Origin of the sequence: Shinella sp., assembly GCF_035998705.1 — a bacterium.
In the GTDB taxonomy this organism is placed as follows: Bacteria; Pseudomonadota; Alphaproteobacteria; order Rhizobiales; family Rhizobiaceae; genus Shinella.
Genome location: NZ_DASYHH010000027.1, coordinates 743,071 through 786,457 on the forward strand (window position 1 = coordinate 743,071; position 43,387 = coordinate 786,457).

Genomic DNA, 43,387 nt, shown 5'->3' on the forward strand with positions numbered 1-43,387 from the left:
CGAACGACGTGACCGTGTGGCTGCGCCGCAAGGCCTCGATCGGCATGTTGAGCACGGCGAGGTGGTCCGCCATGAAGAAGGCATCGAACTTCGCCGCCTCGAGCTTCAGCGCGAAGGACTTGAGGTGCTGGAAATTGAAGTTGGCGTCCGGATAGGCTCCCGGATAACGCCAGGCCCCGGTGTGCAGGCTGACCGGGCGCATGAAGGCGCCGAGATGCAGCTTCTTCGCAACGCTCATGCCAGACACCGTGTCACCCTGCCCTCATCAAGCCGCGAGCCTTTCGGGCGATGACAGATGAGAATGGATCGCGCCGTGGAGCTGGCCGAGGGTAGCATATCGGCGCTGGTCCAGGCCGAAGACATGGAACTTGACGGCGATGAAACGCAGGGCGCCCTCATCAGGCACCGCGATGCCGATGGGTTCGCCTGCATATTCGATGACTTGCTTGCTCATGATGTCGCTCTTCGGACCGTATTGCTGAAACCGCCCCATGGGGCTTGGGAAACCAGGTCAATGCGAAGAGGAGCGACACGACCGGTCTGCCATGGGCGTCGAAGACGTGGATCTATCCATCTTGCCTGCTCCTGTCTGACCGGCCCGATAATCTATAATATTTATGTACTATTTTTGCCCTGAATTCTCAATCGAAAATTGAAGCATAACGGAAGAAAAATCTACCGTTCCCTCAAATAGGCCGATTGGAAGAAAGATTTTTTCGGCTGACGGCAGATGCCGATGTTTGTTTCCTGCCGTCATCATTCGGCGCGAGCGTCCGTCCGGAAAAATGTCAGGCGCGTTCCGGCACTCTCGGCGTGCTGGCAAGCAGTTTCTGTGTGTAAGGATGGGCCGGGCGGGCGAGAATCTCCCGCGTTGGTCCCTGCTCCACGATCCTGCCCTTCTCCAGCACCACCAGCCTTTCGCACAGCAGCGCCACGAGGGCGATATCGTGCGAGACGACGATGAAGGTCATGCGGGCCGACAGGGTGCGCAGCAGGTCGATGATCCGGGTACGGGTCGTCAGGTCGAGCGCGCTGACCACCTCGTCGGCGATGATCAGGTCGGGCTTCGCGACGATCGCCCGCGCGATGGCGATGCGCTGGCGCTGGCCGCCGGAAAACTCGTGCGGATAGCGTCCCGCGGCATCGGCCGGGAGGTCGACATCCTGCAACGCTTCAGCCACCGCGGCCGTAATATCGGCATCGATCTTCAGCGAGCGCAGCGGTTCGGCAATGATGTCGAACACCCGCTGGCGCGGATCGAGTGAGGAATAGGGATCCTGAAACACCGCCTGCACGCTGCGGCGAAAACCGCGCATGAAACCGCGGTCCGCGGCATCCAGCCGCTCGCCCCGAAACGAGACTGTGCCAGCGGAAGCGCGCTCCAGCCCGAGCAGCAGCTTGAGCAGGGTCGTCTTGCCGGAGCCGGACTCCCCGACAATGCCGAGATTGCTGCCGGCGGCCACCGCAAGGTCGATATCGTTCAGCACCCTGTTGCCGCGCCCATAGGCGAAGGACACGCCGGAAAGATCGAGAAGCGTCATGGTGCCATCTCCAATGCCGCATCGAAGGCGCGCGCGGCGGCGACCAGCCCCTCGGTATAGGGATGCGCCGGGCGATCGAACAGCGGGCCGACCGGTCCTTCCTCGATCAGCTGGCCGTGGCGCATCACCAGCGCGCGTTGCGCAATGGTCGCCACCACCGGCAGGTCGTGGCTGATGAACAGCAGGCCCATGCCCTCGTCGCGCACCAGCGCCTCCAGCAGCTTGAGGATTTCGGCCTGCGTCGTCACGTCGAGCGCGGTTGTCGGCTCGTCGGCGATCAGCAGCTTCGGCCGGCAGGCCAGCGCCATGGCAATGGCCGCGCGCTGGCGCTGGCCGCCGGAAATCTCATGTGGCCAGGCGCGGGCGATCCGCTCCGGCTCCGGCAGGGCGACGCGCTCCAAAAGCGTCGATATGCGCGCCTTTACCTCGGTCTTCCCGAGACGGGCACCATCGCGCAGCGCACGGCGGCGAACCACCTCGCCCACCTGATCGCCGATCCGCATCAGCGGATCGAGCGCCGTCATCGGTTCCTGAAACACCGCAGCAACGCTCACCCCGCGCAACGGCACGAGATCGCGGTCGCGCGCGCCGATCACCGGATGGCCATCGAGGAGAATGGTGCCGGCAGCACGCATGGAATCCGGCAGCAACCCCAGCACGGCGAGAGCGGTGAGTGACTTGCCGGAGCCGGATTCGCCGATCAGGCCGACCCGTTCCCCCGGCGCGATCGAAAAGGACACGCCGGACAGGAGCGTGCGTCCGGCAGTGCGGATGTCGAGGTTTTCGACGGATAGCAGCGTGCTCACCGGCTCCTCCTGGTGGGGTCCGCGGCATCGCGCAGGCCATCGGCAAAGAGGTTGAGGCCGATGACCAGCGACACCAGCGCAAGACCGGGCGCGATGGCGCCGAAGGGCGCGGTGTAGACGGAGGCCTGCGCCTCCTGCAGCAGCCGGCCCCAGGAGGCATTGGGCGGCGGGGCGCCGAGCCCGAGATAGGAGAGCGACGCCTCCGCAATGACTGCGAGCCCGAATTGCAGCGCGAAATTGACGATCAGCGTCGGCCAGATGTTCGGCAGCACATGAAGACGCACGATGCCCGGCCATGAGGTGCCGGAAATCCGCGCCGCCGTGATGTAGTCCATCGACAGGATGCGCTTTGCCAGGATGCGGGTGAGCCGCGCCACGATGGCCGAGCCGGCGATGCCGATGGCGAGGATCGCGGTCCACAGGCTCGCGCCATCGCTGGAGGCGACGATCAGCATGGCCAGAAGCAGCGTCGGGAAGGCGATGAGGATGTCCAGCGCCGCCGCCAGCACATCGTCGAGCGTGCGGGTGGCGAAGGCGGCGAGAATGCCGAGGGTGACGCCGATCAACGCGCCGAGCGCCACCGCACCACAACCGACGACGAGCGCGATGCGCGAGCCGATCATGATCTGCGTCATGAGATCGCGGCCGAGCCGGTCCGTTCCCGCCCAGTGGGCAAGGGACGGCCCTTCGAGGCGTCCGCCGACCATGTCGCCGACACCATAGGGCGTCCAGACGAGCGAGAGGAGCGCCACGGCGACATGGAGGCCGACCAAAAGACCGCCGGCCGCGAGCGGCCAGGGAATCGAGGATTTTCGCGCAGCGCCCTCGCCGGCGATGATGTCGGGCGTGCTCATGTGCCGCCTCCCGCCACCCGGCCGCGCAGGCGCGGATCGACGAGGCGTTGTGTGAGGTCGGCGGCAAAGCCGACCAGCAGCACCAGCAGCGTGGAGACGAAGAGCACGCCCTGCACATTGGGGTAATCGCGCTGCTCTATGCCGAGCAGCAGCATGGAGCCGAGGCCCGGCAGCGCAAACACCCGCTCCACCACCACGGCGCCGAGCAGCGTCGACGCGAGCTCGATGCCGAGAACGGAGATGACCGGCACCGCGCCGTTGCGAATGCCGTGCCGCACCAGCGCCTCGGAAAAGGTGGCGCCGAGGGCGCGCGCGGTGCGCAGGTAATCGCTGCCCAGCACATCCTGCGTGGCCGAACGCATATAGCGGATCAACGAGGCCGACATGACGATCGCGATGGTCGCGACCGGAAGCACGAGGGCCTGGAACGCCGCACCGGGCGATTGCCAGCCGCGCGAGGGGAAGCCGCCGGACGGAAAGAGCCGCAGGTTGACCGCGAAGAGCGTGACCAGCAGGATGCCGATCCAGAACACGGGTATGGCGATGCCGAGCTGCGACACGACGGAAATCAACGCACCGTACCAGCGGTTCTGGCGCACGACGGAGAGGATGCCGAGCGGCACGGCAAGAACGATGGCGACGACGAAGGCCATCAGCGTCAGCGGCACCGTCACGATCAGGCGCTTGCCGATTTCAGAGAGTACCGGCGCGCCGCTGACGAACGAATTGCCGAGATCGAAACGCGCGAGGCTGGCGATGAAGCGCGCGAACTGCTCGTAGAGCGGCAGGTCCGAGCCCACCTGCTTCCGGGCAGCCTCGATCTGCGCCGCATCGGCGCCGACCGACACCAGCGCATTGGCGGGATCGCCCGGCAGCAGGCGCAACAGCACGAACAGGATGACGGCGGCGATGACGACCGACAGCGCCAGAATGGCGGAGCGGCGGATTATGTAGGAAAATATGGTATCGACCTCTCACGCGCAGACGCCGCCCGAACATAAGTCAGGCGGCGTTTCGTGTCGAGCATTCCGCTGGGACGGGACGCGCTATTCGGCAGCCTTGATGATGCCGTAGGCGAAGAACTGCGAGTTCAGGCCGTTGAGCGGATAGCCAGTGACCGAGGACTTCGACACCACGATCTGCGGATAGAGATAGAACCAGTTGCTGGCCGCATCTTCCGCGATGATCGTGTTGGCTTCCTTAAGCTTTTCGGTCTGCTCGGCGTCCGTCGCACTTTCCTCGGATTGCTTGATGAGGTCCACGACCTTCGGATTGTTGTATCCCCAGTAGAAATCCGGGTTACCGTAGAACACGATGTCGCGGTGGTTGACGTGCTCCTGCAAGGTCGCCTGGAAGTCATGCGCCTTGTAGATCTTCGTGTACCATTCGTTCGCCGTGATGACGTTGATCTCGACCTTCACGCCGACCTTGGCCAGTTCGCTCTGGATGAACTGCGCTGCAATCGGGTGCGGATCGTAGTTCGGCGTGTCGATGGTGAAGGTGAAGCCATCGGGGTAACCCGCCTCCTTGAGCAGCGCCTTGGCGCTTTCCGGATCATAGGCGTCGACCTTGGTGAGATCGGTGTACCACGGATCGGTCGGCGGCACGAAGGAGCCGATCAGCGTGCCATAGTCGCCCCACACCGCCTTCAGCAGCTTCTCGTCATCGATGGCGCGGGCGAGCGCCTTGCGCACCTTCACATTGTCGAACGGCGCGACGCGGTCGTTATAGGCCAGCAGCAGCTTCGTGGTGGACTGGCCCTCGCTGACGGTGAACTCCGGATTGTCCTTGAACTGCGCCAGCGAATCCGGGCTCTGCACGGAGGTGATGATATCGACCGAACCGGTCAGGAGCGCATTGTTGAGCGCGGTCGCCTCGGTGAAATACTGGAAGACCACCTCGCCGTTTTTCGGCTTTTCGCCCCAATACTTGTCGAAGCGGGCAATGGCGAGCGACGAGCCGCGGCGCCAGTCCTCCAGCGCATAGGGCCCCGTGCCGTCTTCCTTCGCCTGCAGGTCTGTCGCCTCGTCGTTGACGACCCAGACATAGCTCAGATTGTAGGGCAGCGAGATCGAGCGCGAGGCGAGCTTCACGACGACCGTCGCGTCATCCGGCGTTTCGATGCCGGCAATGGATTTCAGGCTGTTCTTGCGCGGGCTCTTCGACGCTTCCGCGGTGACGCGCTCGATCGAGAATTTTACGTCCTTCGAGGTCAGCGGCGCGCCGGAGTGGAAGGTGACGCCGGATTGCAGCGTGAACGTATAGGTCAGGCCATCCTCGCTGACCTTGGTGTCCTTTGCCAGCACGGGCTCGACGGAGCCCGCATCGGTCAGGCGGAACAGCGCTTCGTAGACATTGCCGTTGAAGGCTTCGTTGATGCCCTGGCCGGCGCCGGCGGTGTTGTCGAGATTCTGCGGCTCATAGAGCGAACCGATGTTGACGGTCGCGTCCGGGTCGCTGTCGGCAGCAAGCGCATGACCGAAGACACCCAACCCGAGGGCAACGGCAGCAAGTGCCGTCGTCGCAGCCCGGTTGTTGCGCCCTGTCGTTCTGAAACCGCTCATCTCATTCTCCTGTTTCGATACGGCCCGTGGCAACGTCCGTCGTGGCGGGGATTGTATGGATCATCAAGACCCTAAGATATCCGTTTGCGCTCCAATTTGCGGAAATTAAAGGGAATTGTCTTTCAACGAATGCCAAATCCGTGGATAGTTTTCGCGCCCGACAGGGACGGCATGACGAACGAGACGAGGGAAGCAATGGGCGATATGGACCGCGCGAGGGCCGAGGCGCTGCTCGGGGCAGCCGGGCTGGACGGCATGGTCCTGTTCCGCCCGGAGGCGTTCCGCTATGCAACGGGCCTTGCGGCAGGCGTGGCCACCATGTGGGGACGCGCAGGCTCGGCCATGGCGCTGGTGCCAGTGGATGCGACGGCGCGGCTTGCCGCGGTCATCAGCGACCATGCGGCAGCTGGCGCGCGCGATCTCGGCGAGACGATCGACTTTCGCACCCACCGCATATGGATCGATGGCGTAACGGTCAAAGGGGCCGGAACGATCGCGGACATCGACGCGGCCTACCGCGCGAGCGGCAATACGGGCCCCCGCCCGGAAACCTTCGACCAGCAAGCCTGTTTCCGCCTACTCGCCGATCTTCTCTCGGAACGCGGCCTGTCCGACGCCGTGCTCGGCATCGATCTCGACTTCGTGCCCGCCGCCGATTTCGCCCGGCTGAAAGCGGCAATCCCCGGCGTGGACTGGCGGGATGCATCCGAGATCGTCGGTCGCCTGCGACTGATCAAGAACGACCGCGAGATCGAGCGTCTGCGCCGGGCAAGCCATTGCGCCGAAGCCGGCCTCGAAGAACTGGTGCGCACGGCGCGTGCGGGCTCCAGCATAGCGGAGCTTTCCGCCGCATGGCTCATCGGCGCACGCGCGGCCGCCGCGCACAACGGACACGGGCTTTCCGGCCATTGGGACTACATCTCCATCGGCCCGGACCTGAAGAACGGCGGCGCCACGCTCGGCGAAGGCGATCTCATCAAAGCCGATGTCGGCACGCTGGTCGACGGCTACTCGTCCGACGGCGCACGAACCTTCGTGTGGGGCACGGCATCGCCGCTTGCCGCGCAGATCTACGAGGCGCTGCTGGAAACATTCCTGGCCGGCGTCGAGGTGCTCAGGCCCGGCAAGACATTCGGCCAGGTGCACGAAACGATGCTTGGCGTCATGCGCCGGCACGGCTTCCACGGCTATTACCGCGGCCATTTCGGCCATTCCGTCGGCGCCGCTGCCGGCATCGAGGAATGGCCCTTCCTCTCCCACGGCAATGCGATCGGGATCGAACCCGGCATGGTGCTGGCGCTGGAGGCCCCCTTCTACGCCGATGGAATCGGTGCCCTGATGATCGAGGAACAGTTCCTCATCACGGCGGAGGGACCGCAAACCATGAACAGGTTGCCGCGCGAACTTCTGTCTCTCGGATAGCCTGGATACGGCGACCTGGCTACGCGAGGAGGGCTCGAGTTCAGGAAACTGTTTCGAGACGGCCTGTGGTTCGATCTCGCCCGCCATGGCACAGCGCCTGCCATCGACACTTTCGGATGCGGAATTCTAGAGTATGTCCGGTTCAGACTGAACCGGACATACTCTAGTTCTTTTGTTTTCGTTTGTCTTTTCGGGAAAACCGGTTCCCACTTTTCCCCGACAAACTCTAGGTCATTCGCATCGACATATGCGCAGCATCCTGAAGGGCCTGCGCCAGTCGGCCGACGGATGGACGCTGCGGCCGGTCTTGGGGCTGTTCGAGATAATAGTTTCCCGGACCGGGCGTTCTGGGAACGAAGGGGCAAACGTCGAGGCCAAGGGAAGCGGCAATCGGGCCGCATACCGGAAGGTGACCGATCGCGAGGCCAAGGCCCTGGCTGACCATCATCAATGACAGGGGGGTGGTGTCCACAGTCTCGATCTTGAGTTGCCGCCCCGGCTGAGGCCCGAAACTGTGATTGAGAAGTGCGGCCCAGCCAACGGCGTGGGACGCAACGTCATACAGGCGAAACGACAGCAAATCCTCCAGGCTGCCGATGCGCGCAATGTCCTCCTTCCGGCACATGACGACGTGGGACATGCCCATTAACCAGGATGGATGCCGCACCAGATGCGGCTCCTCTCCGAACCGGATCATCAGGTCCGGATCGGCCTTGCGCTGCGTGCCCTCCACCAGAAGATCGATGCGGATCGCCGGATTTGCCGCTTCGAAGTCCGCGAGCACGCGCGGCAGCCAGCTCATCGCCATCAGCTGGCTTGCAAGCAGCGTGACCCGTTCGATCCGCTGCCGCGCGAAGAGCGACTCCGCCTTGCTTTCGATCGCCCCCAGCGACACCTGCACCGTCGGCAGGAAGTCGCTGCCCTCCGCCGTCAGGTTGATCCGGTTTGCCGCACGTTCGAACAACGGGCGCCCGAGATGCGTCTCCAGCGCCAGAACCTGCTGGCTGACCGCCGCCGCGGACATGTTCAGCTCTTTTCCGGCGCGGGCAAAGCTCTGGTGCCGTGCGGCGGCCTCGAACACGCGGAGCCAGTTCAGCGAAGGGATCGTAGTTGCACGCATGTCTTCAGCGTAAGTTTTACTTAGCCTGAGGTCAATCAGATACCGTATCCTAATAGGCTTTGCGTGGTGGCATAGTCGCATCACGGGTCAGACAAGGCCCGAGCCAATAACAAAGGGAACGACGATATGCCGAGACACCGTATGCTGCTTGCCCTTGCCCTGGCGCCCTTTCTGGTGGGCGCGGCCACCGCGCAGGACCTGCCGGACCACATCACGGTTGCGACCGAGGGCGCCTATCCTCCATGGAATTTCAGCAATGCCGATGGGTCGCTTGGCGGCTATGAAATCGAGCTGACCAAAGCCCTCTGCGAGCGCATGAAGATCAAGTGCGATCTCATCGCCCAGGAGTGGAACGGCATCATTCCCGGCCTGACGGTCGGCAAGTACGACGCCATCATCGCCTCCATGGGCGTCACCGAAGAACGCAAGAAAGTCATCGGCTTCTCGAAACCCTATGCCAAGGCCCCCAACGGCTTCCTGACCTCCGGCGACAATGCGCTCAAGGATCTGCCGGATGCCGGCGAGGACTTCGACCTCGCGACGGCGCCAAAGGAGTCCGAAGCGGCCCTGACAGCGTTGAAGGAAAAGCTTTCCGGCAAGATCATCGGCGTTCAGACCGGTTCCACCGCGGCGACGTTTGCGGGGGAATATTTCAAGGGCCTGGACATCCGCGAATATCCCTCCTTCGAACAGCTCGGCCTCGAGCTGACCGCCGGGCGCATCGACCTTGCCGTGGCCAACGTGACGGCATTCAAGGCGGTGATCGACGCCAACCCGGCCGGCACCCTGGTCTTTACCGGCCCCACCTTCGCCGGCGGCGTGCTCGGGCTCGGCACGATCAATGTCGCCTTGCGGCCGGCCGACGAAGCACTGCGGGCGGCGTTCGACGCCGCCGTTACGGACATCAACAAGGACGGGACCAACAAGGCTCTCACCGAAAAATGGTTCGGCGTGGACATTTCGGTCCACGAATAACGCACGTCATCCCCTCCTCTCCAGAGGGTATGACCGCCACGCGACAAGCGCGTGAAGAAGACAATTCAACGATTGCACAGGTGCCGCCATGTTCAAGCCCGTCGGGTCCGCCGAGGCGACGATGACCATTCATCTGGATGGCCAAGCCATTCCGGCGCGGGCCGGTGAAACCATTGCGGCATGTCTTCTGCGGGCGGGCGTCAGCCATTTCCGCACGATGCCGGTCAGCGGCGCCGGGCGATTGCCCTATTGCATGATCGGGCACTGCTTTGACTGCCTGATCGAGATCGACGGCATCGGCAGCCGCCAGGCCTGCCTGAGCGCAGTCGAGACCGGCATGAGGCTTCGCACCCAGAACGGGCCTGCGAGCATTCCGGGATTGGACGTGTGATGATGCCTGCGCCAGACGCCGACGCCATCATCATCGGAGCAGGGCCGGCCGGAATGTCCGCCGCGATCGAACTGGCCTCTTCAGGGTGCCAGGTGATCGTCCTCGACATGCAGCCCTCGCCCGGCGGGCAGATCTATCGCGCGCTCGAAGCCAACATGCAGGCGCGTCCGCAAACGGATGACCTGCTGTCGGCTCTCGGGCCGACCTACAGGGCCGGCCTGTCAGTGATCGAGCGATTTCGGACCACCCCCGGCATCGATTACCGGCCGGGCACAACGGTTTGGGATCTGCGCGCAGACGGAACGGTTGGCTGGCTGAAAGGTGACGCGGCCGGATATCTGCGCGCGCCACATGTCGTCCTCGCCAGCGGCGCGATGGAACGCCCCACGCCGTTTCCCGGGTGGACACTGCCCGGCGTGATGACGGCCGGCGCGGTCCAGACCTTGCTGAAAGCAGGGCGCCTCAAGCCGGACGGCAGGATCGTCCTGGCCGGCACCGGGCCGCTGATCTTCCTGCTCGCCGATCAGTTGCGACGCCTCGGCGTGCGGCCGGCCTTGATCGCGCGCACGGATCGGTTGGCGCACAAGTTCGCCGCCCTCAAGCGGCTTCACCCGGCTGGCGTTCCAGCGCTTCTCAAGGGATTGGGCTGGCTCGCCCGGCTGCGCCTCGCCGGTGTTCCCATGCGGACCGGTATCTCCGGGCTTGAGGCACACGGACACGGCCGCCTCGAGTCCGTGCGCATGATTGCCGCTGGAAGGGCGATCGAGCTCGCCTGCGATCTTCTCGTCGTACACGACGGCATCGTGCCCTCGACGGACCTGGCACACGCCGCCGGACTTGCCCTCGAATGGCGGCAGGGTGACGCAAGCTGGCGCCCTCAAACGACATTGGATGGCCGGGCCGAGACGGCGCCCGGCCCTGCGCTGACCACGGGACCTTGCAGGATCCGCATCACGGGCGATGCGCGCCAGATCGGCGGCGCGGAGGCGGCAATCGCCCACGGACGCCATGCGGCTGGAGCCATCCTCGCGGAACTCGGCAAGTCGGCCGCGGATCGGACGGGCATCGACGCAGAGCACACCCTCGCGGCGCGCGCCTTTCTCGATGCGGCGTTCCCGCCTGGCCTCGCCGCGCAATTGCCCGATGACGCAACCATCGTCTGTCGCTGCGAAGAGATTACGGCGGGCACCCTGCGCACGGCAATCCGCGATGATGCCAGGGACATGAACCTGATCCGCGGCACGCTGCGCTGCGGCATGGGCGCCTGTCAGGGCCGCAGCTGCGCGGCCACGCTGGCCCGACTTCTCATGGAAGCAGATCCGAACGGGACGGCGCCTCCCGCTCCCTTCCGTGCGCGGCCGCCGGCGCGGCCGCTGCCCCTCGGCGCGCTGGCCAACATGACAGGGCTGGACCCGGACCTGGCACAGATTGAATCGCTCGACGACAAGCCTCAAGCCATCGTCGGAGATGACGCCCATGCGTAAGGTCGGCACCGATGTCCTGATCATTGGCGGCGGGCTGCAGGGATGCGCGATCGCCCTCTTCCTCGCCCGCGCCGGCTGTCGGGTGACCGTGGTCGAGAAGAACCTGGCGGGGCGGCATGCCTCGGGCGTCAATGCCGGCGGCCTTCGCTCCCTGATGCGCGACGTGCGCGAATACCCGCTTTCCCTGCGCGCCATGGAGATGTGGGCCAATCTTGCGGATTTCGTCGGAGAGGCCGAAGCCGAAGCCTGCGAGGTCCGGCTTGCAACATCGCAGATCGCGCTCGCGATGGATGCAGCAGAGTTGCAATGGTGCGAGGCACGGTCTCAGGATATGCGGCGCCGGGATATCCTGTCGGAGGAGCTGATCGCGCCCGACGAACTGCACCGCCTGCTGCCCGGCCTTGCCAGCACGGCACGCGGAGGCCTGATCTCGCGGCGTGACGGCCATGCAAACCCTGCCAATGCCGCGCGCGCCTTCCGCAAGGCCGCAGAAGCTGCCGGCGCGCGGATCCTCGAGCAATGCACGCTACGTGACCTCGCCCCCAGACACGCAGGCGGGTGGCGGGCCGATACGGATGCGGGCACAATCGAGGCGGAGTGGCTGCTCAACTGCGCCGGTGCCTGGGGATCGGACGTCGCCGCGCGCCTCGGCGAGACCCTGCCGATCAAGGTCACCGCACTTTCGATGATGGTGACGGCTCGGGTAAAGCCTTTCATCACCCCTGTCGTCATCGGCATCGACCAGCCGCTCTCGTTCAAGCAAAGCGCGGTCGGCTCGCTGGTCATCGGCGGCGGCATTCTGGGCAAGCCCTGCCTGGATGGAGACACCTCCTTCACCATCATGGATCGCATGGCATCGAGCGCCGCGGCCACGGTCGCGGCCTTTCCGGTACTGGCCGGCGTGCCTGTCGTTCGAACCTGGACCGGCCTCGAAGGCACCACCCCCGACGGCATACCGTTCATCGGTCCCAGCCGCCGACATGCCGGCCTCTGGCATGTGTTCGGCTTCTGCGGCCACGGTTTCCAGCTCGCCCCCGCCGTGGGCGAAATCGTCGCGCAATCGCTCGTCTCGGGCAACCTCGATGCGAGGCTCGTGCCCTTCGCCGTCGATCGCCTGCCGCCCCGACCGCCGTGCAACGATGAGGCTTCCCCATGACACCGGGCATGTTCGACCTTTTGGGATTCGGGCCGCAGGGCTGGGGACTGCCCCTCCTCCAGGCCGCAGGCATCACGATTGCCGCCGCTCTCTGCGGCTTTCTTCTGGGAAGCGTTTTCGGGATGGGCGGCGCGACGCTCAAGCTTGCCCGTTCGCCGGTCTTGCGCCTGATCGGCCAGGCCTACACCACGATTTTCCGCGGAGTTCCGGAAATCCTGGTGGTCTACCTGTTCTATTTCGGCGGAAGCGTCGTCCTGACCACGCTCTTGAACACCGGTGGCTTTCCCGGCTTCCATTCCCTGCCCTCCTTCATTATCGGCGTGCTGGCGGTCGGCATCGTCTCCGGCGCCTACCAGACGGAAGCCTATCGGGCCGCCTATCTTCGGCTCGACCGCGGCCAGATCGAAGCCGGCGCTTCGTGCGGCATGTCGAACTTCCTGCTGCTGCGCCGGATCATCGCCCCCCAGACGCTGCGTTTCGCGCTGCCTGCCTTGGGCAATATCTGGCAATCGGCACTCAAGGAAACGTCGCTCCTGTCCGTCATCGGGCTGACGGAACTGCTGCGCCAGGCCGGCACCGCCGCGGGATCAACGCGCCAACCCCTCCTGTTCTACGCCGTCGCTGCGGCGATGTTCCTGATCATCGGCCGCGTCACCGGCGCCGTCCTCGGCCGGATGGAAAACCATCTCGCCAAACCCTGGAGACGCTGATGTTGGACTGGCCCTTTCTGACGGACGTGCTCGGCCAGCTCCTGTCGGGCTTGCCGCTGACACTTCAACTGGCGGCACTGTCGCTCGCGATCGGCTTCGTGCTGGCCGTCGTCATCGCCGGCGCCGCCGGCAGCACCTTCGGTCCGCTGCGATGGATCGCGAAGGCGCATGTGGAGCTCTTTCGCGGCACCCCTCTCCTGCTGCAAATCTTCCTGATCTACTACGGCCTGGGACAGATTGCGCCGCTACGCCACTCCGCCCTCTGGCCCTTTCTGCGCGAACCCTACTGGTGCGCCATCCTGGCACTCGCCCTCAATACCTCGGCCTATACTGCCGAGATCATTCGCGGCGCAATCCAGGCCGTGCCGGCGCATGAGATCGAAGCCGGAAGGGCCTGCGGAATGTCGGGTTTCCTGCTGCGCCGCCGCATCATCTGGCCCATTGCACTGCGCCAGGGCCTGGCCGTCTACGGCAGCGAGGCGATCCTGATGATCAAGGCGACCTCGCTCGCCAGCATCATCACGCTGACCGAGCTTACCGGCATCGCGCACAAGCTGATTTCCTCGACCTATCGCGTGTTCGAGATCTTCATCGTCACCGGCGCGATCTATCTCGCCCTGACCTTCCTGATGAGCACGGCCTTCGCGCTTCTCGAGCGCCAGCTTCATGCCCATCGTCGCGCCTGACCGCGCACCACACGGAGAAACCAGATGGCTTCCGACATCACCCCCGCGGTCCCCGCAATTGCAGTCGATGATCTCCGCAAGCGCTATGGCGCGGTCGAGGTGCTCAAGGGCATCGATTTCCGCGCTCATGAGGGCGAAGTCATCTCCATTCTCGGCGCGTCCGGTTCCGGCAAGTCGACGTTCCTGCGCTGCCTCAACCTTCTGGAGCTTCCCTCGGCCGGCCGGCTGCATGTCTTCGGGGAACAGGTCAACCTGCGAGGGAGCGGGCAAGGCCTTCATATCGCCGAGCGCAAGCAGGTGGATCGCCTGCGCACCCAGGTGGCGATGGTGTTTCAGAACTTCTGTCTTTGGAGCCACATGACGGTGCTCGAAAACCTGGTCGAGGCACCCGTGCATGTGCAACGCCGCAACCGCGGCGAGGTGCGCGACGAGGCAGAGGCCATGCTGAAGCGCGTCGGCCTGATGGAGCGGGCAAAAGCCTACCCGTCCCAGCTATCCGGCGGCCAGCAGCAGAGAGCGGCCATCGCCCGCGCCCTGGTCATGAAACCGCGGGTTCTTCTCTTCGACGAGCCCACTTCCGCGCTCGATCCCGAGCTCGTTGGCGAAGTGCTCAAAGTCATGCGCGACCTGGCAGCGGAGGGACGGACGATGCTGATCGTGACCCACGAAATGGCCTTTGCCCGAGACGTCTCAAGCCGGATCCTGTTCCTCGAGCAGGGACAGATCAAAGCGGAAGGCTCGCCGCGGGCGCTTTTCGGTGGCGGTGTAAACGAGCGCTTCGATCGATTTGTCTCCCGGTTCAGTCAAGGCTGATCACGCGAGCGACCTACGCCAGAATGAAAAACACCTTCCTGACATGCGTGAGGTTTTCCCAGGTGCCCTTGAAACCCGCGGCCACGACGAAACTGTCGCCCTGTCCAAAGGTTCGGGCCACACCGGCCGCGTCGGTCAGGCGCACCGTGCCCTCGAGAATATGGCACAGCTCGTCGTAGTCGCAATCCACGCGTTCGAGGTGCGGTTCGGCCTCCCAGATGCCGGCCATGGCACCCTTATCGACATTCGCGAAATGCCGCCAGCTCTGCGCCCGGTACGGCTGGTCCACCACGGCCGGGTCCGCCGTGATCGTCTGCCTCGGTTCGATCGTGTCCTTTTCGAACGCAATGACATGTCTTGGAAGGGGAGCCATGGGAAATCCTTTCAGGAATCGAAACCGACGCCGGCAGCGTCGAGCGCCTTGTTCAGCAGGGAACGCCGGCCGGTCTCGTCTTCGCGCGCAAGCCCATGCTGCGCCCAGCGAATGCCCAGCCAGCGAACCGGTTCCGGCGGAAAGGGGAACGGAGGACGGCGGAGCATTGTCAGCCGGGTCCGCTCGGTATCACGCTTCTCCAGCAGATCGAGCATTGTCAGCGCGGCGAAGCGGCTGGCCGAAACCCCCTGCCCGGTAAACCCCATGGCATAGGCGACACGATCGTTGTGCGCCAATCCCGCAAAGAACGTCGTGCGCGCCGACGTATCGATGATGCCGCCCCAGGCGTGGGTGAACGGCACGCTCGCAAGGCTGGGCAAAGCGCGCGCAAAATTACGGGACAGGCGGGAAAAACTCTCGCTTTCGCGAAGAAAAGCATCGTCGCGACGCGAGCCGAAATGATAGATCGCGTCATAGCCACCCCAGAGAATCCTGTTGTCCGCGGTCTTGCGAACATAATGGAACTGGTTTCCACAATCCGCGACGCCATGCCGGCCGGTCCAGCCGATCGATGCCAGTTCGCCATCGGAGAGCGGTCGCGTCACCAGGGCATAATCGAAAATCGGGATGACGGCATTGTTCAGGCGCCGCAGGAGCGGCGGCGCCGCATTGGTGGCAAGCACGACCTGCCGGGCGTGAATGACACCGCCCGGCGTCACCAATTCCATTCCGCCCTGACCGTCACGCAATCCGGTGACAGCGGTGTTTTCATGGAGTTCAATGGAATGCGAGAGAGCGACACGCCGGAGCTCCGCCACCATCTTTCCCGGATTGAGAAGGGCGTAATTCGGCTCGAAGAGCCCTGCGGCATAAACCGGCGAATTGAACTTTTCGCGCAGCGCGTCCCCGGTCAGGACCTGGCATTCGATGCCGAACTTTCGGCAGTTGTCGGCCGCGGCTTGAAGGCCTTCGACCTGCCAGGGCTTTTCCGCGACATTCAGCTTGCCTTTGCGTTCGAATTCCACCTCGAGGCCGAATTCTGCCAGATCCGCTTCAAACGCATCGAGATTTGCCCTGCCGAGATGGATCAGGGCCTCGGCTTCCTTCGGCCAGCGCTTGAGCGCGTTGCCCACGCCATGCGAGATCGAGGGCGCGCAAAAACCGCCATTGCGGCCGGATGCGGCGTCACCGCAACGACCCTGTTCAACCAACAGGATGCGGGCTTGCGGTTGCCGCCGCCGCGCCTGCAACGCCGTCCAGAGCCCGGTAAATCCACCGCCGACGATCGCCAGATCGCACGTCGCGTCTGCCGCCAAGGAAGGGCAGTCCGGTTGCGGCGCCACCGTGTCGTTCCAGAATGGATGTCGAACGGCGTTGGAAAGAGTGTCAGACATCTGCGGTTTCTCTGCTCCCGACCATAGCCGTCCAATGCGTCAGTTCCTCGGAATTGGAACCATGCCAAGGCCGCACAATTCATACGCATTCCGCGCTATCTCAGGCAAGCGAGAACGCTCCGGAGACACGCTCCAGGGTTCGGTTTGTCGCCCGTCACAAACTCAATGGCTGGTTTGCGCTCTGTTTGAACTCGACCGTCACGAAGACAAGCGGTTCTTCGCCGATATTTTCCAGGTCGTGGATCATCGATTGGCCCTCGTCGAAGGTGAAATGTTTCGTGTCGCCAGCGGTATAGGTGGCCTCGACGATGCGGCCGTCGCCGTAGTGGCTCCGCGCTCGGCCAGCCGTCAGCGCCGTCCAGAAATAGTTCAGCACATGGCGATGAAATCCGAGGCGCTCACCCGGCGGAATATGGAGATGCCAGATGCGGAGCGTGTCGGTCTCCGAAACCAGCTGTCCGCCCACGCGGCCGTTCTGCTGGTTGGCGGCGAATTCTTCGGTGAGGGCCTTCGGCCAGGTCTCGAATGCGTCCATCGTGGGTTCCTCTAGTTCTGGAGCGGTGGGATCAGCCGCTTGGCCTGGAGCTGGCCGATCTTTTCGATCAGTGTCGCCTCGGTCGAGCGGATTTCGTGGCAGCCGTGCACGCGCAATTTGGTGAGGTCGGACACGACGTCGAAGTCCGTATGGAAGACCCAGTCGCCGAAACTCCAGGGGATGGCGTCGTCGTAGCGGCTTGGAGCGAGCGCGTAGCGTTCCGTCATCGCCGACCACAGGGGGCCTTTGTCGCGCATGTGATCGACGAGGCGGATCGACAGCGGCGGGCCGAGTTCCAGCCCGTAATGGTCGGCGAGTGCCGCCCAGAGCCGCTCCCAACGGAAGAGGTCGCCGTTCGTGACATTGTATGCCTGGCCGGCGGCAATCGGCGCCGTCGCCGCCCAGATGCTGACGCGGGCGAGCAGATCGGCGTCGGTCGCCTGCATCAGCACGCCGTAGCCGGCGGCAGAACCCGGAAAGCGGAACGGCACTGCGAGTTCCCGGCAGATCGCCGCGTAAGCACCGATGACCATGGCCAGGTTCAGCGACTTGCCGCCGATGGCGCCAAGCACGACGTCCGGCCTGAGCAGGGCATAGGTCCAGCCATGCCGCGCGCAATATCCCGCCAGCGTATCTTCGAGATCGTAGTAGAAGTTCGGCGGCATGTGGCGCGGATCGTCCTCGCGCATCGGCGTCTTCACCGGCCCGAGATGCAGGCCGTAGACCTTGCCGCCCTGGAACAGCACCACCCGCTCGATCGGCGCGCCGGCACCCGAGAGCCCGTCCAGCAGGTTCGCCAGCATCGCCGCATTGTGGCGTGCCTCCTCCGCGAGATCCCGGTTCGGAACATAGGCGGCGTAGAAGACATGGGTGACATCGCGCAAGGCCTCGCGATGCGCCGCAAGCGAGGTGGGGTCTGCGAGATCGGCCGCGATCCACGCAACGCCGGACATGAAGGCGGGGGCCCCGTTGCGCGCTGTTCCCACCACGCTCCAATCGGAACAGGTTTCGAGATAGCGGACGACGGCGTGACCGATCACACCGCTTGCACCGACGACGAGCGCCTTCTTCGACATGGTTTCCTCCGGACGATTGTGCTGTCGCCAAAAGCACAGCAGGTTCCGTGCCAGTTATGCGCGCACTGAAAAACGGGGTTTGTCGACCACGGCACTGTCGCAGTGCGACACGGCTGCGACAGCCTGGTGTTGCAGGTGCGGGCGGGCTTTATGAGCATTACGCGAAATGACAGAAGTGGCTGCTTCATGGTATCGGTTTCACGAGGACGTGCTGTTGACGTCACGGACGGGACGGCGACAATTCGCGCGTAAGAGACCACGCCGAACATTATCCGGTTGAGGGCGTTGGGAGGACGTAACCATGACTGCCACGACAAACCATTCGCACACCGTCATTTCCGCGCTCGGCCAATCCGCCCGGCTGCAGGGGACGAACCAGCCGCATCTGTCGCGCGTCGTCGCCTCCTGGGAGCGCTGCGTCGAACAGTATGGTCTCGACCCGTACAAGGTCGCCTTCCCGACCGTCGTCACGCAGACGGAGCTCAAGAGCTACCAGGAGCGGGTGGAGGACCTCATCGCGGTTGCGATGCCGGAAGTTGAGAGGCTGTTCACCCGTTTCGTCGCGCACGACTACATCGTCTCCCTGACGGATGGCCGCGGCGTTACGGTGCTGTTCCGCTCGCAAAACCCGTCCGCAGGCAAGTGCGCCGATTCCGGCCTGATCCTCGGCGCGGTCTGGTCGGAGGAGTTGCAGGGCACCAACGGCATCGGCACCTGCCTTGCCGAGGCAAAGCCGGTCTCCATCGTCATGGACAATCATTTCGACGAGCGGCTCGTCGATTTCAGCTGCACCGTCGCGCCGATCTTCGGCGGTGGCGGCAAGGTTGCGGCAGCGCTCAACGTCAGCACGGCCCGGCCCAGCGACCATTCGGTGCAGTCGATCGTCAGCGAAGTCGTGCGCCGTGCCGCGCGCCGCATCGAGAACCGCTTCTTCTCGCGCTGCCACACGGGCCGCGACCTGCTGCGCGTTTCGCAATATGAGGATTTTTCCGATGTCGGCGTCGAGATGCGCATGGCGCTCGATTCCTCCGGCCGCATCGTCGATGCCACGCCGGATGTGCTGCGTTTCCTGTCGCGCAAGAACGCATCGCTGATCGGGCAATCGCTGTTCGACGTCACAGGTGCTGGCCGCAACGTCTTTTCCAGCGCGGAATCGGCGGCGATCGAGGTGAACGGCAACCGGTTCTTCATCCGCCTTGCCGAATCCGACAAGCGGCCGGCCCTTGCCGTGACGTCGTCGCGCGTGCTTCCGAAGGCGGCGGCGCAGGCGCCGGACATGAAATTGCTGGTCGGCGACGATCCCGCGATGGCGCTCCAGATCGGGCGCATGCAGAAGCTCGTCGACCGCCGCCTGCCCGTGCTGCTGCAAGGCGAGACCGGCTCGGGCAAGACGGCGCTCGCCAAGGCGCTGCACCAGGCGAGCGCCTGGTCGAAGGGACCCTTCGTCTCCATCAACTGCGCCGCCATTCCCCCGGAACTCATCGAAAGCGAGTTGTTCGGCTACCGCCCCGGCGCCTTCACCGGCGCCTCCAAGCAGGGCTCGAAAGGGCGGATCGCCGAGGCCGATGGCGGCACGCTGTTCCTCGACGAAATCGGCGACATGCCGCTGGCGCTCCAGACGCGGCTGTTGCAGGTGCTGTCGGACGGGGAGTTCGTCGCTGTCGGGGCGACCGAGCACACCAAGGTGCAGTTCTCGCTGATTTCGGCAAGCCTGCACGATATTCCAAAACTCGTCGAGGAGGGCCGCTTCCGGCAGGACCTGTTCTACCGCCTGAGCGGCGCGACGCTGAGTGTTCCGCCGCTGAGGGCACGGACCGACCGGCATCTCCTCATCGAGCGGTTTCTCCTGCGCGAGGCGGCAGAAGCCGGCATCCCGGACGCGCGGATCGAGCCGGCGGTGCTGAAGGTCCTGCTCGCCTACCAGTGGCCCGGCAACATACGGGAGTTGAAACACGTCGCCCGTTTCGCGGCAACGCTGGCGGAAACCGCGACGATCTCGCTTCGCGACCTCCCTCCGCCCTTCAAGTCGGAAGGCACCGGTACGGTGAGCGACGAGCGCCAGATCATCGAGCTGGCGTTGCAGCAAAGTGGCTGGAACGTCAAGCTCGCCGCCCAGCGGCTCGGCATCTCGCGCGCGACCCTGCACCGCCGGATTTCCGCGCTCGGCCTGATCCGCATGGCGTCGGCGCCTTGAGATGCATGGCGTGTCGCAGATGTGACACGCGCCTGTCGCGGGGTTTTGCGCCTGCGACACGAAGATTTTCGCTAAGTATTTGAAATAAAGCAGTTTTGGAAGTTGGCACGCTTCCTGCTCCGTCTCTTGCGAGGCTGGCGATCATCGTCAGGAAAGCAAGGAGGAGCATCCGATGTCGAACAAGAGTGAAACCACATCCGAGGGCCGCGTCGAAGGCAAGGTCGCGATCGTGACCGGAGGGGCGCTGGGCATGGGGCGGGCCTTCTCGCTCCGGCTTGCGGCCGAAGGTGCGACGGTGGTGGTGACCGACATCAATCGCGAAGACGGCGAGAAGGTCGTCGCGGATATCGAGGCGGCGGGCGGCACCGCCGAATTCCACGTGCTCGACGTCTCCTCCGAGGAAGACTGGGCGAAGCTGCAAAAATCCGTCGAGGATAAATTCGGCAAGGTCGATATCCTGATCAACAATGCCGGCATCTATCTCTCCGGCACGACGGAGAACACCGACATCGCCGCCTGGGACAAGACTTTCTCGATCAACGCCAAGGGCGTGTTCCTCGGGTCGCGCGCTGCAATCCCGCTGATGCGCAAGGCGGGCGGCGGCTCGATCGTCAACATCAGCTCGAACTGGGGCATTGTCGGCTTCCCCGACGCGGTTGCCTATGTCGCCTCCAAGGGTGCCGTGCGCCTGCTGACCAAGGCGACGGCAACGGAAGTGGCCAAGGATGGCATCCGGGTCAACTCGGTGCATCCGAGCCTGACGATCACCCATCTGTCGAAGGACATCGTCAACGACCCGGTCGCCACCAAGGCGCTGCTTGGGCCGTCCCTTCTCGGCCGTCCCGCGAAAGCAGAAGAGATCGCCAACGGCGTGCTTTTCCTCGCCTCCGACGAATCCTCCTACATGACCGGCAGCGAGCTGGTCATCGACGGCGGTTATCTCGCGAGCTGATCGCCTTCGGTCGAGCGGAGGTTCGTCATGACCCAAATTCTGGTGGAGGCGCGCGGCGTCTCCAAATCCTTCGACGGTGTACCTGCCCTCGTCAACGGCGAGATCACGCTCGCCGCCGGTGAGGTGCTGGCACTTTGCGGCGGCAATGGTGCCGGCAAATCGACCTTCCTGAACATCCTCATGGGCCTGCTCCAGAGAGATAACGGGACGGTGCGCATCCACGGCCGGGAGGTTAATTTCCGCTCGCCTGCGGATGCCCTTGCGGAAAGCATCGCCATCATCACGCAGGAGCTTTCCCCGGTGCCCGACATGACCGCGGCCGAGAACATCTTTCTCGGCCGGGAGCCGCGGCGCCGCGGGGGGCTTGTCGATCATGCGGCGATGCTGCGGAACGCGCGCCAACTGCTGGCGGAGCTGCATTTCGACGTCGATGCGGCGCGAAAGATGGTGCAGCTCTCGCTGGCGCAAACCCAGCTGGTGGAGATCGCGCGCGCCATCAGCCGCAACGCGCGCATCCTCATCATGGACGAGCCGACCTCGGCCATCGGCGAGCACGAAACGCAGATCCTGTTCGACGCCATCCGGCGCCTGACCGCGAGCGGCGTCGGCGTCATCTATGTCAGCCACCGGCTCGAGGAACTCTTCGAGATCGCCGACCGCTACACGATCTTCCGCGATGGCCGTTACATCACCAGCGGCAACATGGCGGAGATCGACCGGCGCCACCTGGTGGAGCTGATCATCGGCCACGAAATGCCGACACGCAGCGAAGCCGCGGGCGCGAGGGCGGACGATGCGCCGATCCTGCTCGACGTGGAGCACCTGTCGCACCGTCAGCAGTTCCACGACATCAGCCTCAGCCTGCGCGCCGGCGAGATCACCGGCATCTATGGCCTGATGGGCTCGGGCCGCAGCGAATTCCTGAACGCCGTCTACGGTATCGGCGCGCGCAGCGAAGGCATGGTGAAGCTCTGCGGCACTGTCTTGCCGCCCCAGCGTCCGGACCGGGCGATAGCCGCCGGCATGGCGATGGTGACCGAGGACCGCAAGGACACCGGGCTCAATCTCGAAGCCTCGATCCGGCACAACATCTCGATGCCCGTGCTCGGCGGCTTGGCGCGGTTCGGCATGATCGCGCGCAGTCGGGAGAAGGTGTTGAGCGCCGGCATGATCAAGCGGCTCTCGGTGCGTGCCAGTGGCGACGGCCTCAAGGTCGCGGCCTTGAGCGGCGGCAACCAGCAGAAGGTGGTGGTGGCACGCTGCCTCGCCTCGCAGCCGAAGGTGCTGATCTGCGACGAGCCCACCCGCGGCATCGACGAGGGCGCCAAGCAGGAGATCTACCAGCTCCTGCGGGATTTTGCGGCGGGGGGCGGGGCGGTGCTCGTCTGTTCCTCGGAGGCGCCGGAACTGCTGCAGCTCTGTGGCTCCATCGCGATCTTCAAGAAGGGCCGATTGAAGCGCTTCGTGCGCGCCGCCCAATCCGACCAGCGCACACTTTTGCACGAGGCATCCTTGAGCCTCAGCCTCGAGGAGGGGGAGGAAAATGTCCATGAACAGTGAAAGTCTTCGTAAGCCGGGCAGCCCGGCCCTGTCGCAATTCGGCAATGCCGCGCGCAACATCCTGCAGAACCAGGGTATCCTGATCGTCTTTGTGCTGCTCTGCGTCGTGCTCACGCTGTCGAGCGAGTTCTTCCTGACCTGGAACAACTGGACGAACATCATTCGCCAGACCGCGATCAACGGCATTCTGGCGATCGGCGTCACCTATGTGATTCTCGCCGGCGGCATCGATCTGTCCGTCGGCTCGGTCATGGCGCTCTGCGGCGCGGTGGCGGCAAGCTTTTCAGTGACGCCCGACCATTCGTTCATCGGCGTGGCCCTGCTGGCAAGCCTCGCCACCGGGTTCGTCGCCGGGCTCGTCAACGGCATGCTCACCGCCTATCTTCGCATCCCCGCCTTCGTCGTGACGCTCGGCATGTTGAGTGCCGCGCGCGGCCTGACCTTCATCTACACGGACGGCCGCCCGATCTCCAACCTGTCGCAGCCGTTCCTGTGGTTCGGCAACGGGGCGGTGTTCGGCATTCCCGTGCCGATCGTGACCCTCGCGGTGGTCTTCGCGGTCTGCTGGTTCGTGCTGCGCTACACGGTGTTCGGCCGCCACGTCTACGCCGTCGGCGGCAACGAACGGGCCGCGATCACCAACGGCGTGCGCACCCGCCGCGTTACCGCCCTCACCTACATCGTCTCCGGCGTGCTCGCCTCGCTTGCCGGCGTCATCCTCACCGCCCGCTCGACCGCCGCCCTGCCGCAGGCCGGCATCGCCTATGAACTCGACGCCATCGCGGCCGTGGTGATCGGCGGCACCAGCCTTTCGGGCGGCAAGGGCACGCTGATCGGCACCGTCTTCGGCGCGCTGATCATCGGCACCATCAACAACGGCTTGGATCTATTGGGAATTTCTTCCTACTACCAGCAGGTCGTCAAGGGCCTGATCATCGTGGGCGCCGTCCTGCTCGATGTCGGGCGACGCCGCTAGACTTCTACCAACCACAGAACCTCGGGAGGATATGTCTGTGAAACTGAAGAAACTCGCCCTCATGGCAGCCGCGTTGACGCTGATGTCGACGCAGTCCGCATGGTCCGAATACCGCATCGCGCTGATGCCCTTCGGCCTGCCGGAATATATGTCGACCTTCGTCAACGAGATCGAGCAGCATCCGCTCGTCAAGGACGGCACGGTCAAGATCACCGTTCTAGACGGCCGCTTCGACGCCTCTGTCCAGAGCAACCAGATGGACACGCTGATCACCCAGCGGGTCGATGCCATCATCTTCTCGCCGATCGATTCCGAGGCCGCGACCGCACCCGTGGCGCGTGCCGCCGCGGCCGGCATCCCCGTCATCGGCGCGGTAACGAAGGCCAATTCGAACCAGATGTTCGCCTATATCGGCACCAACGATGTCGACGGCGGCCGAATCATCGCGGAGCATATGGCGAGCGAACTGAAGGGCGCGGGCAATGTCGTCATCCTCGAAGGCCCGATCGGCAACTCGCCGCAGCTGCTCCGCCGCGAGGGCATCGACGGCGTGCTGGCAAAGAACCCGGAGCTGAAACTCCTCGCCTCGAAGACGGCCAACTGGTCGCGGGCCGAGGGGCTGGCCGTGATGGAGAACTGGCTCTCGCTCTACGGCGATGCCGTCAACGGCGTGATCGCCGAAAACGACGAGATGGCGCTCGGCGCGATCCAGGCGATCGAAGGCAAGGGGCTCGACACGGCTAAGGTGAAGGTCGTGGCGATCGACGGTATCCAGGACGGTATCCGCGCCGTGAAATCACATGGCCTGTTCACGCTGTTCAAGTCCGCCCATCACGAGGGCCAGGGCGCGCTCGACCTCGCGCTGCGGGCCGTCGTCGGCGAGAGCTACGAGCCGAAGGCCGACATCTGGCAGGGTGACATGACGTGGGCCGGCGGCACGGCCAAGCAATATGACGTGCCGTGGATCGAGATCACCCCGGCCAATGCCGACAAATTCTTGAAGAACTGACCAAGGACCCGACCGGGAGGAAGCTCCCGGTCGATCCGTTTGGATTGCGGAGGTTTTACAATGTTGAAAGACAAGATCATTCTCATCACCGGTGGTGCCAAGGGAATGGGCGAAGCCCATGCGCGGCTCTTTGCCGAGCGCGGCGCGACAGTGCTGATCACCGACATGGACAGGCGAGGCGAAGCCGTCGCTCAAAACATCGTCGAGGCTGGCGGCAAGGCGCATTTCTGCACCCTCGACGTCACGGACGAGGCGCAATGGAAGGCCTCCGTCGAATGGGCGATGGCCAACCATGGCCGGATCGACGGGCTCGTGAACAATGCCGGCATCCTGATCCGCAAGACGATCACCGAGATCGACATGGCCGATTGGAACGCCCTGTTCGACATCAACGTGAAGGGTACGTTCCTCGGCTGCAAACATGTCCTGCTCGCCATGCAGGCAAGTGGCACCGGCGGCTCGATCGTCAACGTATCCTCGATCTCCGGCCATGTGGCGAACATGGAAGGCATGAGCGCCTACTGCGCCACCAAGGGCGCGATCCGTCTCCTGACCAAGGGTGTCGCCGTGGACTATGCGAAATTCGGCATCCGCGTGAATTCGGTGCATCCCGGCACGATCTCCACGCCGATGACCGCGGAATACGAGGCTGATCCGAGCAAGCACGAGATGCTGGTCGGCGTTACGGTGATGGGACGCATCGGCCAGCCCCGTGAAGTCTCGGAGGCCGTGGCCTTCCTGCTCTCGGACGGAGCATCCTACATGACGGGTTCGGAAATGACGGTGGACGGCGGTTTTACCGCCGTGTGAGGCCTGCGCCTCCACATCGAGACGTCAATTCCGTCAATGAAAAGGTCCGGCAGCTTGGCCGGGCCTTCGTTTTCTCTCGCAGCCTCTACCTGGCAACGACCGTCGCGCGCCCTCCCCAGGTGGCCACATCCCGTCCGCCATTGTCCACGATCGCGCGAACAACCGCGTAGTAGCCCGGCCGGGGAGATTGCTGCAGAGCAGCCACGAACTGTGGCCTCGACCAAAAGCAAGGCCGCCGGCACGCCGAAAGCCCGGTTCCCAAGGCGATCGCGGTGCCCGCCCCGCACGTCCAGAAGGGCCGGCGTGTACCGTTCAGTCATCAGCAGCGGCGCGTGGGGAGAGCTCGTTTTCTCGTCGCGAACCTCTTGGCGTCGTGCAGGACGTCTCCTCCTCGCTTCGACCTCTCAAGCGGCAGCGCCCAGCCAGGACTAAGTGAGCGGTTAAAGTCGCTAATAGCTATATAAACCGCTCACCCCGTCTTACCCTTGGAATGAAGTATAATGCCATTCTATTGTTGATTTTGTTACCCTCTAAAGGAAATGGTCCTGTTCATCGAATAGAAACACAAAAATCCCACCAAAGAGAATTCGCCACGTCTCACCAGGGGTGCCCTCGACGATACTCGGGCGCTGGCGCTGCTCGCCCGGAACATCACTCTCCTACTCACTCTTCTTCCGCGATCTCACCTATAGAGACTGTTTCCATGTCGAAGCAATACCCACCCAGCTCATGCGGCGGACTGGAGCTTCTTCCGATTGGTATGGAGGGCGGGTGCTCTCGCCTGTTCCTCCGACGCCACGGAAGTGGAGCAGGACTCTTACAATCTGCGCATTCGATTCAATCGAACGCAGCAGCAGACCGGATGTCGTTTTGACTACCGGCCCTTGTTGGCACATCGACTGAAGGGGTAGGCCTCGAAATATGCTCACTGTGGATGCCGGTTCGCCACGCAGAAGGCCGCGCTTCTTGCGGAAGGCCAGAGAACGATGTAGGCGCCCCCTGGTTGAAAGCCGCGCCCGAGACCGGAAGGAATGACGCAACTCACATCAGGTTTGCCCATTGGCCGCATCGCCCCCGGAGATTAACGGCCAGATGGTGGCTCAACTAAGCCATGGTGGGTCGATATTTCATCCAAGGCTTGCCGCCCCCTCGCGGCAAGATTGGATGGAGCAGCGTGGCGACAAACTATAATTCGCCGTATACCATCCGCCCTCGTAGCATTCGAGACACGGATACCCTCCCCTCACCTAGGCCCACGTCTCATAGCTCTTGAGCATTTATGCGCCTGCAACAGATCGGTTCTGCGACCGAGAAAGCGGAGCCGGGCGAGAAGAAGGTCACCGCCACCCGCCTGCCCGCCGGAGCAGCTCCGACCGTGGTGGCGCGGTGCGAGCGATGTAATGTGCGCGCACCCGAAATTCATCCGGACCAAGGCCCCGTGTCGGCCGTTAGACGCAGCGTCGGAGATACCGCTTTCAGCGTGGGTCGAGCCATGGAGATATCGACTATATCGACCGGGATCAGGGCCGACGTTGACGATCTAGCCGCAAGGATTGGGCGGTGGATCTTCGTTGTTCTGCCGCTGCGCGGGGCGCCGACCGCCTGCGTCTACTCCCCCTTTCCGTCCGAAACCGAACGGTGGTCTTCACAAATGACAAGCGGCTGTAGACCGTCATTGCTGATCCGCAATCCGACGGCACATCCACCATCGCCAATCACTCTTCAAAGTGTACTGGGTTCCGCTGACGACGTCGCAATCATCGACCCGACGTGCTTCCAGTTGGTTTTTGTGGATGCCCGAAATGTTCCTAGACGCAGCCGGGAATGGAAACATCCAATCTTGACAATCGATTGATGAGGCCCCCCTACCTTGGGAAGCGATGCCGCCGTATTCAAACTTGGGCGGCAGCCCGTTGAGGATCTCCATCATCCTCTGAGATAGGCATCCCTGCCCTTCGTGTATCGCTCAAATTTTGGGCCTCAACATCAACCATATTTTCGGAATCCTATTCATCGAGGCTTCCAATGGCCGAACAATACACGCCCCAAAAGTGGAGGAATTCATTTTTAAGATGCGGAGTTGGCTTGCTATCCCGGCAAGCCGATCGCAAGCACTGTCGGAACGCCGAAAAGTTTGCTGTGCAGTCGCGAGAAGGAGGAGCAAGCGTTTGCCAGTTTTTAGCGGCGTTCCCCCGGCACGGATAATCATTCTCTTCCATAATGAATCGCTCACCCTCCGCTTGGGCGCAGTGGCGTAAATTGCGTTTCAGATCGGCGGCGCGAGTCGTAGCGGAAGCTTGTATTTCCGCGCGGCCTGTCGTGTGGCATCGCCGCTCGAACATACGCGATCCCTTTCGGCCAGCGCGTGAGAAAATATATAGCCGCGCTTTTCGGTCAACTATCCATTACGCACGCTACTCGAAAGCCGCTGTGATGTGTCCCGCAATGCATCATTGATCGTTACTCAGAACAAAGAGACGCGGTTTTGCCGTCACGCACACTTGGCTCCTAAGGTTGAGAGAGGACTATTCGTATGTCTCGGCACGCAGATATCCACGTTGTGGGCGTGCGGTTGAATGGCTAGGCGTGGTGGCTAGCGGGGCAGGGGATTGCGAGGCGAGCCAGAGAATTTGGCGCGGGTATCGTAGACGGCAAATTTCTCGCTACTGGACCACTAATGCGGAAGCGACATAACCCGCGCCGTAGGATAGTACGAAGCGCTTCAAAGCCCATGTCTTACAAAACCCTGACAGCTGTCAGGGTTCCCGCGTCTCCTCGCAAGCCTATTCGCTCTAAGAAGGTAATGCCTAGTGGAGCTGGAACGGATTTATCTCGGTTTTGTTGACCCTTGATAATCAATGGATTCAAATCCTCATCGCGGTGATTGAACCGATAACAGGTTTCACCAAGATAGAGATGAAACAACTTCTTTAGTACACCACGGTATGGATACAGCCAGTTTTTAGCGTATGACCAGAAGCCTTCGATCCCGTTGATATGGTCGCGCCCGACCGGCCGGCCTTTCTCCTTTCGGATGACGACATGGTCGCCGCGCAGTCGCAAGGTGGCATAGGCCTGCCATTCGTCGGCATAGTAGAGCGAACATCCCGGTTCTCCGCCTGGATCAAGTTTATAATCGAGGTTCGGTCGTGCGCGGGGATCGGCTGGGCCTTGACGGTCCCGTTACGCTTGACAATGCCGAAGACGATGACCTTGCCCGCTGCGCCCCAGCCCCGCTTGCCTTTGCATGCTCCACCGAAGGTCGTCTCGCCACATTCAAGACTGCCTTCGATAGGATCTTGCAGATGCTCGGCATGGGCCATGGCGACGCGGATCAGCCGATAAATGCGCTCGGTTGCTGGGCGGCTCGCCGGAAGCGAGAACCGCTGCCGATAGACCGGAACGCCCCAAACAATGCGCTGTACCGATTGCGTCTTGGTCCCGCCATCGAGGGCGCGAGGCATCCCAAAGCGTCTTTGTCGCGCGGCGCCGGCGCCCGCAGGCACGGCACTTAAACCGTCCGTCGCCAAGCTGAGAACTCCAGCCATAACTGCATTGTGGGCAAACAGACATGGGCAGGTCCTCGCAAATTTGGTCCAAGATCGTTAGGCATTGCCAAATAGAAACGGCTTTGATCTGTAGAAACCTCACCAACATGGACCAACGCATTTGGATGAATTCGAAATGTTATAAAATAACCTCAGAGACAGGACTGGGATCGAACACCTTAGGGTGGACGCACGATAGGCGTCAAAACCCGAGTGCTAACGACGCTTATGCCGCGGTAGCCTCCAAACCCGTGCTGATCGCACTAGCTAGGCTTTGGAGGGGAGGGGCCGATAGGTGCGCTCGATAGCTGTAGGACCAACTCATCAAGATGAAGAACGTCTCGATCTTCGGGGGTACCGACGCAGCCTGCGATACGCCCATTCGCGCTAGCCTGAATTAGCCCTCAAAAGCCCCCGACGTATTCCCCGACTTAGCTAAGTGGGTAGGAGTGATCTTGGTAATATGACTGGCAGCAATTTTAAGGCGGATTTTTCCGGGCCAGAACACTCCGGCGCTGGAGCACAGCAGAGAAGCTGGCGATCATCCAGGAGATTTATGAGGCGGATGCGAGGGTGAGCATCGTCGCGCCGCGGCGCAGCATGCAGCCGAACCAGTTGTCCGCCTGACACAGATTAGCGTCCCAGGGGGCACTGATGGGGAAGGTCGCCGAAGAGGAGGTTGGGCTTTCGAAACCGGGCGCTTCAGTCTCAGGTGAAGGAGTTTCAACACTTGTTCGGCAAAAAACAGCTGTCGCGCTCACTCACTCTCTCTCTTCCGAGAGGAATTTTGGAATGAAGACCGTCTGCGAAACGCTGGGATTGGGCGCTCTGATTTCTAAAAATGGAGCGTTTATAACGGGAGTTTTCCGCGGAAATTCCCTGGGGATCAACCGGGCGCCGTATTTTCAATTGGCGCAAGAAGTTTGCGGGTCTGTTGCGTCACGAAATACGCCGACTGGAGGCTCTTGAGTTGAGAATTCCAGGTTGAAGAAGATCGTCGCCGATCTGATCCTGGACCGCGATATGCTCCAGGACGTCATCCGCCAAATGTAGGCTCTGCCCTGTCATTGCAAGATTTTAGGTTCCGACGACAGCAGTCTGCGTAAATGTATCCGGCCTCTCGCGAGTGGACTGCTGTTGCAGCCAGGCCCTGATGAGATCCGCACATTCTGTTTCCAAATAGCCTCTTCGTGCACGGAGCCCGCTTTCGACCAGGGATTATCAGCTGCCTCGTCATCACCCTCGAAACACTCGACCCGTCGCCGACGACCGGAAAATCGACATTGCCAATAAACTCGGCCGCAGCAGAAACCGGGATCCCATCAGTCAAATTCATCAGGCCCCGGCATCTCCACCCGTTAATCGCGATAGGGGAGGGGGTGTCTATTTGGAAATGCCTCCGCGCCCTTATCCAGCCTCCCGCCCGCTGTCACCGGCAGATCTCAAGAGGGCCATCAAAACCGGGCCAAGCGAGAATTCTCCGCGCTGGGCGCGGGATGTCAGGTCGCGCAGATATCCGCCGGCGGAATTGATATGGCCAGCCCGTTCGAGGATGCAGGCGAGGGTGACCGCGGCGTTTTCGGGACCCATGACCTCGCACGCTTCCTGATAGGCGGAGGGGCTTATTCCCAGCATCGAGCGCGCAACGACCGCCGCGGACATGAGGTCACGCCAGTTGCCGATCGTGCCGGCGGGTCCATATGCGCTGATCTCCGGGCAGGCCTTCAATACCAATCCCAAGGGGAAGGAGCGTTGCAGCCCTGCCTTCGCTGGCGGGTTTAGGCGAGGATTTGCCCCCAGCTCTTTTTCTGAGCTTGGTTCAAGTTCATTGGTGGAGTCGGGTTTTGAATTCTGTATATGAGGCTCATTATGAGCAGCATAGCTGCTCGTATTCTTTAAATTATCGACGCCTTTCAGTGCGTTGATGATCTTTTCGTGCAGGAGCGTCATTTCCTTGCTGACTTCGACCACCTCCGCCATCGTAGGCGCGCGCGGAACCCGGCTTACGAGGCTGATATAAACGTCTTCCATCGTCGCCCAATCACCGGGAGCCCCCTCCTCTATCGCCGCACTGATCAACTTGCGCACGTCGCGCCGACGGATCGTGAGTTCCTCCTTCGCGCGCCGGAAGGCGGCGCGATCGGCGGCAACTTTCTGGGCCATCACGGCGAGTTCTTCGCAGCGTAGCAAAAGCGGCGAAATATCGAAGCCGAATGCGGATTCGATCACACCGCTCCGATCTTTCCGGGCGTATCGCTTGCCGTTGGCGCTGTCCTTGCGGATGACGAGTCCAGCGTCGACGAGAAGGGCAAGGTGCCTGCGCAACGTAGCACCGGCAATACCGTGGGCGCGGAGGCTCAATTGTGCATTCGACGGGAAGACGACGAGTTGCGCGTCCTGGCGCAGTTCGTTCTCCGGATAGAAGCTCAGCAGGGCATCGAGAACCGCGAGGCTACGATCCTGCAGCCCGAGCAGCACTCTTGCTTCAGAGGCGTCCCGGAAGACCTTCCATTTGTCAGCCCGCTTGCCGGGCGGGATCTCGGCCGTAGCGACCTGCTGCCTGACAAGGGCAAGCGACATCGGCCGCCGCCCGAAAGGCGTCGTTACATTTCCACTCTGCATTTTCTCTCACCTTCGACAAGGCAAAAGAAATCCGCTCACCTAAAACGGGGCCAAAGACGCTTGACTATGATTCGTGGAAATGCGAGTCTCGAAGTGCTAAATCTGAGAGAGGCTTCCACGACGGCAACGTTTGGGGGGCCTTTTTCTTTTGCGACGTTTCCTTTCTTCCATATTCGGGAACCCTGACAAATGTCAGGCTTCGCCCATATCCCGTTGGCGGGAGAAGCGCTCGGCAAGTGCGGGAAGCTCCTCCTGGATAAATCTCAAGAACGCGGTGCCCAGTTCGCCCTCGGCGGAAATCCGGACATCCTTGCTTGAAGCAATGTAGGCGCCGAGCGCCTTGCCCTTCCCATCAGAGAGGGTAATCGCCCCACCGCGCGGATTCGGGCTCGACTTGACCGCGTTCAACGCCTGCTGGAAGCGCTGGTCGGAATTCTCGATGTTGTTTGCCTTTGACAGGGTGCGGCGCACGGCTTCGAGGGCGCCGGAACTGCTCGAAATCGTCTTGGCCAGATCCAGCCAGCGCGGCCGGCCGATTTTTGGCGCACGGCCGATTGCTTCGATGACATCGCCCGGCACCGACCGATAGACGCTTCGCATGCGGGCGAGTTCGGCGTCCTCGATCGAAAGTGCCGCGTAAATGTCGCGCGGCCGGATGCCGGCATCGTCCATGCGCGACGCAAACAGCGCACGCTCGATCCACGAAAGGTCCTGCCGGCTGGCATTCTCTATGCCCTGAGCGACGACCAGGTCGTGGTCGGTCATATCGACTTCGATCGCCCGGACCGGTTGCCCAAGCTCCAGCGCGGCTCGCCATCTCCGGTGTCCATAGACGATCTGGTAGCGGCCGGTCGCCGAAGGGTGTTTACGAACCTGGACGGGAACCTTCTGACCTTCCATCTCTATCGAGCGCTTCAGCGTCTGGAAATCGCTCGCGTCGTCGTCCGGCAGACGATCCGGAAAAGGGGAGGGGTCGATGATCTTGGGATCGAGGTCGTGGATCGACGCTCCGCCAGCTTCGACGATCGCCCGCAGATGGTCGCGTTCCGCCCGAATGTCATCGATCGCCCGATGGGCAGCACCGATAACGCCGGCGGCAACGCGTGCTGTCGGAGCAGGGGAGGGCGCTGCTACCGGCTCGGGCGCCGTGGGCTCCTTGTTCTCCAGTTCAGCCGAAAGCAGGCCGAAGCTTGCAACGATGGATTTCCGTGGTGTCTTACTCATCCACGCCCCCAACTGGTGTTGATCAGGCGAGCGATCGCCTCATTGACGGCGTCCACCGCCTCGCGTGCCCGCTTGTGCGTCTCGCGGCCGATCTGGCCCATTTCGAGTTCGTAAAGCGAGCGTTTGCCGAGCCCCGCCGCCTCGACGGCCGTGCTTTCGAGGGCTGTCGGCAGCAGGACATCCGCGCCGAACAGATGGCGCAGCATTGCGACCACCTGGGACTGCGGCGCGTCGTTCGGATCGTGCCGCGTCACGAGATAACGAATGAAATCCTGATCGAGCTGCGCGCCGCTCTCGGTCAAGACGCTGATAAGGTCGCCCATCATGAGAAGGAACTGGCTCATCGACGCGACATCCAGCATGGCCGGATGCACGGTTATGATCATGCTCGTGGCCGCGTAGATCGCACTCAGCGTCAGGAAGCCGAGCGACGGAGGCGTGTCCAGAATGACCACATCGTAGTCGGCGTCGACCTCTGCAAGAGAGAGTTTCAGCCGCTCGAAGAAGATTGCGCCGGAGCTCGATTTGTTGGCGAGGACGCGCGGGGTCTCGTGCTCATACTCCATCACCTCCAGATTGCCGGGAATGAGATCGATGCCGTCGAAATAGGTTTTGCGGATGATATCGCGGATCGGACGCCGTTCGGCGTCGTCGTATCGAAGCGATGCGTAGATCGTCTCGTTGGCGCCGACATCGACCTCGGGCTGGGAGCCGAACATCGCCGACAGCGACGCCTGCGGATCGAGGTCGAGCGCCAGAACACGGTAACCTTGCAGGGCGAGAAAATGCGCGAGATGAACGCAGGTCGTCGTCTTCGCACTGCCGCCCTTGAAGTTGGCGATGGCGAGAACCTGGAGGTGTTCTCCGGGGCGGCGCCGCGGCAGAAAGCGCAGGGCGTCCGCCGGCTTCTGCTTGGCGAACAATTCCCGCAACTCGTTGATTTGGGAGAGCGTGTAGACTCGATGATTGTTCTCCAGCCGGCTCGGCACGGGGCCGCGGCCTTCGCTTGACATCAGCTTCAACGTCGAATCGGGTATGGATGTCAGCTTCGAGACTTCATTGGTCAAAAACTGCCGTAGTATCTTTTCCGATTTTGGCGGATACATACGCGTTCTCAGCTGTTGCAGCTGTCCGGACAACAGCGTGGCATGGCGCGTGATCTTGCTGCCCGCATCTTCCTTGGAAGGAACCACTGTTTCTACCTGTTGCGCTATCGCCATTTTTCCCTCTTGGCGGCCTGTTGCCGGTTTACCGGCCAGTGCTCGCCAAGAGATAGAACACGATTCTATGAATCCGTCCATGCGGTGGCGCTTGACAATCGGATCGAAAGCGCGGTCTTCGTTGGCATCCTGACCTTAATAGACTGATATTATTCATATTTCCGTCGTGGCTTTGCCGACTTTCGTTTGTAGCGCTCTCTACTTTTGGCACCAGACTGCCCTGCCAGGTGCCCGCCTGCCGACGCAAAATGCCGCCGGCCAAGAGAATCATAGCTAGAATCACAGAAATTTTCGCGACCGCGGCGGGTGTGTTATAGAGAGTAAGTCAAAGTCGTTCCGCATCGTACTAAGTGACGCCCGCATATTGTGTTTCTCGGGCGGGGCGCAGCCAGCAATATACCGACGCACAGACAAATCAAATAGCATTGACCAATCGATTAGCCTTTGCTATTTGATTTCTCATGATCGAAGCTGAAACCATCACCGCCGTCATGCGCGCCCTCGCCGATCCCACCCGGCGGGCCGTGTTCGAGCGCATCGCCAATTCCAACGAGATCACCGTCGTCGAGCTGACGCGCGGCAGTGGCGTCACGCAGGGCGCCATTTCCCAGCATCTCAAGTCCTTGAAACAGGCGGGCCTCGTCAGCGAGCGCCCGGAGGGGCGCAACGTCTATTATCGCGCGCAGCTAGGCGGTCTGGAGCCGTTGGCCGACTGGATGAGCCATTACGGCGTCTTCTGGCGCGAGCGCTTCGCCGATCTGAGGAACCTGCTGAAGGAAATCGACCCATGACCCAAGTCGCCACTCCTGAAACGCGAGCCCCGGACACCGAGGCCATCGTGGTAGACGAAGTCTTCCCGCACGCGCCGGATGTCATCTGGAAAGCCTTGACCAGTGGCGACCTGATGGGCCGCTGGCTGATGGTGCCGAAGGGTTTTGAGCCTGTGGCTGGCAACCGTTTCACCTTTCAAACCAACCCGGCAGGCGAATGGGACGGCACCATCCATTGCGAGGTGCTGGAGGTCGTGCCGAATGAGCGTCTGTCCTATGCGTGGAAGGGCGGCCATGAGGGCAATGTCGGCTACGGCTCGAAACTGGAGACAGTGGTTACCTTTACCCTTTCCAAGGCCGAGGCAGGCACGCGCCTGCGCCTCACCCATTCCGGCTTCGTGCTGCCGAAGAACGACACCGCCTACCGCAACATGAGCGAAGGCTGGAAAAAGGTGGTCAAAAACCTCGACAGAGTGGTCGCCGAAGAGGCGTCTTCGCAAAGGCTGCATTGAGGCAGGAGGAGAACGACATGAACGAACCCTATACCGGTGGCTGCGCCTGCGGCGCCATCCGCTACGAGATATCAGGCGAACCGGCCGTCATGGTCGACTGCCAGTGCCGACAGTGTCAACGCGACAGCGGCACCGGACATCAATCGCATCTCACCTTCGTTGCGGCTGAGGTGAAGATCGAGGGGGAGGCGTCGCATTGGCAGAGTGTCGGCGACGGTGGAACGGTTAAGCAGCGCGCCTTCTGCCCGACCTGCGGTTCGGCCGTCTCCATGACATTTCCCGACATGCCGGCCGTGTTCATCGTCACGCCGGCAAGCCTCGACGACCCAAGCCGCTATCAGCCGCAACTGGTATCCTGGACCGCGGCGGGCCATGCTTGGGATTACCTCGATCCGGCGCTGCCGAAATTCGAGCGCATGCCACCGGCGTAACGTCGCGAGGCTCGGTTTTGTGAGGGGAGGGGGCGGAACACGTCATGTTCCGCCCCCTTCACGCTATTCGTCGAGTGCGACGCGGAAATCCGCTTGCGTCCGGGCGCGCACTTCGTCAACCGTGACGCCCGGCGCGAGTTCCACCAGGCGCATGGCCTCCTCGCCGCGTATCGCCGGCTCGAAGACGGCGAGGTCGGTGATCAGCAGGTTGACGACGCGGCTTCCGGTCAGCGGCAGGTCGCAGCGCTTGAGGACCTTGGATTCGCCACGCGCCTCATGCTCCATGACGACCACGACCCGCTTGACGCCGGCGACGAGATCCATCGCACCGCCCATGCCCTTGACCATCTTGCCGGGGATCATCCAGTTGGCGAGATCGCCGTTCTCCGCGACCTGCATCGCGCCCAGAACGGAGAGGTCGATATGGCCGCCCCGGATCATCGCGAAGCTTTCGGCACTCGAAAAGAAGCTGCTGCCCGGCAGTTCGCTGATCGTCTGCTTGCCGGCATTGATCAGGTCCGCATCCTCCTCGCCCTCGAGAGGGAAGGGCCCCATGCCCAGCATGCCGTTCTCGCTTTGCAGCGTCACGTTGATGCCGGCCGGAATGTAGTTCGCCACCAGCGTCGGGATGCCGATGCCCAGATTGACGTAAAAACCGTCCTGCAATTCCTTCGCGGCACGCGCCGCCATGTCGTCCCGTGTCCAGGCCATCAGACTGCCTCCACCGACTGCCGCGGCGTAACCGTTCGTTTCTCGATCCGCTTTTCGGCGTTTGCAACCTCGATCATGCGCGACACGTAGATGCCCGGCGTATGCACGTTGTCGGGATCGATCCCGCCCGGCTCGACGATCTTTTCGACCTGCGCCACCGTCGTGTGCGCCGCCGTTGCCATGACCGGATTGAAGTTGCGCGCGGTCTTGCGATAGACGAGGTTTCCGTCCGTATCGCCGCGCCAGGCGTGCACGATGGCGAGGTCGGCGAAGAGCGCCGTCTCCATGAGATAAAGCTGCCCGTCGAATTCGCGCACTTCCTTGCCTTCGCCGACGGCCGTGCCGACCCCGGTACGGGTGAAGAAGGCGGGAATGCCGGCACCGCCGGCGCGGATGCGCTCGGCAAGCGTGCCCTGCGGATTGAACTCGATCTCCAGTTCCTTCGCGAGGTATTGCTGCGCGAAGAGCGCGTTCTCGCCGACATAGGACGAGATCATCTTGTCGATCTGGCGGGTTTCCAGCAGCCGGCCGAGGCCGATGCCATCGACGCCCGCGTTGTTGGAAATGACCGTCAGGCCGCGCACGCCGGACTCACGCACCGCTTCGATCAGGGCTTCGGGAATGCCGCAAAGCCCGAAACCGCCGGCCATGATGGTCATGCCGTCCTTGAGCAGCCCCGCCAGGGCCGCCGTCGCATCGTCGTGGATTTTCCGCATGGTTCCTCCCATTAGAAAACGTTGAAGCCGAAACATTAAGGCTTGAACGGCGGCGGGCGTTAGCCGTATTTATACGGCATGACGCGACGTGCGGGCTCGATCGAAGGCTTCGGCAGGGAAGGGGGCTTACGCTTCTCCCTGAACGAAATTCCCGTGCCAATGGTCTACGCGACCCACCGTATCATCCGCGATTGCAACGACTCTTTCGCCGAACTCTTCGGCTATACCCGCCCCGACCTGATCGACCGAAGTTTCGCGGTGCTTTACCCGAAGATCGCCGACTTCATCCATACCGGAAAAACGTGGCTGGAGCACCTGCCGGGCGGGCGCAGCTATTACGACGAGCGCATCATGATGTCGGTGACCGGGCAGCGTTTCTGGTGCCAGGTCACCGGCAAGAGCTTTCAGCACGACGACCCCTTTGCCCATGCGCTCTACTGTTTCCAGCGGCTCAACCGCCCGACGACCAGCCCGCAGCTTTCCCTGACGGAGCGCCAGCGGCAGATCCTGACGCTGGTATCACAGGGAAAGACCAATGCGCGCATCGCCGATGAACTGGACCTGTCGGTCCGCACCGTCGAATCCCACCGCGCACGGCTGATGAAGATTACCGGCTGCACCAATTCCGCCCAGTTGACCTCCTGGTTCGCCCACGCGCCCGGCCCGGATTCCTGACGGCGGGGCAGGGCAGGGGGCCTACGACGCAGTGCGTCCGTCGAGCGTGGCGAGATGGCCGTAGAGGTCCGGGCGGCGGTCCCGAAAAACGCCCCAGGAGCGACGCTGGTGGGCGATCGCGTCGAGATCGAAGGTGGCCGTCAGCACGCTTTCCGTCGCACGGTCGGCTTCCGCCACCTTGGCGCCGGTGGAATCGGCGATGAAGGAGGAGCCGTAGAAGGTGATGCGCGTGCCGTTGCGCCCTTCCTCCGTGCCGATGCGGTTGGAGGCGATCAGCGGCATGAGGTTCGCGCCGGCATGACCCTGCATGACCCGCTGCCAGTGGCCGCTCGAATCCAGGCTCGGATCATGCGGCTCGGAGCCGATGGCGGTCGGATAAAGCAGGATTTCCGCGCCTTGCAGGGCCATCGAGCGTGCCGATTCCGGGAACCACTGGTCCCAGCAGATGCCGACGCCGATGCATCCGGCGCGCGTGTTCCACACCTTGAAGCCGGTGTCGCCGGGTGAAAAGTAGAACTTCTCCATATAGCCGGGACCATCGGGCAGGTGGCTCTTGCGGTAGTTGCCGAGCACCGTTCCGTCTGCGTCGATCACCGCCACGCTGTTGAAATAGGACTGGCCGGCGCGCTCGAAATAGCTGATCGGCAGCACCACGCAAAGTTCAGCGGCAAGTCTTGCGAAATGGGCGATCAGCGTGTTGCCTTCGAAGGGTTGCGCGAGCGCGAAGAATTCGTGGATCTGGTCCTGGCAGAAATAAGGTGCCGCAAAAAGCTCCTGTATCAGCACCAGGTCGGCGCCCTTCTGCTTCGCCTGGCGGACGAGCCGTTCGGCCCGCTCGATATTGACCCTCTCATCCCAGATGCAGGCCATCTGGGTGGCGGCGACCGTGACATTGCGCATTTTCAAGGCTCCTTGCTCACTATACCCTTGGGATAGGCCCGCTTGAATTCCCGGCCGGCCCGTCTATCCTGTCGTCATGCAGCCGAACCTCACCTTCGAGCAGATCCAGCGCTGGAGCAGCGGCATCACCGCGGCGGTCGGCGCGACCTTGCCCGAAGAGATTTCGGCCCATTTCACGGCCGGCGCGTGTCATCTCACCGCCTCCGACCAGGTCTATATCGGCCTCTACCTGCGCGAGAGCGCGTCCATCACCATCTACGAGCGCGACGCCGACAACTGGAACCGCGACTACGATACCCGCAAGTACCGGCAGGACCCGTTCTTCCGCCGCTTCGCCGGCACGCGGCAGGATTTCCTGCTGCCGCTTTCTGCGCTCGATGGCGGCGACTTCCACACCAGCGCCTACTACCGCGACTTCTATGAACCCTCCGGCAGCTTCGACGAGATCACCGGCGTCTTCAATTTCGACCGCAACGCCGCCGGTTTCGTCACCTATCTGCGTCGTCGGGGCGCACGCCCCTTCGGCGCGGAAGAACTGGCGCTTGCGGAAGCCACAGCCGACGCGACCCGCCTCGTGCTCGAACGGCTCTGGCGGCAATGGCGCCCCGCGGGCGACGGCGCGCTGTCTCTCGCCCGGCTCAGCATGCGCGAACGCCAGGTCGCCCTCCTGCTCATCGACGGCGGCTGCGCCAAAACCATTTCGCGCGACCTGTCCATCTCCCCCGGCACGGTGCGCAACCACATCAAGACCGTCTACCGCAAGCTCGGCCTCCACTCCCAGGTCGAGTTGATGGCCGCTGCCCGCGACGGCGACCTTTCCTACCCCTCACTGCCCTGAAACGATCCGCGTCCACATGCGGTTCTGCAGGCGCAGAAGCTTCGCGTCGCTGGATTCCACGACGAAGAGTTTTGCCTTCACCTCATCCGGCGGGAAAACGCCGGGATCCTTCGCCACCGCCTGGTCCATCAGCGGCAGCGATTCCGGGATCGGGTTGGCATAGGACACGTAGCTCGAATTGGCGGCCGCGATGTCCGGGCGCATGTTGAAGTCGATCCAGGCGACGGCGTTTTCCGGATGCGGCGCATCCTTCGGCACGGCCATCGTGTCGAAATTGATCAACGTACCCTCCTTCGGGATGGCATAGGCGACGTCCAGCTTCTTCTCGCTTTCGGCCGCGCGGGCCTTGGCTTGCAGGATATCGCCCGACCAGCCGAGCACGACGCAGATATCGCCATTGGCAAGGTCGTTGATATAGCGCGAGGAATGGAAGTAGCGGATGTGCGGCCGTACCTTCAACAGCAGATCTTCGACCTTGGCGATGTCGTCCGGGCTCGTGGAATGCGGATCGATGCCGAGATAGTTCATCGCCATCGGAATGATCTCCGCCGGCGCGTCGATCATCGCCACGCCGCAATCGGCAAATTTTTCCACGACGGCGGGATCGAAGACCATGGCGAAGGAATCGACCGGCGCGTCGCCCATGCGTTGCTTCACGGCCGCAATATTGTAGCCGATGCCGTCGGTGACGGCCATGTAGGGCACGGCATGCAGATTGTCGGGATCGGCCGCTGCGATCAGCGAAAGCGCCTGCGGATCGAGCTTGCCGGCATTGGCAAGTTTTGCCTTGTCCAACGGCAGGAAGACGCCTGCCTTTACCTGGTTCTTCAGGAACGGATAGGCCGACGGATAGACGACATCGTAGCCCGAGCCGCCGGTCAGCATCTTCGTTTCCAGCACCTCGTTGCCGTCATAGACGTCGTAGACGACGCGGATGCCGGTTTCCTTCTCGAACTTTTCGGCCGTATCCGGCGCGATATAGTCCGACCAGTTGTAGACGTTGACGACCTTTTCTTCCTCAGCCTGGGCGACGCCCGCGGCAGCGAACAGTGCAAGGATGGAAACGAGTGGTGCGCGCATCGATTTTTTCCTTCAGGCCTTCGTCTGGCCGGCATAGACCGGCAGTGTGATGCAGGCGACGTTGCCGCCGCCGAGCAGGATTTCGCGGGAATTGGCGATGCCGGCAATGCGATGTTGCGGGAACAGTTCGGCAAGCTTCGCCTTCGCGGCCAGATCCAGTTTCTCGTCATCGAACTGCGGCACGACGACGACGGAATTGCCGGGATAATAGTTGATATAGGTGGCGGCGATGCGGTTACCGGCCGGCCGTGCCCAGGTGGAATCGACCTGGTCGACGCCCGACGCCTCGTCCGCCGTCATCTCGATCGGCGCCGGATGATGGATGCGGTGCACCTCCAGCGAGCGGCCGCGCGCGTCGCGCGCCGAGCGCAGCACCTCCTCCACCTCGCGCACGATCTCGTATTGCGGGTCGTCGCGGTCCTCCGTCCAGCTCATCGCCACCACGCCCGGCCGCACGAAGCAGCAGACGTCGTCGACATGGCCGTCCGTCTCGTCGAAGCAGAAGCCGCGCGGCAGCCAGATCACATGGTCCAGCCCGAGATAGTCGGAAAGCTGCTGTTCCACCCCCGCCTTGCCGAGATGGCCGTTGCGGTTGCTGTTGAGCAGGCATTGCTCCGTGGTGATCAGCGTGCCCTGGCCGTCGCATTGCAGGCCGCCGCCTTCGGCGATCAGCGTCGAGCGATAACGATCCATGCGCTCGATTTCCAGCACCTTGCGGGCGGCGAGATCGTCAAGGTTCCAGGGCGAATAAAGGCCGCCGTCATTGCCGCCATAGGCGTTGAAGGTCCAGTCGACGCCGCGCACCGCGCCGCGACCATCGATGACGAAGTTCGGCCCGCTGTCGCGCAGCCAGGAATCGTCCGTCGACATTTCGACAAGGCGCACGCTTTCCGGCAGCATGGCGCGGGCATTCAGCCACTGGCGGCTCGATACGGCGATGGTGACCGGCTCGCTCTCGGCAATCGCCGCCGCGACCTCCGCAAACAGTCTTTGCGCAGGCTTGGCGCCAAGCCGCCAGGTGTCAGGCCGTTCCGGCCAGATCAACCAGCACCCGGCCTTCGGCTCGAATTCCCCCGGCGCACGAAAACCATCGGCCCTGGGTGTGCTCGTCAGCGTGCGTACCATGTTCTACCCCGCGAAAAATCTGGCCCGCGAAAAAATCTGGGTTGATTAAGGCAAGCGGACCCCTTTTGGGTCAATGTCCCATTTGGGATGGGGTAGGGAAGGGCACTACGCCGGTGCAACCCCGTATTACCGGGCAGCCTCGACTGGCATCTCGTCGCTCCGGTGTGCAATTTTCGCCAGAACGAGCGCGCTGGTGCCGGCGACGAAGAAACCCACGGATAGGTTCATCGTCGTGCCGTCATAAAAGCGACCGATGCCGATAGCGAACAGGGTGGCAACGAGGCTCGATCCAGACGCGATCAAGGATGCGCCCAGGCCGGCCATCTGCCCAAGGGAGCGCATAACCATGGCGTTCAGATTGCCGAAGAGCATCCCGATGGCGAAGAAGGCCGCGAACCCGAACAGCATAAAAGCGGCAAGCGGCAGGCGGCCGCCCGACAGCCCGGATGCGATCATCATGAGAAAACCGGTCGCTGCCAATGCGATGAAGGCGGTACGCGCCATTCTGTCCATGCCGAACCGCTGCACGAGCTTGGCATTGACGAAGGAAGCAAGCCCGACCCCTGTGGCCAGCACGGCAAAATAGAAGGGAAAGGTTTCCTTGATTCCATAGGCGTCGAAGAACAGATCGGCGGCCGTGCTGAGATAGAGGAGCTGCGCACCGAAAACGAGCCCGGTCGCCACGATCAGCAACGTAACGCGACGGTTGGAAAGGATGCGGCGGCTGTTCAGCAGCAACAGACCCGGCCGGAACGGGATGCGCTTTGCTTCGGGTAGAGTTTCCGGTTGCCGCACCACCAGCCATAGGCCGAGAAGACCCGCAATCACCAGATAGGCCGCAAAAACGCTGCGCCAGCCGGCAAGGACGATCAGGCCTTGCGCCAGGGCCGGTGCCAACATCGGCACGAGAATGAAGAGGGTGAACATGAAGGACAGGACGCGGGCCATCGCATCTCCCTCGAACTGGTCGCGGATCATGGCGCGTGTCGCGATCTTCGGACCGGAGACGCCCACACCCTGAAGGAAACGGCCGAGGATCACCATTTCCAGCGACCCCGCCAGCATGGCGATAACGGTTCCGGCCGCATAGACACAGAGACCCAGCACAAGCGACTTCTTCCGTCCGATCGCGTCGGATAGCGGACCGAGCAGCAGTTCACCGAACGCCATGCCGAAGATGAAAAGCGATATGACATGCTGGGTCGAGAGCGGCGGCGAAACACCGACATCCGCGCCGATCTCCCGCAACCCCGGCAACAGCGCATCGATGCTGAGGGAGGTCAGTGAGGTTAGGAGAGCATAAAGAGCAATGCGTTCGCGAAAACTGATCATGGCTGCAACCTAACCATTTTCGCTTCGAATATCTCATGATCCTGTCTCGAAAAGCGTAAGTTTTTCCACAGCCTCGAGCCTGAGAGAGTGCGGAGCAATCAGGTTCCATAAGACAGATTACGCGATTCTGACCTCGCAAAAGGTACATTCTATTTCCAAGTGCGACATGCCAGTAATTTCAACGGCTTCGCCCTGGAGATTTTTGGATGTCTCGATGCTATTTACAGCTCACCCTCGCCGATCGTCGCCGCCTCCATCAGTTGGTCGAACGAAGTGTTCCGA

General features: G+C 62.7%; 42 protein-coding genes and 2 pseudogenes (1 of these 44 cut by a window edge). 21 read left to right on the plus strand and 23 right to left on the minus strand.

What is annotated here, in order from left to right; all coding sequences use genetic code 11:
* The 7 genes from VGN93_RS26655 to VGN93_RS26685 form a co-directional block, all read right to left on the minus strand.
* Positions 1-238: the 5' end (the start) of an LLM class flavin-dependent oxidoreductase gene (locus VGN93_RS26655; RefSeq protein WP_327509976.1), read on the minus strand. The gene continues 1,088 nt to the left of window position 1, outside the view; the window shows 238 of its 1,326 coding nt (coding positions 1-238); it begins with the start codon at positions 236-238; its stop codon lies beyond the left edge, outside the window.
* A gap of 27 nt (positions 239-265) precedes the next feature.
* The gene (locus VGN93_RS26660; RefSeq protein ID WP_327509977.1) at positions 266-454 is read right to left on the minus strand and encodes a hypothetical protein; all 189 of its coding nucleotides are present in this window, start codon (positions 452-454) and stop codon (positions 266-268) included.
* A gap of 334 nt (positions 455-788) precedes the next feature.
* Positions 789-1,541: an ABC transporter ATP-binding protein gene (locus tag VGN93_RS26665; protein ID WP_327509978.1), complete on the minus strand. Its 753-nt coding sequence runs from the start codon at positions 1,539-1,541 to the stop codon at positions 789-791.
* Entirely contained in the window at positions 1,538-2,347 is an 810-nt protein-coding gene (locus VGN93_RS26670) for an ABC transporter ATP-binding protein (RefSeq protein ID WP_327509979.1), read from the minus strand. The genes VGN93_RS26665 and VGN93_RS26670 overlap by 4 nt, the downstream gene beginning before the upstream one ends.
* Complete coding sequence (locus VGN93_RS26675) at positions 2,344-3,201, minus strand: ABC transporter permease (protein ID WP_327509980.1); 858 nt, start codon at positions 3,199-3,201, stop codon at positions 2,344-2,346. Before VGN93_RS26675 ends, VGN93_RS26670 begins: the two co-directional genes overlap by 4 nt.
* On the minus strand, positions 3,198-4,148 hold the full coding sequence (locus tag VGN93_RS26680) for an ABC transporter permease (RefSeq protein ID WP_327510041.1): 951 nt from the start codon (positions 4,146-4,148) through the stop codon (positions 3,198-3,200). Before VGN93_RS26680 ends, VGN93_RS26675 begins: the two co-directional genes overlap by 4 nt.
* A 99-nt stretch (positions 4,149-4,247) precedes the next feature.
* Positions 4,248-5,765 (minus strand): ABC transporter substrate-binding protein, encoded by a 1,518-nt coding sequence (locus VGN93_RS26685; RefSeq protein ID WP_327509981.1) that lies wholly within the window; start codon positions 5,763-5,765, stop codon positions 4,248-4,250.
* Positions 5,766-5,960: 195 nt separating this feature from the next.
* Between VGN93_RS26685 and VGN93_RS26690 the strand changes: the two genes are divergently transcribed.
* The gene (locus VGN93_RS26690) at positions 5,961-7,187 is read left to right on the plus strand and encodes a Xaa-Pro peptidase family protein (protein ID WP_327509982.1); all 1,227 of its coding nucleotides are present in this window, start codon (positions 5,961-5,963) and stop codon (positions 7,185-7,187) included.
* Positions 7,188-7,413: 226 nt separating this feature from the next.
* Here the strand turns inward: VGN93_RS26690 and VGN93_RS26695 are convergent, their stop codons facing one another.
* Positions 7,414-8,307, minus strand: a complete 894-nt coding sequence (locus VGN93_RS26695; protein WP_327509983.1) for a LysR family transcriptional regulator — start codon at positions 8,305-8,307, stop codon at positions 7,414-7,416.
* A 126-nt stretch (positions 8,308-8,433) separates the two neighbouring features.
* On the opposite strand from VGN93_RS26695, the gene VGN93_RS26700 reads away from it, so the two are divergent.
* The 7 genes from VGN93_RS26700 (at position 8,434) to VGN93_RS26730 (ending at position 14,522) form a co-directional block, all read left to right on the plus strand.
* Positions 8,434-9,282, plus strand: a complete 849-nt coding sequence (locus VGN93_RS26700; RefSeq protein ID WP_327509984.1) for a transporter substrate-binding domain-containing protein — start codon at positions 8,434-8,436, stop codon at positions 9,280-9,282.
* 88 nt (positions 9,283-9,370) lie between these two features.
* Complete coding sequence (locus VGN93_RS26705) at positions 9,371-9,673, plus strand: (2Fe-2S)-binding protein (RefSeq protein ID WP_327509985.1); 303 nt, start codon at positions 9,371-9,373, stop codon at positions 9,671-9,673.
* 2 nt (positions 9,674-9,675) lie between these two features.
* Complete coding sequence (locus VGN93_RS26710) at positions 9,676-11,157, plus strand: FAD/NAD(P)-binding oxidoreductase (RefSeq protein WP_327510042.1); 1,482 nt, start codon at positions 9,676-9,678, stop codon at positions 11,155-11,157.
* Positions 11,150-12,313, plus strand: a complete 1,164-nt coding sequence (locus VGN93_RS26715) for an FAD-dependent oxidoreductase (protein WP_327509986.1) — start codon at positions 11,150-11,152, stop codon at positions 12,311-12,313. The genes VGN93_RS26710 and VGN93_RS26715 overlap by 8 nt, the downstream gene beginning before the upstream one ends.
* On the plus strand, positions 12,310-13,023 hold the full coding sequence (locus VGN93_RS26720) for an ABC transporter permease subunit (RefSeq protein ID WP_327509987.1): 714 nt from the start codon (positions 12,310-12,312) through the stop codon (positions 13,021-13,023). Before VGN93_RS26715 ends, VGN93_RS26720 begins: the two co-directional genes overlap by 4 nt.
* Positions 13,024-13,025: 2 nt before the next feature.
* Entirely contained in the window at positions 13,026-13,709 is a 684-nt protein-coding gene (locus VGN93_RS26725; protein ID WP_414714183.1) for an ABC transporter permease, read from the plus strand.
* Positions 13,710-13,733: 24 nt separating this feature from the next.
* The gene (locus VGN93_RS26730; RefSeq protein WP_327509989.1) at positions 13,734-14,522 is read left to right on the plus strand and encodes an ABC transporter ATP-binding protein; all 789 of its coding nucleotides are present in this window, start codon (positions 13,734-13,736) and stop codon (positions 14,520-14,522) included.
* 13 nt (positions 14,523-14,535) lie between these two features.
* Here VGN93_RS26730 and VGN93_RS26735 read toward each other — a convergent pair whose 3' ends face one another.
* From VGN93_RS26735 to VGN93_RS26750, 4 genes are all read right to left on the minus strand, one after another.
* The gene (locus VGN93_RS26735) at positions 14,536-14,895 is read right to left on the minus strand and encodes a cupin domain-containing protein (RefSeq protein WP_327509991.1); all 360 of its coding nucleotides are present in this window, start codon (positions 14,893-14,895) and stop codon (positions 14,536-14,538) included.
* 11 nt (positions 14,896-14,906) lie between these two features.
* Positions 14,907-16,289, minus strand: coding sequence for an FAD-dependent oxidoreductase (locus tag VGN93_RS26740; RefSeq protein ID WP_327509992.1), 1,383 nt, complete (start codon positions 16,287-16,289; stop codon positions 14,907-14,909).
* A gap of 154 nt (positions 16,290-16,443) precedes the next feature.
* Positions 16,444-16,824 carry a hypothetical protein gene (locus VGN93_RS26745; protein ID WP_327509993.1) on the minus strand — a complete coding sequence of 127 codons (381 nt, stop codon included), beginning with the start codon at positions 16,822-16,824 and terminating at the stop codon, positions 16,444-16,446.
* Positions 16,825-16,835: 11 nt separating this feature from the next.
* On the minus strand, positions 16,836-17,900 hold the full coding sequence (locus VGN93_RS26750) for an SDR family oxidoreductase (protein ID WP_327509994.1): 1,065 nt from the start codon (positions 17,898-17,900) through the stop codon (positions 16,836-16,838).
* 301 nt (positions 17,901-18,201) lie between these two features.
* Between VGN93_RS26750 and VGN93_RS26755 the strand changes: the two genes are divergently transcribed.
* The 6 genes from VGN93_RS26755 to VGN93_RS26780 all read left to right on the plus strand — a co-directional run bounded on the left by VGN93_RS26755 (position 18,202) and on the right by VGN93_RS26780 (position 25,401).
* Entirely contained in the window at positions 18,202-20,094 is a 1,893-nt protein-coding gene (locus tag VGN93_RS26755; protein WP_327509995.1) for a sigma-54-dependent Fis family transcriptional regulator, read from the plus strand.
* A gap of 172 nt (positions 20,095-20,266) precedes the next feature.
* Complete coding sequence (locus VGN93_RS26760; RefSeq protein WP_327509996.1) at positions 20,267-21,046, plus strand: glucose 1-dehydrogenase; 780 nt, start codon at positions 20,267-20,269, stop codon at positions 21,044-21,046.
* Positions 21,047-21,073: 27 nt separating this feature from the next.
* Positions 21,074-22,606, plus strand: coding sequence for a sugar ABC transporter ATP-binding protein (locus tag VGN93_RS26765; protein ID WP_327509997.1), 1,533 nt, complete (start codon positions 21,074-21,076; stop codon positions 22,604-22,606).
* Positions 22,596-23,582: an ABC transporter permease gene (locus tag VGN93_RS26770; RefSeq protein ID WP_327509998.1), complete on the plus strand. Its 987-nt coding sequence runs from the start codon at positions 22,596-22,598 to the stop codon at positions 23,580-23,582. Before VGN93_RS26765 ends, VGN93_RS26770 begins: the two co-directional genes overlap by 11 nt.
* A gap of 37 nt (positions 23,583-23,619) precedes the next feature.
* Positions 23,620-24,591 (plus strand): substrate-binding domain-containing protein, encoded by a 972-nt coding sequence (locus VGN93_RS26775; RefSeq protein WP_327509999.1) that lies wholly within the window; start codon positions 23,620-23,622, stop codon positions 24,589-24,591.
* A gap of 60 nt (positions 24,592-24,651) precedes the next feature.
* A complete protein-coding gene (locus tag VGN93_RS26780) occupies positions 24,652-25,401 on the plus strand; it encodes a glucose 1-dehydrogenase (protein WP_327510000.1) in 750 nt (249 codons plus the stop codon).
* A 2,736-nt stretch (positions 25,402-28,137) separates the two neighbouring features.
* Here the strand turns inward: VGN93_RS26780 and VGN93_RS31360 are convergent.
* Together VGN93_RS31360 and VGN93_RS31365 are read right to left on the minus strand one after the other, a co-directional pair.
* A complete protein-coding gene (locus VGN93_RS31360; RefSeq protein WP_414714184.1) occupies positions 28,138-28,437 on the minus strand; it encodes a hypothetical protein in 300 nt (99 codons plus the stop codon).
* Positions 28,332-28,931, minus strand: coding sequence for a hypothetical protein (locus tag VGN93_RS31365; protein ID WP_414714185.1), 600 nt, complete (start codon positions 28,929-28,931; stop codon positions 28,332-28,334). Before VGN93_RS31365 ends, VGN93_RS31360 begins: the two co-directional genes overlap by 106 nt.
* A gap of 481 nt (positions 28,932-29,412) precedes the next feature.
* Here VGN93_RS31365 and VGN93_RS26790 point away from each other — a divergent pair.
* Together VGN93_RS26790 and VGN93_RS26795 are read left to right on the plus strand one after the other, a co-directional pair.
* Positions 29,413-29,771 (plus strand): annotated as a pseudogene (locus VGN93_RS26790) (transposase); the annotation flags it as partial.
* Between the two features lie 82 nt (positions 29,772-29,853).
* Positions 29,854-29,996: pseudogene (locus VGN93_RS26795) on the plus strand (IS3 family transposase); the annotation flags it as partial.
* Between the two features lie 360 nt (positions 29,997-30,356).
* Here the strand turns inward: VGN93_RS26795 and repC are convergent.
* The 3 genes from repC to repA form a co-directional block, all read right to left on the minus strand.
* Positions 30,357-31,571, minus strand: coding sequence for a plasmid replication protein RepC (gene repC / locus VGN93_RS26800; RefSeq protein WP_327510001.1), 1,215 nt, complete (start codon positions 31,569-31,571; stop codon positions 30,357-30,359).
* A gap of 192 nt (positions 31,572-31,763) precedes the next feature.
* Positions 31,764-32,795, minus strand: a complete 1,032-nt coding sequence (repB, locus tag VGN93_RS26805) for a plasmid partitioning protein RepB (RefSeq protein ID WP_327510043.1) — start codon at positions 32,793-32,795, stop codon at positions 31,764-31,766.
* Positions 32,792-34,015 carry a plasmid partitioning protein RepA gene (gene repA, locus VGN93_RS26810; RefSeq protein WP_319313462.1) on the minus strand — a complete coding sequence of 408 codons (1,224 nt, stop codon included), beginning with the start codon at positions 34,013-34,015 and terminating at the stop codon, positions 32,792-32,794. The genes repB and repA overlap by 4 nt, the downstream gene beginning before the upstream one ends.
* A 461-nt stretch (positions 34,016-34,476) precedes the next feature.
* On the opposite strand from repA, the gene VGN93_RS26815 reads away from it, so the two are divergent.
* The 3 genes from VGN93_RS26815 to VGN93_RS26825 are packed head-to-tail and all read left to right on the plus strand — an operon-like array spanning position 34,477 to position 35,728.
* Positions 34,477-34,806 (plus strand): metalloregulator ArsR/SmtB family transcription factor, encoded by a 330-nt coding sequence (locus VGN93_RS26815; RefSeq protein ID WP_327510002.1) that lies wholly within the window; start codon positions 34,477-34,479, stop codon positions 34,804-34,806.
* Positions 34,803-35,297: an SRPBCC domain-containing protein gene (locus VGN93_RS26820; RefSeq protein WP_327510003.1), complete on the plus strand. Its 495-nt coding sequence runs from the start codon at positions 34,803-34,805 to the stop codon at positions 35,295-35,297. Before VGN93_RS26815 ends, VGN93_RS26820 begins: the two co-directional genes overlap by 4 nt.
* A gap of 17 nt (positions 35,298-35,314) precedes the next feature.
* A complete protein-coding gene (locus tag VGN93_RS26825) occupies positions 35,315-35,728 on the plus strand; it encodes a GFA family protein (RefSeq protein WP_327510004.1) in 414 nt (137 codons plus the stop codon).
* A 63-nt stretch (positions 35,729-35,791) separates the two neighbouring features.
* On the opposite strand, the gene VGN93_RS26830 is transcribed toward VGN93_RS26825, so the two are convergent.
* Together VGN93_RS26830 and VGN93_RS26835 are read right to left on the minus strand one after the other, a co-directional pair.
* Positions 35,792-36,439, minus strand: coding sequence for a 3-oxoacid CoA-transferase subunit B (locus tag VGN93_RS26830; RefSeq protein WP_327510005.1), 648 nt, complete (start codon positions 36,437-36,439; stop codon positions 35,792-35,794).
* Complete coding sequence (locus VGN93_RS26835) at positions 36,439-37,155, minus strand: CoA transferase subunit A (protein WP_319313454.1); 717 nt, start codon at positions 37,153-37,155, stop codon at positions 36,439-36,441. The genes VGN93_RS26830 and VGN93_RS26835 overlap by 1 nt, the downstream gene beginning before the upstream one ends.
* Positions 37,156-37,233: 78 nt before the next feature.
* Between VGN93_RS26835 and VGN93_RS26840 the strand changes: the two genes are divergently transcribed.
* Entirely contained in the window at positions 37,234-37,830 is a 597-nt protein-coding gene (locus tag VGN93_RS26840; RefSeq protein ID WP_327510006.1) for a PAS and helix-turn-helix domain-containing protein, read from the plus strand.
* A 21-nt stretch (positions 37,831-37,851) separates the two neighbouring features.
* Here the strand turns inward: VGN93_RS26840 and aguB are convergent, their stop codons facing one another.
* Complete coding sequence (aguB, locus tag VGN93_RS26845; protein ID WP_327510007.1) at positions 37,852-38,730, minus strand: N-carbamoylputrescine amidase; 879 nt, start codon at positions 38,728-38,730, stop codon at positions 37,852-37,854.
* 76 nt (positions 38,731-38,806) lie between these two features.
* Between aguB and VGN93_RS26850 the strand changes: the two genes are divergently transcribed.
* The gene (locus VGN93_RS26850) at positions 38,807-39,568 is read left to right on the plus strand and encodes a helix-turn-helix transcriptional regulator (protein ID WP_327510008.1); all 762 of its coding nucleotides are present in this window, start codon (positions 38,807-38,809) and stop codon (positions 39,566-39,568) included.
* On the opposite strand, the gene VGN93_RS26855 is transcribed toward VGN93_RS26850, so the two are convergent.
* The 3 genes from VGN93_RS26855 to VGN93_RS26865 all read right to left on the minus strand — a co-directional run bounded on the left by VGN93_RS26855 (position 39,557) and on the right by VGN93_RS26865 (position 43,105).
* Positions 39,557-40,648, minus strand: coding sequence for a polyamine ABC transporter substrate-binding protein (locus VGN93_RS26855; protein WP_327510009.1), 1,092 nt, complete (start codon positions 40,646-40,648; stop codon positions 39,557-39,559). The two genes, VGN93_RS26850 and VGN93_RS26855, sit on opposite strands and share 12 nt — an antisense overlap.
* Positions 40,649-40,660: 12 nt before the next feature.
* Positions 40,661-41,773: an agmatine deiminase gene (aguA, locus tag VGN93_RS26860; RefSeq protein ID WP_327510010.1), complete on the minus strand. Its 1,113-nt coding sequence runs from the start codon at positions 41,771-41,773 to the stop codon at positions 40,661-40,663.
* 126 nt (positions 41,774-41,899) lie between these two features.
* Positions 41,900-43,105 carry a multidrug effflux MFS transporter gene (locus VGN93_RS26865; RefSeq protein WP_327510011.1) on the minus strand — a complete coding sequence of 402 codons (1,206 nt, stop codon included), beginning with the start codon at positions 43,103-43,105 and terminating at the stop codon, positions 41,900-41,902.
* Between the last annotated feature and the right edge of the window lie 282 nt (positions 43,106-43,387).

Excerpts from the sequence above, each read along its gene's own strand:
- VGN93_RS26660 (WP_327509977.1), bottom strand. The coding sequence starts at position 454 with ATGAGCAAGCAAGTCATCGAATATGCAGGCGAACCCATCGGCATCGCG.
- VGN93_RS26665 (WP_327509978.1), bottom strand. The coding sequence starts at position 1,541 with ATGACGCTTCTCGATCTTTCCGGCGTGTCCTTCGCCTATGGGCGCGGC.
- VGN93_RS26675 (WP_327509980.1), bottom strand. The coding sequence starts at position 3,201 with ATGAGCACGCCCGACATCATCGCCGGCGAGGGCGCTGCGCGAAAATCC.
- VGN93_RS26685 (WP_327509981.1), bottom strand. The coding sequence starts at position 5,765 with ATGAGCGGTTTCAGAACGACAGGGCGCAACAACCGGGCTGCGACGACG.
- VGN93_RS26690 (WP_327509982.1), top strand. The coding sequence starts at position 5,961 with ATGGGCGATATGGACCGCGCGAGGGCCGAGGCGCTGCTCGGGGCAGCC.
- VGN93_RS26695 (WP_327509983.1), bottom strand. The coding sequence starts at position 8,307 with ATGCGTGCAACTACGATCCCTTCGCTGAACTGGCTCCGCGTGTTCGAG.
- VGN93_RS26700 (WP_327509984.1), top strand. The coding sequence starts at position 8,434 with ATGCCGAGACACCGTATGCTGCTTGCCCTTGCCCTGGCGCCCTTTCTG.
- VGN93_RS26705 (WP_327509985.1), top strand. The coding sequence starts at position 9,371 with ATGTTCAAGCCCGTCGGGTCCGCCGAGGCGACGATGACCATTCATCTG.
- VGN93_RS26710 (WP_327510042.1), top strand. The coding sequence starts at position 9,676 with ATGCCTGCGCCAGACGCCGACGCCATCATCATCGGAGCAGGGCCGGCC.
- VGN93_RS26715 (WP_327509986.1), top strand. The coding sequence starts at position 11,150 with ATGCGTAAGGTCGGCACCGATGTCCTGATCATTGGCGGCGGGCTGCAG.
- VGN93_RS26720 (WP_327509987.1), top strand. The coding sequence starts at position 12,310 with ATGACACCGGGCATGTTCGACCTTTTGGGATTCGGGCCGCAGGGCTGG.
- VGN93_RS26730 (WP_327509989.1), top strand. The coding sequence starts at position 13,734 with ATGGCTTCCGACATCACCCCCGCGGTCCCCGCAATTGCAGTCGATGAT.
- VGN93_RS26735 (WP_327509991.1), bottom strand. The coding sequence starts at position 14,895 with ATGGCTCCCCTTCCAAGACATGTCATTGCGTTCGAAAAGGACACGATC.
- VGN93_RS26740 (WP_327509992.1), bottom strand. The coding sequence starts at position 16,289 with ATGTCTGACACTCTTTCCAACGCCGTTCGACATCCATTCTGGAACGAC.
- VGN93_RS26745 (WP_327509993.1), bottom strand. The coding sequence starts at position 16,824 with ATGGACGCATTCGAGACCTGGCCGAAGGCCCTCACCGAAGAATTCGCC.
- VGN93_RS26750 (WP_327509994.1), bottom strand. The coding sequence starts at position 17,900 with ATGTCGAAGAAGGCGCTCGTCGTCGGTGCAAGCGGTGTGATCGGTCAC.
- VGN93_RS26755 (WP_327509995.1), top strand. The coding sequence starts at position 18,202 with ATGACTGCCACGACAAACCATTCGCACACCGTCATTTCCGCGCTCGGC.
- VGN93_RS26760 (WP_327509996.1), top strand. The coding sequence starts at position 20,267 with ATGTCGAACAAGAGTGAAACCACATCCGAGGGCCGCGTCGAAGGCAAG.
- VGN93_RS26765 (WP_327509997.1), top strand. The coding sequence starts at position 21,074 with ATGACCCAAATTCTGGTGGAGGCGCGCGGCGTCTCCAAATCCTTCGAC.
- VGN93_RS26770 (WP_327509998.1), top strand. The coding sequence starts at position 22,596 with ATGAACAGTGAAAGTCTTCGTAAGCCGGGCAGCCCGGCCCTGTCGCAA.
- VGN93_RS26780 (WP_327510000.1), top strand. The coding sequence starts at position 24,652 with ATGTTGAAAGACAAGATCATTCTCATCACCGGTGGTGCCAAGGGAATG.
- repC (WP_327510001.1), bottom strand. The coding sequence starts at position 31,571 with ATGCAGAGTGGAAATGTAACGACGCCTTTCGGGCGGCGGCCGATGTCG.
- repB (WP_327510043.1), bottom strand. The coding sequence starts at position 32,795 with ATGAGTAAGACACCACGGAAATCCATCGTTGCAAGCTTCGGCCTGCTT.
- repA (WP_319313462.1), bottom strand. The coding sequence starts at position 34,015 with ATGGCGATAGCGCAACAGGTAGAAACAGTGGTTCCTTCCAAGGAAGAT.
- VGN93_RS26815 (WP_327510002.1), top strand. The coding sequence starts at position 34,477 with ATGATCGAAGCTGAAACCATCACCGCCGTCATGCGCGCCCTCGCCGAT.
- VGN93_RS26820 (WP_327510003.1), top strand. The coding sequence starts at position 34,803 with ATGACCCAAGTCGCCACTCCTGAAACGCGAGCCCCGGACACCGAGGCC.
- VGN93_RS26825 (WP_327510004.1), top strand. The coding sequence starts at position 35,315 with ATGAACGAACCCTATACCGGTGGCTGCGCCTGCGGCGCCATCCGCTAC.
- VGN93_RS26830 (WP_327510005.1), bottom strand. The coding sequence starts at position 36,439 with ATGGCCTGGACACGGGACGACATGGCGGCGCGTGCCGCGAAGGAATTG.
- VGN93_RS26835 (WP_319313454.1), bottom strand. The coding sequence starts at position 37,155 with ATGCGGAAAATCCACGACGATGCGACGGCGGCCCTGGCGGGGCTGCTC.
- VGN93_RS26840 (WP_327510006.1), top strand. The coding sequence starts at position 37,234 with ATGACGCGACGTGCGGGCTCGATCGAAGGCTTCGGCAGGGAAGGGGGC.
- aguB (WP_327510007.1), bottom strand. The coding sequence starts at position 38,730 with ATGCGCAATGTCACGGTCGCCGCCACCCAGATGGCCTGCATCTGGGAT.
- VGN93_RS26850 (WP_327510008.1), top strand. The coding sequence starts at position 38,807 with ATGCAGCCGAACCTCACCTTCGAGCAGATCCAGCGCTGGAGCAGCGGC.
- VGN93_RS26855 (WP_327510009.1), bottom strand. The coding sequence starts at position 40,648 with ATGCGCGCACCACTCGTTTCCATCCTTGCACTGTTCGCTGCCGCGGGC.
- aguA (WP_327510010.1), bottom strand. The coding sequence starts at position 41,773 with ATGGTACGCACGCTGACGAGCACACCCAGGGCCGATGGTTTTCGTGCG.
- VGN93_RS26865 (WP_327510011.1), bottom strand. The coding sequence starts at position 43,105 with ATGATCAGTTTTCGCGAACGCATTGCTCTTTATGCTCTCCTAACCTCA.